Below are 57,671 nucleotides of genomic sequence, written 5' to 3'. Positions count from 1 at the left end.
AAAAATCGTGTTGAAGAGCTTCGCTTAGAGATTTTTGAAAAGGTCAATCAACTTGGCATTGGCGCCCAGGGCTTAGGTGGCCTAACAACCGTACTGGATATTAAAATTCTGGACTATCCAACGCATGCTGCATCTTTACCAGTAGCCATGATTCCGAACTGCGCAGCAACACGTCACATCCATTTCCACCTTCATGGTGATGGGCCTGCCAAGTTAGAGATTCCCTCATTAGCAGACTGGCCAGATGTAACTTGGACGCCAGACACTCAAAAATCAAAGCGAGTGAACTTGGACACCCTGACCGCCGCAGAAGTTGCCGGCTGGAAAGAAGGTGAAACATTGCTTTTGAACGGCAAAATTTTAACGGGTCGTGATGCAGCCCATAAGCGCATTCAGGACATGTTGGCTAAAGGTGAAGCGCTTCCGGTCAGCTTTAAAGATCGAGTGATCTACTACGTTGGCCCGGTTGATCCCGTAGGCAATGAAGCGGTCGGTCCAGCGGGCCCAACGACATCAACTCGCATGGATAAATTTACCGAGATGATGCTCTCTCAGACTGGCCTGATCTCGATGATCGGAAAAGCAGAACGTGGACCGGTTGCGATTGAGGCAATCAAAAAACATAAATCTGCTTACCTTATGGCTGTTGGAGGCGCCGCCTACTTAGTATCCAAAGCAATTCAAACAGCGAAGGTAGTTGGCTTCGCTGATTTAGGCATGGAAGCGATTTATGAATTCGATGTCAAAGACATGCCCGTGACAGTAGCGGTCAGCTCTGCTGGCATCTCAATGCATGACATCGGCCCTAAAGAATGGCAAGCAAAGATCGGCAATATTCCGGTCAAAATAATTTAAAGCAAGGTTTATCGTTTGGCACTCATCGGGGTTTTTGATTCTGGCGTAGGTGGCCTATCCATTTTGGATGAGGCTATGCTCAGGCTGCCTGGGCATAACTATATTTATTTAGCCGATTCACTCCACGCACCTTATGGAGAAAAAACCAGCGCCTGGATTGCCTCTCGGAGCATGGCACTTTGTCAGCACCTGGCTGCACTAGGGTGTGATGTCATTGTCGTGGCCTGTAACACTGCTACAGCACAAGCGATTGCCGATATCCGCTCTCAGCTTACGGACACCCCCATCATCGGAGTAGAGCCCGGCATCAAGCCTGCAGCGATGCAGTCTTTTAATGGAATCGTAGGAGTGCTAGCTACCGAAGCAACGCTCAACAGCGATAAGTTCAATGCACTGCTGGCAACATTGCCAGAGCACTGCCGCTTTATTAAACAATCTGGAGCTGGCTTAGTCCCCTTAATAGAAGCTGGACAGGCCGATAGTGCAGCGACCCTTGCACTGCTGGCTGAGCACCTCAAACCGATTCAGTCTGCGGGCGCCGATACGCTAGTCTTAGGATGCACCCACTACCCATTTTTAAAAAATGTGATTCGTCAATTGCTTGGGGACACTATCACCTTGGTCGATACCAGCGAAGCCGTTGTCAAACAACTCAACAGACAAATAGAGTCACTTTTGCGCCCTTCAAAGCAACCTACTCAGGATGGCTCCACTACGATTGGTACAGTAGTCTTTATTAGTAGCAAAGATGAAACCACCTTACTGTCGATGGCAAAAGATCTGATGACAACGGATTTGGCAGGGCATGTCGTATCCGCTCAACGTTTAGGTGAACTGGCATGAGATCCTTGTTTCAGAAAATGAACACCTTCCTGCCGTTTGATAAAACGGATCGCATTATTATTGGAATAGTCATTTTGGTGCATGTTTTACTATTCGCCGATCTCATTCGATTGCCCACCCATGACCACCGTGATGATCAGAGCGACGCCAGAGTGATGGCTAATCTTGTTAGCCCAGAGGCCTCTCAACAACCCCAAGCTACACCGCCCCCACCGAAACCAAAGCAAGAACAAAAGAAAAAAGTGGTGGATGAAAAATCCACCCAAGCACAAGCGCAAACCCCGCCTCAAACTCAGGAGCAAAAAGCGAGCCCACCCACGCCGCAATCGTCCAAAAGCGAATCTCCAACACCTAATGCAACGGTTGCCCCCGCTACTAATGCGGGTTCTAGTGGTACGCCTATACAGACTGACATTGGTAAACTGGTGGTGGTATACCAACCCGATGCCGACGCTTACTATCCATCATTCTCCAAGCGCTCGGGAGAGCAAGGGGAAGTGGTGGTGAGATTGATCATCGATGAGGGGGGGAATGTTGAAGATGTCGCCCTATTGCGATCCAGTTCATTTCCGCGCTTAGACCGAGCAGCAACCGAAATTGGTAGACGTTATCGTTTCAAGCCATTTATAGTGAATGGTGCAGCCGCCAGAATTTCTACTAACCTGTTAATTAAATTTAATTTAAAGAATTAATCACCATGAATACACCATTTGGCTTAGCAAATCTTTGGCTCGAGGGCGATGCAATTACCCGCTTTGTAGCAATTGCACTACTGACCTCCTCTATCATTACCTGGGTAATCTTGTTGTCACGCTATTGGGCTGTGCGTAGCCTACAAAAACTGAAGCCTGAGCTAGAACAATTTTGGCGCGCTACATCGTATGAACAAGGCCTTCAGACTTTGACCAACCATGCAGTTAATCCTTACTATCAAATAGCCAAAGCAGCTAGCGCCGCTTCTGCGCACCACCAAAGTCAAGCAAGTAATCATCGCGAGCTATTACAAACATTGAACTACTCAGAGTGGATGGCGCGTAGTCTTAAAAATAGTATTGATGGAGTTACCGCAGGGTTCCAAAAGGGATTAACCTTTTTAGGCTCCACAGGAGCAACAGCACCCTTTGTTGGTCTATTCGGTACGGTATGGGGTATCTACCACGCATTAATTGCGATTAGCAGCTCTGGTAGCGCTCAAATTGACCAAGTGGCCGGACCAATTGGTGAGGCCCTCATCATGACAGCCCTCGGCTTAGCGGTAGCCATTCCTGCCGTGCTAGGCTTTAATGCCCTGAACCGTGCGAATAAATTACTGGGCGCTGACCTCAATCGCTTTGGAAATGATTTGCTGGCGTATTTTGTCACTGGTGCACGCATGAAGTCTGGAGAATAACGATGTCTTTCAATCTGCAGAATGATCAGAACGAAGATAGCCTGATGGCTGAAATCAACATGACCCCGATGGTGGATGTCATGTTGGTGTTGCTGATCATCTTTATGATTACTTTGCCAGTCATTCAGCAAGCAGTCAAAGTGGAATTACCAAAAGCCAACAGCGTGCGTAATGAAGTAAAGCCAGAGTCTGTTCAATTAACGATTAACGCTCAAGGACAAATCTTTTGGAACAGCGCGCCCATTGATTTAAAAACATTTGATGGGTATGCAGAAAAAGCAGCCCAAAAAGAACCGCAACCAGAAATTAATTTGCGCGCAGATAAATCGGTCAAATACGAGTATGTTGCACAGGTGCTGGCAGCCTCACGCCGTGCAGGCCTGACTAAACTAGGATTTGTGACCGAACCAAACTAGCTCCATGCCATCACCCTATTGAGGTGAGCCCCGCTTGAGTAGAGTGCACTGCTCCTGATAGGTCCGCGTACCATCACCTAGGGTAGCCGATAAAATTCCGCCTTGAATAGTTTCTGTTTTACTAAGACGACCTGTTAAGAGTTGAATATTAATGAGTGTTGTTACAACGCCAGGACCGTATTGAATGTCGTCAAAACGTTCTGGCAAAAATTGGGCTTGCACTGAAATTAGGGCCGCATCCTTGCTGATGACTACCGACTTCACCACCTGACGCCCCATCTCATCGGCACGATCTAAATCACGATCATCAACAAATACTTTGGCCTTTTTCCCTTTAACAGCGGGATCAATTCTTAATTCATAAGTTTCGGTGTACTGCTGTTCGGCTCGCACACAATTGAAGATGAGGGGCTCGACTGCTTGTGCAGGTGCCGACATCACCAAAAGGGAGGTCGACAAGAGGAGGATCGATAAATGGGGTCTGATCATGATTAAAAGCTATTTTTAGAATAATGAACGAGAGCGGACTAATGAGATCTGACTAATGTGATCTGACTAATGAGATCCGGCTAATGCTTGAGACTGCAATCGTAAATAATTGCTCAATTATAGTTTGGCAACAAAAGTAATGATGGGCAGATTAGAGGCACCAATGGGGTTGTGGATACCTGGTGCTATAAAATCAACCCTGAAAGTATTCTCTGGCTTTACAACGGCTCAACTCTTGCTTGAAAGTTTAAATTATGCAGCGCATTATGCTTCGTGCCAAATTACATCGCGTTACTGTCACCGAGGCAGACTTAGAGTACGAGGGTTCATGCGGCATCGATGAGGATCTGATGCAAGCCGCTGATATGAAAGAATTCGAGAAAATCGAACTTTATAATATTAATAATGGTGAGCGTTTTTCAACTTACATCATTAAGGCTGAGCGCGGCTCTGGAATTATTTCACTCAATGGCGCAGCTGCTCGCAAAGCACACGTTGGTGATTTACTCATCATCTGCACATATGGGCCGATGAGTGAGGCCGATGCACTGACCCATATTCCGAAGGTAGTTTTAATCGACTCCAACAATCACATCAAAGAGATTAAAAAAATTAAGCTATAGACGCAGCCTGTTTTTCTTTTTTTTGCCTGAGTTTGTCTTGTTCAACAATCAAACTAAATAAATTATTGGTGCCCGAGGCCGGAATCGAACCGGCACGCCCCTTTCGGAAAGCGACAGATTTTAAATCTGTTGTGTCTACCGATTTCACCACTCGGGCTCGTGCGAGCAATGAAGTCGCACTTAATAAAACAAGACAAACAAAATTTTAGCACGCGGGGCACCCTTGGGCTAAGAAGCTGAGCTGAGCCCTGATTTTGTAGCACTCAGAGTAAACCCATTAAACTATTCTGATGACATTTCCGCACCCCTCTGCTGGTTTTAAGTCCCTTATTAAGGGGTGTGCCTGGGTTACCTCCGTGATCCTGATATTGATCGTTATTACTGTGGTGATCTATCTCGCTTCAGCCAAAACAAGCCTCTCTGGCGCACGCACAATCAAAAGTTTAGGCGATGGGGTAGTCATTACCTTTGACGCTAGCGATATCCCGCACATTCAAGCAAAAACCTCTGCAGATGCACTTTTTGCACTGGGGTATCTCCATGCTAGCGAACGATCTTGGCAGATGGAAATCAATCGCCGATTAGCCAGTGGTCGCCTTTCTGAAATCCTGGGTAAGGAAACGGTTTCCATCGACCGCTTTATTCGCACACTAGGAATAAAGCATGCTGCTGAGAAACAATTTGATCGCTATCCAATTGCTGCAAAGCGATTACTGCAATCGTATGCAGATGGCGTCAACACCGGCAATGCGCACCTAGGCTGGGCCCTACCGGTGGAGTATTTTTTAACGGGTAGCAAGCCAGGTCACTGGTCCCCAAGCGATAGTGTGGCCTAGATGCTCATGATGGCACTGGATCTGGGCGGCAATTGGGATAAAGAATTACAACGACTAGAGTTATCTCAATTTTTAACGACAAAGCAAGTATGGGAAGTTCTGCCGCCATACACACCCGGCAATCCTGTAAGTAATGTGGATTTTGCCAAGATGTATCGTGACAACAAGGTATTCAATCAACATCCACAAGCTAGAAATCAAAAATCGAAGTCGCTGCCGTCCACAGAGCTCTCCATTAATCGAGTGCCCGGCGGCCAAGAGGGCATTGGCTCCAATAATTGGGCTCTGAACGGCAAACTCACTGTATCCGGCAAGCCCTTGCTTGCAAATGACCCTCACCTTGGCTTATCTGCTCCCGCAATCTGGTATGTCGCCCATTTAGAGGCTCCCGGTCTTAATGTCATCGGCGCCACTCTGCCAGGTATTCCAGCTGTCGTCTTGGGTAGAACAGACAAATTTGCCTGGAGTTTTACGAACACCGGTCCTGATGTACAAGACCTCTATATCGAACAACTTGATCCAAAAAATCCAGGGGTCTATCGTGGGCCAGAGGGTTTACTAGCCTTTAAGGTCCGCCAAGAGATCATTGACATCAAAGGAGCCGAACCCTTGCGTTTTGTTGTGAAAGAAACGCGTCATGGTCCGATTATTTCTGAGTCGTATGAACGAGCTAAAAGAGTCATCGATACTGATCGCTTTGCATTAGCCTTACGCTGGACTGCGCTCGATGTTGAAAACCGATCGGTTGTCGGTCTGCTAGAAATGAACAAGGCGACTGATTTAACCCTCTTTAAGCAAGCGCTACGCAAAAACTATGCTCCGATGCAAAACGTCGTGATGGCCGATCTTGATGGCAACATTAGTTATCAGGCGGCAGGCGTTGCCCCTAAGCGGACACTGCATCAAGGACTCTACGGAGTAGCACCTGCTCTGGGCTGGGAGAAACAATACGATTGGGATGCTTACCTACCCTTTGATCAGCTGCCCAGCAGTAATAACCCAGATTCCAACTGGATTGCCACAGCCAATCAGCAGATTTTAGCCAGCAATAACCCCAATCCTTTAACGGGTGACTGGGAACTCCCTACTCGCTACGATAGGATTGTTGATCTCATTAAAGAAAAATCTGCTCATGACTTTGACTCCATGAAGGCAATGCAGGCTGATACCTTGTCTTTGGGGGCTACCCCTTTACTGGATTTATTTAAGTCTTCTCAATCTCAATATCGTTTGGGGCAACAGGCGCTCCAGCTAAGCAAAGGCTTTAATGGAGACATGCGTATAGATAGTGCTGGCGCTCTTATTTTTAATGCTTGGGCCGATCAACTCACGCGTAAATTATTCTCTCGGTTGGGTTACTTATTTACAGAAACCTACGGCACACGAAATTACAGAGCTCCACTCATGCTTCAGCTACAGAACCCCAACAGCCCATGGTGCGATGACCCAACAACAACCCCGATTGAGTCTTGTGCTGAAGCTTCTAATGCGGCATTTGACCTAGCAGTAGAACAACTCAGCAAGCAGTTTGGTAGCGATCCACAAAAGTGGGCATGGGGCAATGCGCATATTGCTGTATCAGAACATCGTCCATTTAGTAAAGTTCCATTTCTGGGTAGCCTATTTAATCTTAGCCAGCCATTCCCCGGCGATAGCTTCACCGTTAATGTGGGGCGGCTAGAGCTACTCAAGAGTGACAACGCCTTTGAGACTAAACAAGCTGCGAGCCTGCGGACCCTTTACGATCTATCTGATTTAGAAAAATCCCTGTTTATCTATCAAACGGGTCAATCGGGCTGGGTCCAAAGCAAGCTATATCGAAATATGAGCGCGCAATGGGCTAAAAACGAGTACCTTCCACTACAAATGAAACCCGAAAAAGTAAGCCGTCAACTAGAGCTCAATACCAAGTAAACTGTGGTTACACAGTTTGAAATGAATTTTTCTTAGTTTGATTTAGCTCTTATTTTACGAATACCGATTATGAAAACAATATACGCACTGACCTTATTTAGCTCCCTTTGCCTTTTGCCAATAGCCAACAGTATGGCGGCCTGGAAAGAGCTAGGATCCAATGAATTAATGGTAGTTTATGTAGACTTGGATACGATTAATGATCAAGGCGAAAAGGCTCAGATTATGTCTATGCTCGATTTTAAGAAGCCTGGCGTTAACCCAAAAACAAAGCAAGCAGTCAGCTCAATCATCGGCCTAAATGAATATAACTGCCCTGCTATCAGTTATCGCCCTATCGAATTTAAAGAATTTTCTGGAAACAAAGGTTCAGGCAAAGTTGTCTCGGATAATAAAACCCCCAATAGTGAATTTGAGCCCGTAGTAAACGAGTCTTGGACAGCTGGGGTATTTAACGTTGTCTGCCAACGCAAATAACCTTCAACTGACTAACACTCGGCTACTTAGTCTACTGGGCTGTATTGCGGCCCTGATTCTGACAGGGTGTGCTGCGCCACTGCTGGCCTTCACTAGCGCTGGTACTGCCGCAGCTAGCTCGGTGGGTACCACCGCTGCGACGGTAGCGGTAGCCAATCCCAGTACTGCAGCCAGCGTTATCTCTACCGCCACTACCGGTAAATCACCCCTAGAACATGCAGCTTCAGCAGCAACTAAACAAGACTGCAACTTTCTAAATGCTTTAGGGCCAAAGCCTATTTGTACTGATATCCGCATTCCTCTAGTTAATGATCAGAGTGAGCTCTATCGCGGTCCTGCGGATTTAATCAAACCTTAGGTAAGCAGTCTAAAATCAAAAGCCAGCATTCATTCACATAGTAAATAGAACCATGACCACAGAAAACTACTACCTCACTCTGACCTGCCCCAATCAGCCCGGCATTGTTGCCGCAGTCTCTACCTATATTTTTGAATTAGGTGGAGACATTGAAGAGGCTCAGCAATTTGACGATAAAGCCTCTAAGCAGTTTTTTATGCGGGTGAGCTTTAGTTGCGATGCCGATGCTAAAACACTTAAAGCAGGATTCTTGGCAATTGCTCAGCGCTTTAGCCTTACTTGGGATCTTCGTGCCGTAAAAGAACTCAAGCGTGTCTTGATCATGGCATCTAAGTTAGATCACTGTTTAGTAGATCTACTCTATCGCTGGCGCATTGGCGAGTTACCAATGATTATTTGCGGCATTGTCTCCAACCATCCTCGCGAAGTGTATGCCAGCATTGATTTTGCCGACATTCCGTTTTATCACCTGCCCGTTACTCCAGAAACAAAAGCTGCTCAAGAGTCTAAGCTATTAGATATCGTTCATGACTCTGCGGTGGATATGGTCATCTTGGCACGCTATATGCAAATCCTATCAGATCATCTCTCCACCCAGTTATCGGGACGCTGTATTAATGTTCACCATTCTTTCCTGCCAAGCTTTAAAGGGGCCAAGCCTTATCACCAAGCGCACGCACGCGGCATCAAACTCATTGGCGCAACGGCGCACTTTGTAACTAGTGATCTAGATGAAGGTCCAATCATTGAGCAAGATGTTACGAGGGTGACTCATGGCGATAGCCCAGAAGACCTAGTGCGTAAGGGGCGTGATTTAGAGCGCACTGTGTTATCCCGCGCCCTTCGTTACTACCTGCATGATCGAGTGTTGATTAATAGCGCTACTGCAGTCGTGTTTTCCGATTAGACTGACTAGGGCCTGACCCCTGGAGTTTCTAGGGTCATGCCCCTAGCGCGCCACATTAGGTAGAGCTCTAATTGCGCCATTTCTATAGAACCATAATCAAACTGCTTGGCCCGAACGCCGCTCATACAATTACGTAAGCGCCTTTGTAAAGACCCTACGCCTTGCCATTCAATTCTGTAAATAGGGTAAGCAGTGGGATGTCCTTGTGGGATCAAGCTACCGCCCAACTTCAAGCCTGCACGATCTTGATGGCATTGGGCGCAGGACAAGTTCAATTGCCCCATTCTTTCATTAAAGTAGGCTTTACCTTGTAGCAAGTCTTGCTTATTTTGTAGACTCTCTTCAATTGCAATGGGCATCCCTTTGGACTGGCTTGCTACAAAAGTAGTTAGGGCCAATAAATCTTTACTCTCGTAAGCCAAGGTAGCAATTTCCTGCTTATCCGAACGGCAACGATTAATTTGTCCCTCTAGCGTCTGGAGTTTTCCTTTTATTACTTTTGGGTACTGAGCAGCTACGCCCTTCATACTCGAGCCAGATTCGCCATGACAGGAGGCGCAGGAGGCTTCTTTCTTCCCTACCTTTTGTTTCCATAGGCTATGGCCATCAATCACCCAAAACAAAGCTGGGTTCAAGTTGGGATCATTTTGCATCGCCTGATTTTCAGCTGTCATTAGCTGATAGCTTGATTGCCGAGCATCTTTGGTGGCCTCGACTTTTGCGGCAGTTGCAGAGCACACCACTACCCCGGTAAGTAGGCAAGCCAAAAACCAAAGCCTGAAAACGCGTATTTTCACAATACCGTAATTTGCGCTTGATTGATTGCTTCGTAGCCGTTGTCCCCAACCCACTTAAACTCCAACTTGCCAGAGGCTACTGCCACCGTAGTAAAAATGATCAAGGGATTTGCACCGATACCTTGGTAAAAATCAGCCCTAAACACTTCTTGGCCGTTGTATTGGCAAGTAAATAAGCGAATGATGTCCCGAGGAATTAACTTACCCTCTTCGGTATATCGAAAGCCAGTTTCCATATCATGTTGCACAATGGCGCGGATCTCAATAATCGCATTTTTCTTTGCCTGACTAGGCATCGTAATTAGGGTTCGAGATGTCTTACTCATATCATCTCCGTGCAAGCAGATAGGGTCACTAAAGTATCGGCATGACCACGCCAAAAACTACCATCGCTCATTTGCGCGATAGCCCAAACCCGCTGTGAATCCGCCAATCGGACACGGGTAGTGACTTCTGCACGCCCAGAGCGTGGTGTGAAGAAAGCACTAAAGATATTTGGCAGTGGATTGCCCTCCGCAATCACATGAACCACCTTGACATAATTATTCTCAGTCATGGGGCTCTCAATATTGACTTTAAGCACTACCAAATTACCGTTTTCGACCAATGGGGGAATAACCAGCTTTACGCGCCCATCCTCAATTCGATTGGCTCCAACAATCTTGGTCATCGCCTCCATTGCCTCCGATGCACTAGCTAGCGCAAGGGATGGTCTTAGATAGCTCGCTATACCCAGCATACCGAGTGCCGACAAATACCATCGGCGCCTAACATTGAGTGAGGAATAATTTTGTTGGTAGCGAGTGATATTAATTTTGAGCATCCCGTAGGTGATGATTTTATTGTGTACTTGGTTTTGTGTTCATGCCCACTAAAAAAGCAACAACATCTTCGATCTCTTGGGCACTTAAGATCGGCTGATTTACAAACTTTGGGGCAACACGGTTCAAACCCTCGGTACGGTAATACGCCGGCATGATGGTCCCCAGATTAAACCTTGAGGAATCGACAATCCGAGCCCGCAGTTGCGCCGCACTGTATCGCCCTACACTGACCCCTAACTCTGGCGCTAAGTTTCCCTGAAAGCGCTCTTCCGGAAAAGGGCCGTTATGACACAAGAGGCACAAAACCGTTTGACGACTGACTACGATTGCTCGTCCTCTACTTGCATCGCCTGGCGAAGTAGTTAGGGGGCTCACGATGGAATCCCCTTCCCAAGTTTGAGATTGGACTGAATCAGGCAGTAAACACATGAATAGCACTAGCGTGACCGCTGCTAGTGCTCCCCTCATTCCGCCTGCCTCTTTCACCAATCTTTCAGACTCAAACCAGCTTCATGCCACTATTTTTCAACGGCACATCTCGCAAACGTTTGCCAGTAGCGCGGTATATCGCATTTAATACCGCAGGAGCAGCAACTGCAATGGTTGGCTCACCTACGCCGCCCCACTCTTTACCGCCACCTTGAATAATGATGGTTTCTACTTTAGGCATTTGATACAGACGAATCGAATTGAAAGTGTCAAAGTTCTTCTGAACGACGGCACCTTTATCAATCGTAATTTCTTCCTCAAAAAGAGCCGACAGACCATAAACAAATGAGCCAGATACTTGACGCTCTACCTGAGCTGGATTTACTACATAACCTGGATCAGTAGCAGCCACGATACGATGAATTTTCACCTCATTGCCATTCGTAACGGATAACTCACAAGCGGCCGCTACATAACTACCGAAGGAGCGCATCTGTGCAAGGCCACGAAAAACACCTGGCTTAGCCGGCTTGGTCCAACCAATACCATCGGCAACCGCGTTGAGCACTGCAACAGCACGAGGAAAGTTTTCCATATGTTTGCGACGGAACTCAACAGCATCCATACCGGTTGCCTCTGCCATCTCATCCATAAATGTTTCCAAGAAGATCGCGTTTTGGTTCACATTGACACCCCGCCAGAATCCTGGAGGCACGTGCGTATTGCGCATGGCATGGTCAATCATCAAATTAGGAAAGCTATAGGTAATGCCGTGTTCGCCCTTTTCATCTAAACCCTGAAAGGCCACTGGATCTTTACCCTTGTTTGCCGCTAACACTGCAGGACGGACTGCTGCCAAGATAGATTGGCCTGATAAACGCATATTCAGGCCGGTGATATTTTTCTTATCATCAATCGATGCCGTCATTTTGCACATCCCTACTGGGTGATAGCGCCCTTGCGTCATATCCTCTTCACGCGTCCAGATCAATTTGATTGGCGTGCCTGGCATCTGTTTAGCAATGTTGACTGCTTGCGTTGTATAGTCCTGAAAAGCGCCGCGGCGACCAAAACCACCACCTAGATTGACCTTGTACACATTGCATTTTTCAGCTGGCAAGCCAGATGCAGCAATGACTGCCGCTAAAGAGGCTTCACCATCTTGAGTAGGAACCCATGCTTCACAACCATCGGTGGTCCACTTTGCAGTAGCGGTTTGTGGCTCAAGCGTAGCGTGGTTTAAGAAAGGATAGAAATAAGTAGCTTCAATTGTTTTCGATGCCTTAGCTAGCGCTTCTTTTGCATCTCCATTGGAGTTGCCCACAAAAGCATCGTTCGCAGTAAGCCCTTCTACCATCGCCTTTTTGATAGAAGCACTATTGACATCGCCATTAGCGCCATTATCCCAAGTGACATTCACCGCATCTAAGCCCATTTTGGCTTGCCAGAAGGTATCAGCAATAACTGCTACTGCTGAGTCGCCGACTTGAACAACCTTCTTGACTCCCTTCATGCTGGAAGCTTTAGTAGCGTCATAGCTTTTCACTTTGCCACCAAAGACAGGAGACTCATGAATCGTCGCTACCAACATACCGGGCAACTTTAAGTCAATTGCATAAATCTGCTTACCCGTCACCTTATCCGATGTACCGTCAATACGATTAACGGACTTACCAATGAGCGTCCACTCTTTTGGATCTTTTAGAGCAATCTCTTTTGGCACTGCTAATTGAGAGGCGGCAATGGACACCTTGCCAAAGGTTGTTTTACGACCGGATGGGGTGTGGGTAATCACGCTATCTTTAGCCACACACTCAGAGGCTGGAACACCCCACTGATTGGCGGCAGCTTGAATTAACATCATGCGGGCAGCTGCGCCACCCTTACGCACATATTGCTCTGAGGTACGAATACCGCGGCTACCACCGGTTGAGTAACTACCCCAAGCCTGTTTCCGTTTGAGACTCTCGCCTGGTGATGGATAGTCATAGCTGACTTTCTTCCAATCACACTGTAATTCTTCTGCGACCATTTGAGCTAGACCCGTAATGGTTCCTTGCCCCATCTCTGATCGCACAATCCGGACAGTAACATCGTCGTTCGGCTGAACCACCACCCAAACACCAATCTCTGGTGTGGTTAATGGCGTCATCGAGCTTGTACCAGATCCTTCCGCAGCATTGGCAGCAGACATCACTGATAAGTCAAAGCCGATTGCTAAGCCGGCCCCAATGGCGCTGGCACCGACAACGAAATGGCGGCGAGATAAATCAAGGGCATCGGGCGCTGCTGTGAATGTAGTTTTGGATGTAGTTGTATTTTTAGTCATGATCGCTCCTTATGCCTTGCTCACAGCATGAATTGCATCACGCACTTGTTGAAAGGTTCCGCAACGGCAGATATTGGTAACAGCCGCATCAATTTGCGCATCTGTTGGCTTTGGGGTAGTACGCAGTAATGCAGTGGTTGCCATCACCATGCCAGACTGGCAATAACCGCACTGGGGAACTTGCTTGTCGACCCAAGCTTTTTGTACTTTAGAGAGTTGGCCATTCTTTTCTAAGCTCTCAATCGTTTCAATTTTTTTACCTTCAGCAACACTCACTGGAATAGAGCAACTACGAATAGCCGCACCATCAAAGAGAACTGTACAGGCGCCACATTGGCCAACACCGCAACCATATTTGGTGCCCGTTAAACCTACCTGCTCACGAATAACCCATAACAATGGCGTACTAGGATCAACATCTACCTTGTACTTTTTACCGTTAATATTTAGATCCGCCATTAGTGCTCTCCTGAGTATTTTTTATCTGAACGCTTTACTTATTTACTTAACAAATAAAACGCTTACTTTTAATATGGTTATATTACCCACAAATATTTATATTGCTATGCAGCAATTAGGGCTGGGCATTAGTATTGACTCATGATTTCCGGCCTAGTACAAATTCTTCTCTTCCAAAGCTTGGGTGAGCTCCTCTCCAAGTTTGCTCTCCCCACCCTGCCAGGACCTGTAATCGGCTTAGTTTTGCTAATAGCTTGGCTAGTATTGCGTAAGGGGGTTAACTCAGAGCTAGCGATGGTGGCGGATGGTTTTAGTCAATACTTTGGATTATTGTTTGTTCCAGCTGCAGTGGGAGTGGTTTTATTTTTGCCACAACTAAAGGCGAATGCCTTAGCCATTGTGAGTGCATTAGTAGGTAGCGTCATTCTGACGATCGCTACAAGCGCTATAACAGTCCGTTTTTTAAGCTCCAAAAGTGAAGGGGCGGACTGATGAGCGAAAAACATTCCATCGTTGAGATTTGGGTTTACTTATCAGGTAGCCCATTATTTGCACTCTTTATTACATTAGCAGCCTATCAACTGGGATTGTGGATCTATAAAAGAAGTAAGCAAAACCCTTTAGCCAATCCAGTAGCCATTGCCATCATTCTTGTGGCTAGCTCAATTCAGTTTGTAGAAATGCCTTATTCAACTTACTTTGAAGGGGCTCAATTTATTCACTTTTTATTAGGATCGGCTACCGTCTCTTTAGCCATTCCCATTTACAGGGGGCTAAATAGTCTTCAGGGTCGCTCATTACCTTTAATAGCCTCATTGATTGCCGGCGGATTGGTATCCATCTTTAGCGCTATTAGCATCGCCACATTGCTAGGCGCTGATGCCAGCATTACCGGAGCAATGTATCCCAAATCCGTGACTGCTCCGATTGCGATGGGTATTGCCGAAAGAATTGGGGTTTCCCCAACCTTAACGGCTATTTTTGCTGTAACGACGGGCATCCTTGGCGCAATATTGGCGCCCTTTATTCTGAACGCTTTAGGAATGAAAGCCTGGTGGCAACGCGGCTTTGCCATTGGCATTGGAGCTCATGGTATCGGCACCTCTCGCGCTTTTAGCATTCACCCAGAAGCGGGTGGCTACGCCAGCTTAGCGATGGGCATGAATGGCATTATTAGTGCGGTTGCTATTCCGATTATTTATCACTTGTTTAACTAATGAATTTAAATGAGCAGCATTGCCCTTGGTCGGCACCAAATTAACACCAAATCGACACCAATGGCACTGTATTAAATGGCTTATGCGTCACGTTTTTTTCTGAAGCACAACCATACATCATCGATGCACTAGTAAGGGGCCTTAAGACCCAAAATGCATCCCAAAAGTCAATTAAGCAGATAATTGAAAGGGTAAGCTTATAAAAGCCCACAACATCAATTATTGGACTTTCTAATGAACACATCTTCCGCACTCGCAAAACTATTCCTCGGCCTTTCCTTGCTGGTAGGGCTAGCTAATGCCACCTTAGCTGCGCCAGAATCGGACTGGCCAAAAAAGCCTATTGTGGCAGTGCTGACATTTCCTGCGGGCGGCTCAACCGATGTATTTGCCAGAAGCATTGGAGCGCCCTTGGGCGAAGCGCTTGGTCAAGCCATCGTCATTGAAAATAAGCCTGGTGCTGGCGGCATGATTGCAATGCAAGCTGCAGCAAAAGCAAATCCAGATGGCTACACGCTGCTGTTTAGCGCGCTGACCAATCAGAGCATTGCACAGGCCTTATTTAAAAATCCTCCCGCCGATCTTCGTAAAGATTTTGTACCTGTCGCACTGGTTGGTTCTATTCCTCACCTCATTGTTGTCAACCCCTCAGTCCCTGCAAAAAATATTGCCGAGCTCACTGCATTTATTAAATCCAAAAAGGGAGACTTTAATTACGCCTCTCAGGGCAATGGCAGTCTCTCCCATTTAGAGTCAACTATGTTCATGCAGCGTATTGGTGCAACCGGTACCCATATTCCTTACAAAGGAAGTAGCTTTGCCTTGCCTGATTTAATCGCAGGCAATACCTTGATGATGTTTGATAGCGTGACTGCATCCCTTCCACATATTCAGAGCGGTAAGTTACGTCCGATTGCAATCGCTGCGCCTGATCGCTCGCCTTTAATGCCAAATGTACCCACGATGGGGCAAGATGGGATGAAAAACTTTGATGTAGAAAATCTTTATGCTTTTTTTGCACCAAAGGGAACGCCGCCCGCAGTCATCGCGCGGCTAGAAAGAGAAATTCGGAAAATTTTGACGAACCCTGATTTCAAATCTAAATTAGCTGGTCAGGGTATTCATCCACAATTTACCAATGCAGATCGTCTAGCTGAAATCACCACAACAGAACATGACAAGTGGCAGAAAATTGTGAAGGCTGCCAATATTAAAATTGATTAACAGAGCCCCTAAAGGTAGCTATTAAAGAGAATTCTTAAAGACCATCAGCAAATTACAGCAATCAATGTCAACAAATCGGATCCACACTTTATGTTAATTTCTCCTCCTTTCGGTGGCGGACGTGCCCCAGTATTAGCCAGGAATACGGTTGCGAGCTCCCAACCTTTGGCTACCCAAGCCGGTATTGAAGCACTTCAAAATGGTGGCAATGCAGTGGACGCTGCCCTGGCAACAGCCATCACCTTAACGGTTGTAGAGCCCACGATGAATGGCCTGGGTGGTGATGGTTTTGCTCTGATTTGGGATGGTAAAAAATTACACGGCCTCAATGCCTCTGGTCGTGCACCAGCAGCCTGGACTCCAGAGTTCTTTCAGGGCAAATCTGCCATGGATCTCATCGGTTGGAATACGGTCACCGTACCAGGAATGGTTGCGGGCTGGATTGAGCTATCCCGTCAATTTGGCAAACTTCCTTTTGCGCAACTCTTTAAGCGTGCAATTGATTATGCGGAGAATGGTTTTCCGGTATCCCCTGTTATTGCACGTCAATGGCGCGAAGCGATCCCGATTCTGAAAATGCAGCCTGGGTTTACAGAATCATTTTTGGTCGATGGTAAAGCACCTACTGCTGGCCAAATATGGCGCTATCCAGCACAAGCGAAAACACTGCGAGAGATCGCCTCTTCCGAAGGAGAGTCTTTTTATCGTGGTGACCTAGCGCAAGGCATGGTTGACTTTGCTCAACACACTGGCGGCTGTTTCACTATGGCTGATTTTGCTGCGAACAAACCTGAATGGGTAGAGCCTTTAGCCTCCAACTACGGTGACTATACCCTTCATGAAATTCCACCTAATGGCTCTGGTATCGCAGCGCAAATAGCCCTAGGTATCTTGCAGGCTGCTAACGCCAAGCAATACCCTGCAAACTCAGCGCAGCGCATTCATTTGCAAGTAGAGGCTATGCGTATGGCGTTTGCCGATGCCTATGCTCATGTTTCTGATGCCAGCACGATGAAGATACCTGCAAGCGCCTTGCTAGAGAAAGATTATTTGGCAAGTCGTGCCGCTTTAATTGATCATCAACAGGCCGGTAGTTATGGTGCGGGAGATCCCCATTCTGGTGGTACGGTTTACCTTTGCGCTGCAGATGAGTCTGGCATGATGATTTCTTATATTCAGTCGAACTTCAAAGGCTTTGGCTCAGGTGTAGTCGCACCAGGCGGCATTGCTTTTCATAATCGGGGTATGAGCTTTAGTTTGGTTGATGGTCATCCCAATCAAGTGGCGCCCGGTAAACGCCCTTTCCACACTATCATTCCAGCATTTTTGACTAAGGGCAATCAACCCGCGATGGCATTTGGGGTGATGGGTGGTAATATGCAGCCTCAAGGACATCTGCAATTTGTGATGCGTTTTGTCGATGAGCATCTAAATCCCCAAGCATGCTCAGATGCGCCACGCTGGAGAATTGACGATGTAGGAAAACTCACCGTAGAAGCCTCTATGCCAACCTCAGTAGTTGATGGCTTAAAAGCAATGGGGCATGACGTGACGGTGATGCCTGCTAATAGTCTAGATTTTGGTAGCGCTCAAGCGATTGCGCTTATTAATGAGGATGCTGATTTTGCGTACATCGCTGGTAGCGATCATCGCCGGGATGGCTTGGCTGCCGGGTTTTAAACATGTTCGGGGGCTACTAGTGCCCGAACATATTCTGCAAAATAGTTAAGCTGGTATTGAGTGTCTTGGGATTGACCTTCCCAAGTTTTTTTACTAGCCTAGATTTATCTATTACTCGGATCTGATCAAGCATGATTAATCCTTTCTCTCCCGCATGCGTCACTGAAATTCGAAAATCAGCTGTCTTACCTTTCGTAGTCAAAGGTGCCACCAGTATGGTTCTCAAGTTGTTGTTTAGCTCCGGCGGCGAAATTACTAGACATGGTCTTGTCTTTTTAATCTCACTGCCCTGCGTAGGATCTAATTTAATGAGCCAAATATCGCCTTGATAAATAATGCTCTTTACCAAACCCAATCCTCATCTTCATCGTTATTAAAGTCACCCAATAGAAGCTCATCATCACCAGCTTGCGCAATCGCTTTTGCCTGCTCCGCCCAACCCTCACGAAGACTCTTATTAGGTTTACTCAGGATAAGCGTGCTACCTTCAACTATCAAATCAACCTCCTCATCAAAGCCCACTTGCTCGAGAATAACTTTGGGTATGACTAGCCCACGAGAGTTGCCAATTTGCCGAATTTGAAGATGTAGCTGCTTTTTCATAGTGATAACAATGTTATAACAATCACAAAGGGGAGTCAAGTTGAATTTACTTATTCACTTTTTTAATGACCATCTTCAGAAAATGATTAAGCTAATTCCAGTATGACAATCTACCTATGGTTGCTGCCTACTTTAAAAGGGCACAGGGAGCGCTCTAATTAGGTAGGCAATTCAGATAAAACCGCTTTACCTCTTGATCACAACTCACATCTCTTGGCTGTATTGGCCGCTCTAGGGTAATGCCTTCAATTGAGGTGCAACGGCTTAGTGCCACATAGACTTGGCCAGAAGCAAACGCGCCTGATGACAGGTCAACTTTGATCTTATCCAGAGTTTTTCCCTGACTCTTATGAATCGTAACCGCCCAAGCCAACATCAGAGGGATCTGCACAAAAGTACCAATCACATTCGGTGAGATCTTGCCTGACATCATGTCATGGTCATAGCGATAGGATTCCCACTGATGCCCTTTGACTTCTACCGTATTGGAATAAGGGCCGTTCTGCACCATCACCTTGACAGTATTGGTCAATAACTCCCGCACTACTCCAATCGTTCCATTAACCCAACGTTTAGGAAAATTGGTATCAGTGGCAGTGAACATGACCTTAGCCCCCACCTTCAAGCTAAGGTGATTAGGCGATGGTAGATTGCGTTCATCCACATTAAATTTACCAGTGCTATTGCCGGCATATACCTTGGGCTCTGTTGTTAATGCACGCAAGCCTGCGCCATTAATTTGATCTGCTCGGGCATTAGTAGTGGTGAGCGTAATCGTCTGCTCATCGACTATTGGGGCATTAGTAAAGCATTGGTCATTGAGGAACTCTAGGGCCCCTTCAATATCTTCATTAATCCGAATTTGATTTAATAGCCCAGCAAAGTGGGCATCTTTTTGACGGAATATCTTGGAGAGCTCTACCATCGTGACATCTTTACGGTGCAGTACATTTGCACAGAAAAAATACGGGCCCTCATAACCACGCTCAGCTAAAACTTGCATATCAGCATTAGAAACAACGGGCGGAAGCTGAAACAAGTCGCCCACAAACATCACCTGAATACCACCGAAGGGCTGGTTTTTATGAGGGCCATTGACACGTAAAAATAGATCTATGGCGTCTACAACATCGGTCCTTACCATTGAGATCTCATCAATAATCAGTAAGCGAATATCTTTATAAAGGCGCTTATCTTTTAGGGGCTTGATATCTTCTTCTGGAAAAATCAAGCGTGGCGGCAAACGAAAGAACGAGTGAATGGTGACACCCTTCACCTGCAGCGCTGCTACTCCCGTAGGAGCAACCACCACAACATTACCCGGAATATGCTCACGCAGATAACCAATCAGGGTAGTTTTACCCGTACCCGCTTTACCGCTAACAAAAATATAGGGATCATGGCGCTCAATAGCATCAATCACCTCCTGGTATTCAGGGGTGATTTCTATTGCAGAAGGGTCTACTGCAAGACTATTCATCCGCTATGACTTTGGCGCGTCGGATACACACCGAAATCCGATGTAGACCACAGCAATATCACCTGACTTTGACTCCGTATCCGACTCTTGCTGCCTGTCTGGGCCATACCACCAAGAAGCCCCTCTGGTAATGTATCCGCCATTGCGCTCTGTTGCAGTCCACTCCCAGACATTGCCACCCATGTCATACAAATTATTGACACCCGGCTTAGTAGTGCCCGCAAGAACATGTCCGGTGCCACGATTTAATGCACCAGCAGGAGCAAGTCCTTTGTAATCGCCACAAGCACTTAAACAATGAGAAACCATCGGCGTACTGCCGCCTGGATAGGGGTAGCGTTGCCCCTTTACAAAACCAATCGGTGGATTATTTCTTTGCTCTAAAAATGCAGCACTTGTCCATTCAGCATCAGTAGGTAAGCGCTTGTTATAGAAGCGGCAAATCGATTCTGCCTCTTTCATATTCAGATGCACCGCTGGCTCTTGGTCTTTCGCAGGAACACCATAAGGCGCCCGCCAAGACCAGCCGGGTTTTTTAACAAAGCCGCCCTCATAACTTAAGCCACCACCATTTTTTTCAGCCTGACTGACAAACCCTGTGGCATTGGCAGCCGTTTTTGTATCGGCTACAGTCATTTCAGTCTGGTCCCAAATAACATCACCGATCCTGATGGTAGGAATGGTGGAAGTTGGGATACTAGTTGTGACTGGAGCTGCAGTTATAGCTGCAGTTATAGCTGCAGTTGTAGCTGCAGGTCGCAACATAAAGTAAAGGGCAATTACCGAGAGCAATACGCCAAAAACAATAGGCAAGATATCAAACTTTTTCATGCTGGTTGCTCTTAAATAAAAAGCTCCAAAAGAACACTGGGGAACATAAAGGAGCTTTTATGGGTATACGGTGGGGCGAACGACGGGGCTCGAACCCGCGACAACCAGAATCACAATCTGGGACTCTACCAACTGAGCTACGTCCGCCACAGTAGAGCCAACATTATAGCTTTTAGGCTAAAACTCTGTCAAAAAAGCCTGAGCAACCTCCTTAAGCGGGCTCCAACTCAAAAGCGGCCCAATCCCCTAAGGTCAAACTGGCATCCAAGAAGAAATCCCCAATGGCAGCTTTGCTCTGCACTTTAGCCAAGGCATGATGATCCGAGAGGCGCTGGCGCCAATAGCGAGACCCTGCCCTGCCATGGGCTAATCCCAAAATATGCCTTGTGAAGGCGCCAATATAAAAAGGCTTGTCTTTGGAGCGACACTCATCAAACCAAGCTTGGACCTGCCTAACTAAACCGATCTGAATACGGTGCCACTCAGTCTCACTAAATAAATAACCGGCAGCCTCGCCATTACTTGCCAGCAAGTCATCCCAGCCCAACAGCATTGCCGGGAAATGGTATGCCGCTCTACCCACCATGAAGCCATCAAAGTCATCCCAATGCCCTGCAATCTGTTCGTTTGTCTCCAAGCCACCATTAAGTAAGACCTGAATATGCGGAAACTGCTTTTGTGCATCAAGTCGCAATTGAGCAGCGACTTCATAGCGTAGTGGTGGCTTACTGCGATTCTCTTTAGGTGATAAACCTTTCAGTACAGCATTGCGTGCATGAATGGTCACCTGGCTAGCACCAGCATCAGCCACTGCCAGAATAAAATTGAGCGCAAATTGATAATCTACTTCTGAATGAGCGGCATCCATGCTGTCTAAGCCTAGACGGTGTTTTACAGAGATAGGAATATCAACTGCACTTTTCATCGCCCTTACACAGTCCGCGACTAACTCTGGCTCTGCCATTAAACAAGCACCAAAAGCACCGCGCTGCACTCGCTCTGATGGACAGCCGCAGTTGAGATCGACTTCGTTGTAGCCCCACTGCTGCGCTAGAACTGCTGCTTGAGCCAACTCACTGGGATCGCTACCGCCTAACTGCAAAACCACTGGGTGTTGATCATGGGAGTAATCTAAGTGCCGCGGCACGTCACCATGAATCAATGCACCCGTAGTCACCATTTCTGTATAGAGGGTCGCCTCTTTAGTCAGCGTGCGATGAAATGAGCGGCAGTGACGATCGGTCCACTCCATCATAGGGGCTACTGCTAAACGTTTTTGGGCTAACTTGACATCCACTTTGGGCAGAATCTCTATATTGACTTTGATATTGTTATTTTAAATGAGGCCTCAGAATTTAGGCCAAAATCAATCCAGTCTTATAACCGCCTTAAAATAGAGGCCACCTTTTCAAATGCGTCAGCAAAATTTCTATGTTTGAACTCTCTGTATTGAATCTATCTGCATTTGATATCAGCCTCCTGCTGGCATGTGCCTTAATAGCGGGTTTAGTCGACTCCATTATGGGCGGTGGCGGCATGATCCAAGTTCCCGCCCTTTTTGCAGTATTACCAGGCTTTCCACCGCCCACACTACTTTCAGTAAATAAGTTTGCTTCCGTGATCGGAACCATTGGTGCGACGATTCAATATGCGCGTGCTAATAAAAGCCCTTGGGGACTAGTGATCATTTCGTGTATCGCCGCTTTTATAGCCTCGGTATGTGGCGCCTATTTAGTAACGCAGATACCGACTCAGTGGCTTCGCAGTACCCTCCCTTTTCTATTAATTGCCTTACTAGTCTTTAGCATTAAATCGAATGCCGGTTTAGTTCATGCACCTAAGCACCCTCCTCATAGACAAAAAGCGATTGCCTCGACTGGTGCCGGAGTAATTGGTTTTTATGATGGATTCTTGGGGCCTGGTGCAGGTGCTTTTTACAAAATGCTGTACACCCGAGTATTGGGCTTTGATTTTCTTCGCTCAGCAGCGCCCGCTAAGTTTCTGAATATCGCCTCGAACCTAGGGGCACTCTGCGTATTTATTTACTTAGGCTACTTTGATTTAAGGTTAGCGTTGCTGATGGCGGTGGCTAATTTGATTGGCGGGCAAATAGGTAGCAAAATTGCCATCAAACACGGAAATGCATTTATCCGTAAAGCTTTCTTTATTTTGGTAACGGTTTTGATTATCAAAACATTCTATGATGCTTTCCTAAAATAATGGAAGTAAGTAATAGCCATCTAAATTGGTAGGCTTTTATAGCTATTGAACCAATTTCGGAGTAGATTGAAGTTGTTGAGATGCAATTCACCTACTTTTATATTTGAGGAAAAAATGAAAATACTTCTCCCAGTTGATGGCTCTAAATCTTCACTCAACGCCGCTAAATTTGTTGTAAAACTAGCCAAGCAACTCGCTGCCAAGTGTACGGTAACCTTAGTGAATGTTCATGATGATGTCGGCCTTGGTCATGTAAGGCAATTTGTTGCCAACAATGTCATTAACGATTACCTCAGAGAGGTTAGTGAAAAAGAACTCAAGACGGCACAAAAGGTATTGGATGGCTCAGGCATTCAATATAGTGTTGCGATCAAGCGGGGTCATATTGCTAGCGAAATTATCGATATAGCGAATAAAACAAAAGTGGATATGATTGTGATGGGCTCAAAAGGAAGATCTGGAATCATAGATGCCCTGATTGGATCGGTTGCCCAAAGGGTCTGCAACACTGCTAAGCAACCCGTTCTTTTGATCAAGTAATGAAGATGATCACCTCAATTTTGAAGGCCGCCTCAGTGGCGGTCTTTTATAGATAATCCAATGAGCATCCTTCTTCTCCTACTCGCTCCAGGTCTCATTGGTCTGTACTGGCTCATTCGACTACAAATTTGCCTCTCTAGAGCGCGCTACTTAATAGATGCCTATGGCCTGAACCGTAAGAAGCTTCAAAAATTGAAGTGTAAAGAACTTCGGGTATTACGAGAATCTATTGAAACCCTCAAGAATTCCAATAACCCATCTGGATTAGAGGTACTCATTCAACCTTATCGGTAATCAGCCCTTTTCTTCGCTAATAACTACTGCATAAGCAATAAATCATTTTTAACCATTCCGCCTAGATAGCGATAGGCTCATCTACACATTTATTTAGTAGTTAATTTTATTTCTTAGTTAATTTTATTTCTTAGTTAATCTTATTTCTTAGTTAATTTTCCAAATGCATTCGCCATGGCATTGTTTATTGGAGGAGCGCTTCTTTTATCTTCTTGAGGCCTTCTAGATTCGCTACCTCTTGATACGGTCGATCTGTTTGGCGCTTGCTTAGCCCTTTCCTCGGCAGAAGTCTTAGGTGCCTCATCAGAAAGTCGCATGGTCAGCGCAATCCGTTTGCGCTTTTCATCTATTTCCAGCACTTTAACTTTCACAACCTGCCCTGCCTTCACAACGGTATGAGGGTCTTTAACGAAGGTATTTGCTAAAGCTGAGATATGGACTAAGCCATCCTGGTGAACACCGATGTCAATAAAGGCGCCAAACGCAGCAACGTTAGTGACAACACCTTCTAAGATCATGTCTACTTTGAGATCACTGATTTTTTCAACACCGTCTTTGAATGTAGCGGTTGTGAACTCGGGCCTTGGATCTCGTCCTGGCTTTTCTAGCTCTTTAATAATGTCGGTAACAGTAGGCACCCCAAATTTTTCATCGGCGTATTTTTCTGGATTAAGGCTATTGAGTATTCCCGCATCACCAATTAATTCCTTGACTCCTTTTTTAATATCTTTCAGGATCTTTTCCACCAAGGGGTAGGACTCTGGATGAACGGCTGAAGCATCTAAAGGATCGGCACCATTCATAATTCGTAGAAAACCGGCTGCCTGCTCGAAAGTCTTGTCACCTAAGCGCGGTACGCTACGTAAATCCGCTCTAGATCCAAATGCGCCATGCAAATCACGATAAGCCACGATCCCCTCAGCAACAGTGCTGCTGAGGCCAGAAACCCTGGCTAACAATGGGGCAGAAGCAGTATTGACGTCCACACCCACTGCATTTACGCAATCTTCTACTACCGCCACTAAAGACTTGGCAAGCTGCGTTTGCATGACATCATGCTGGTATTGACCTACCCCGATAGACTTGGGGTCGATTTTGACTAACTCTGCGAGCGGATCTTGCAGGCGACGGGCAATCGATACTGCGCCGCGAAGTGATACGTCCATGCCTGGCAGTTCTTTTGACGCATACTCTGATGCAGAATATACGGACGCCCCTGCCTCTGAAACCACAATCTTGGTCAGATTTAATTCCGGTCTTGCTTTAATTAAATCTTGGGCTAATTTATCGGTCTCTCGAGAGGCCGTTCCGTTACCAATAGAAATCAGTGTCGCTTGGTGTTTTTGCGCCAGTTTCGCTAAGGTATGAAGCGAGCCATCCCAGTCATTTTTCGGTTGATGTGGGTAAATGACCTCGGTATCAACTACTTTACCGGTTGCATCTACTACGGCAACCTTTACCCCGGTACGCATACCGGGATCTAAGCCAATAGTAACTTTAGGCCCAGCGGGAGCCGCTAAGAGCAGCGCTTTAAGATTACGGGCAAAGACATTAATAGCTTCAGCATCAGAACGCTCGCGCAAGGCACTCATCAGCTCAGACTCTAGGTGCATAGGGCATTTAATTCGCCAAGTCCAACGAACCGTTTCAGATAACCACTGATCTGCTGGTCGGCCTTCATTTTTAATCTTAAATTGATTGGCAATACGTGACTCACAGGGATTATGTGGCGCATCCCATTTAGGCTTTTCCGCTTCCGTATCTAATCGCAGATTAACCATCAGCATTTGCTCGCGGCGACCTCTAAACAGTGCTAAGGCACGATGAGATGGAATCGCTTTAATTGGTTCGGAGTAATCAAAATAATCTGCAAACTTCTCACCCTCTTGCTCTTTACCTACAATCACTTTGGATTCCACTACACCATGATCTTGTAAATAGATTCTGAGTGACTGGACTAAACCGGCATCTTCTGCAAAACGCTCCATCAGAATCTGACGAGCACCCTCCAGGGCAGCCTTAGTGTCAGCCACCCCTGGATTTTCTCCTTGATCGGATGTGAAAGCTTCCCGCAAATACTGAACTGCCTCTTCCTCAGGGACTAGTAAGGGGTTCGCCAGTAAATCATTTGCTAATGGCTCTAAACCTGCCTCCAAGGCAATCTGCGCCTTTGTCCTACGCTTAACCTTATAAGGAAGATACAAGTCCTCTAAGCGGGTCTTATCCTCAGCCAACATGATGGCCTTTAATAACTCTGGCGTCATCTTCCCCTGCTCTTCAATGGAGGACACAATCGCCTTGCGACGATCTTCCAACTCTCGTAAATAACTGAGGCGCTCTTCTAGTAAGCGTAATTGCGTGTCGTCTAAGCCGCCAGTAGCCTCTTTGCGATAACGCGCAATAAAGGGGACGGTAGCACCCTCATCCATTAATGCAATGGCTGCAGCCACTTGGGCAGGTTTAGCGGATAACTCTTGGGCAAGCCGTTGCTCGATTGATGGCAGCATATTTTTAAATTAGATAGGTTAAGTAAATTTAGAACAAAAGGTATTTAGCTTCATACCTAGATAAAAGCCACCCGTAGGTGGCCTCTATCAACACATCAAACGCAAATGAACATTAGCGGGATGCTTTCTTGCGATCATGCTCTTTGAGGTAACGCTTACGTACGCGGACACTCTTCGGAGTGACCTCAACCAATTCATCATCACTGATAAATTCGACGGCGTACTCAAGTGTTAAGTCAATTGGCGTTACCAAACGCACTGCTTCATCAGTACCTGATGAACGTACGTTAGTTAATTGTTTACCTTTAATTGGGTTAACAACTAAATCGTTATCGCGACTATGAATACCAATCACCATACCTTCATATACAGGGTCGCCATGCTTGACAAACATACGGCCACGATCTTGTAACTTCCAGATCGCGTAAGCAACAGCCTCGCCATCATCTTGACTAATTAATACGCCGTTATGACGCTCACCAAAAACTCCGTCTTTGGCAGGTGCATAGCAATCAAAAGTGTGACTAAGTAAGCCGTTACCACGAGTCATTGTTAAAAAGTCACCCTGGAAACCGATCAAACCCCGTGCTGGAATACGGTATTCAAGACGGGTGCGGCCTTTGCCATCACTGACCATATCGAGCAACTCACCCTTACGCTTGCCTAGCTCTTCCATCACACTACCTTGAGTAGCATCTTCTAAGTCAACCGTTAGGTTCTCATATGGCTCCATCTTTACGCCATTTTCTTCATGGAATACTACGCGTGGACGGGATACAGCCATCTCATAACCCTCACGACGCATTGTTTCCACCAAGATCGTTAAATGCAACTCGCCACGTCCTGACACCTCAAACACGGTGTCATCATCTGTTTGACGAACACGTAAAGCCATATTGGCTTTTAGTTCACGATCTAAGCGCTCACGAATCTGACGGCTCGTTACAAACTTACCTTCACGACCTGCCAATGGGCTGGTGTTTACCATGAAGTTCATGGTTAAGGTAGGCTCATCAATCTTGAGCATTGGCAATGGATCTGGTTTATCTGGTGCACAAACGGTTGTACCAATGGCTAAGTCTTCAATACCATTGATCAGAGCGATGTCACCGGCAAAAGCCTCTTCAACAATCTCGCGCTCTAAACCTTTGAAGGTCAGCACTTGATTGATACGACCTTTAAAAGGAACGCCATTAGGGCCATTCATACAAACTACTTCCATGCCGGCTTTAACCTTACCGCGGTTAATACGTCCAACACCAATTTTTCCAACATAACTGTTGTAATCAATCGAAGAGATCTGGAACTGCAAAGGACCATCTACATCGTCATCACGTACTGGAACGTATTTCAGTACAGCATCAAATAATGGACGCATGTCACCAGAGCGCACATCATCAGTCATACCTGCATAGCCATTCAGACCGGATGCAAAAACGACTGGGAAGTCTAACTGCTCTTCTGTAGCGCCTAACTTATCAAATAACTCAAAGGTTGCGTTGATCACATAATCAATACGTGCGCCTGGGCGATCTACCTTGTTGATCACAACAATAGGCTTCAAACCAAGTGCAAGGGCTTTCTTGGTAACGAAACGGGTTTGTGGCATTGGGCCTTCAACTGCGTCCACCAACAATAAAACACCGTCAACCATCGAGAGCACGCGCTCTACTTCGCCACCGAAGTCGGCGTGGCCTGGTGTGTCGACGATATTAATATGGGTACCATCATATTCAACAGCGCAGTTCTTGGACAAAATAGTAATGCCACGCTCTTTTTCTAGATCGTTTGAATCCATGACACGTTCAGTCATTTTTTCATTGGAGCGGAAAGTACCAGATTGGCGTAGGAGCTGGTCAACCAAAGTCGTTTTACCGTGGTCAACGTGGGCAATGATAGCGATGTTACGAAGTGCGCGTTTAGTCATGTGAAGCTTCTAAAAGTTAAAAGTAAGGTTAATAAAAGTACAAGTAAATAAATCTGAATCTGAATCTGTATTAAGAGGTCTGTGAGATGAGTCGCTTCGGGTGTAAAACCCCTGAACGCCAATCGGCTGTACCAATAAAGTTGTGAGGGGCAGCAGTAGCGCGATAAATCCGCACTAAAGCCTCAATGGACGGAATACTCAACGGAACCCGTTGACCTAGCCCAAGGCGTTTAGCTTGTTGCTCATCAATTGTCAGGTGCGGCAAAGTCTGAAGCAAGGCATCGACAGGCAATATATAGCTTGAACTCTCTTGCAGCCCCTGCTGAATATTCTCAATCGTAAAAGACTGCTCTAAATTTAAGTGGCCTACTTCAGTGCGGCGTAAGCCCACTAAGTGCGCCCCGCAACCCAAAGTCTTACCGAGGTCTTCGGCCAAAACCCGAATATAAGTTCCCTTGCTGCAACTCACTTCTAAAGTGGCTTCTGGCCATTGAATATTGGTCCACCGAATCGCATGAATCGTAATCTCTCGGGCAGCACGCTCTAACTCAACACCTGCACGTGCATATTCATACAAAGGTTTACCGTCGCGCTTTAGCGCCGAGTACATAGGAGGAACCTGGCTTATAGGGCCAGTAAATTCTGGTAGCAGCGCATCTAGGGCAAACCTCAATGCTGCCTCATCAGTAAATATCGGCAGCGGGAACTCTTGGGTAACGAGACCTTCGGCATCACCAGTATCAGTACATTGACCAAATTTAACTTGCGCAATATATGTCTTATCCGCATCCAATAAATCTTGAGAGTACTTAGTAGCCTCCCCTAAACAAATCGGGAGTAGTCCAGTAGCCATCGGATCTAGAGTGCCTGTATGACCTGCTTTGTCTGCATTAAGAGCGCGCTTGACAGCAGTCACCGCTCCTTGAGAACTCATGCCAGACGGTTTATCAAGCAACACCACACCATCGATCCGCACTGACTTCACTGTGGTGCGCTCTCGTCTTTGCGGTCACTATCCACAGCCTCATCAATTAAGCGAGACATTTCAATACCATGCTCAATTGAACTGTCAAAGTGAAAATGTAAAGTGGGAACCGTATGAATGTGCAGACGCTTAAATAATAAGGAGTGCAAGTAACCCGCCTTATCTTGCAGCGCCTTCAAGGCAACCGCTGGCTCGGCACCTAATACCGTAAAAAATACTTTTGCATGCGCTAAATCTGGCGTGAGTTCAATACTTTGGATGGTAATTAAACCCAAGCTTGGGCTACGCAATTCACGAGGAATAAGCTCGGCCAGGTCTCGCTGAATTTGATCGGCGAGACGCTGGTTACGATGTGGACTAGTTTTATGCATTAACTTAATAATTCCTAAAGCGTTCTTGCCACTTCAGTCACCTCAAATGCTTCCAGTTGATCGCCTTCTTTAATGTCGTTGTAGCCTTTTAATGACAGACCACACTCAACACCAGCACGAACTTCTTTTGCATCATCTTTAAAGCGCTTCAGAGAATCCAGCTCGCCCGACCAAACTACTACGTTGTTACGCAAGAGGCGCACACTTGAATTGCGCTTCACAACACCATCAAGTACTAAGCAACCAGCAATCGCGCCCACTTTAGAGACCAAGAAGACTTGACGAATCTCAACCATGCCGGTGATTTCTTCTTTCTTATCTGGAGTCAACATACCACTTAAGGCAGCCTTCACTTCATCCACTGCGTCATAAATAATGTTGTGATAACGAATGTCCACACCATTATTTTCAGCTAGCTTACGTGCCGCACCATCTGCACGTGCGTTAAAGCCAATAATGACCGCTTTTGAAGCTACCGCTAAGTTCACGTCAGTTTCAGTAATACCACCGACTCCTGCGTGAACGACTTGCACCTTAACTTCAGATGTAGATAATTTTTGCAACGACTGAGATAGCGCTTCTTGTGAGCCCTGAACATCCGCCTTAATGATTAATGGCAACAGCTTGGCCTCAATAGCACCCTCTTCCATGTTTTCCATCATGGTTTCGAGTTTGAACGCTTGCTGCTTCGCTAGCTTCACATCGCGGAACTTACCTTGACGGAACAATGCGACCTCACGGGCTTTACGCTCATTTGGAACCACTTGGACGGATTCGCCCGCTGCAGGAACTTCAGATAAACCTTGAATCTCTACCGGAATAGATGGTCCAGCTTCGTTACACGCTTTGCCATTCTCATCCATCATTGCGCGCACGCGACCATAAGTCGATCCAGCTAACAACATATCACCACGTTTGAGTGTTCCAGACTGAACCAGAATAGTGGCAACAGGACCGCGACCTTTATCTAAGCGTGCCTCAATAACAAGACCTTGCGCTGGCGCATCCTTAGCTGCTTTGAGCTCAAGAATTTCTGCTTGTAAAAGCACGTTCTCAAGCAAAGCATCAATGCCTTCACCAGTTTTGGCGGAGACTGGGATAAATGGCACGTCGCCACCGTATTCCTCTGGAACAACTTGCTCAGCAACTAACTCCGTTTTAACGCGCTCTGAGTTTGCCTCTGGTTTGTCGACTTTATTGATTGCCACAACGATAGGAACACCAGCAGCTTGCGCATGGTGAATCGCTTCTTTGGTCTGCGGCATCACGCCATCATCTGCAGCCACTACCAAGATAACGATATCGGTTGCTTTGGCACCGCGAGCACGCATCGCCGTAAATGCTTCATGGCCTGGTGTATCCAAGAAGGTAATCATGCCACGGGCAGTCTCGACATGGTATGCACCGATATGCTGGGTGATACCACCCGCTTCACCAGTAGCTACTTTTGCCGCACGAATCTTATCAAGCAAGGAAGTTTTACCGTGGTCAACGTGACCCATCACCGTGACTACTGGTGGACGTGGCAACAATTCTGCATCTTGACCGTCGGTACCGAGATCTAAATCTGGATCATCTAACTTCGCAGCATGAGCTACGTGACCCATCTCTTCTACGATGATCATCGCAGTATCTTGATCCAAAATTTGGTTGATGGTAACCATCTGTCCCATGCCCATAAGCAGCTTAATCACTTCAGCGCTCTTAACAGCCATTGCGTGCGCTAAGTCAGCAACCGTAATCGTCTCAGGAACCTGAACATCATGAACCACTTTTTCTGTAGGTACTTGGAAGTTGGTGTCGACGTTCGCTTCAGCAATTTGACGCTGCTTTCTTCTGCCGCCGCCGGAACGCCATCCGTTTGCACCGCCAGGACTATCGCCGCGGGTCTTGAGGCCGACTGACTTCTTCGCGCCCTCTTCTTGCCAAGTGGACGATGTTTCAGCAGACTTAATCGTTTTTCCGCCAACCTTAGGTGCGACTTTCTTTTTGTCGTCCGCGCCCTCTACTTTTGCAGGCTTGTGTAATGTGCCCTTTTTCGCCTCTTCAGCAGCAATTTCACTTGGTGCCTTAAGGACGCGCGCAGGAGCACTCATCATGTCGCGAATAGCTAGTGCTTCTGCTTCTGCAGCAGCGCGACGTTTTGAAATATCCGCCAGTTGTGCCTTATTGACATCAGCTAGCTCTTTGGCAGCTTTTTCTAAGGCTGCTTTCTTTTCAGTAGCAGCGGTTGCAGCAGCAATTGCATCAGCAGCTGCAACAGAAGCTGCTTCAATAGATTTACCTGCTTTTTCAACAACAGGATCTGCAACAGCAATCGTGGCAGCAGCAGTAGCAGCAGCATCAGCTTCTTTTTGGCGGGCATCTACTGCCGCTTTCATCTCAGCTTCTTGACGTGCAAGCAACTCCGCTTGACGAGTTGCCTCAGCAGCCCGCTTTTCCAACTCTTGAGTGGAAAGAATGGATTGTGCTGACTGCGCTGACTCTACAGGAGTCGCAGTCTGAACTGGAGCCTTCTCAGGCTCTGGAGCTTCAGCAACCGAGTCGCCACTCTTTTCTAATACGCGCTTTTTGCGAACCTCTACCTGAACAGTACGTGTTCGACCAGCGGAATCCGCCTGACGAATCTCCGAGCTCTCACGCTTGATCAAGGTGATCTTTTTACGACTACCTGCATCAACACTACCATGCTCTTTTTGCAAATGCTCAAGCAAGGCAATCTTGTCTTTTTCGGTAATGCTGTCGTCTTCAGAGCCTTTTTCAACGCCAGCAGCTTTTAACTGCTCCAAGAGATCTGGTGCGGTACGTTTTAATTCTTTAGCGAGTACTTTTACTGTTGTTGCCATGTACTACTTCCTCTCATGAAGTAAACCAATGTTCGCGCGCTTTCATGATGAGCGTTTTCGCAGTTTCTTCGTCAATTTGTGTCGCCTCAACTAGCTCATCAACAGCCAGTTCAGCTAAGTCGTCACGGGTATGAACCTGATTGTCAGCAAGCTTGGCAACCAACTCCGTAGTCATTCCCTCTAGGGAGCGTAAATCTTGTGAAACCTCACCAACACGCTCTTCCTGGGCTAACTGCATCGTCAAGAGAGAATCGCGGGCACGAGTACGTAGCTCATTCACAGTATCTTCATCAAAGGAATCGATTTCTAATATCTCCGAAAGTGGTACATAAGCAACCTCTTCCAATGTATTGAAACCCTCTGCAATTAAAATATCGGCCACTTCTTGGTCCACATCCAATTTATCCATAAATAACTGGCGTACAGAGGAAGCTTCTTTTTCTGTTTTCTCAGCAGACTCTTCTGGAGTCATGATGTTGATCTGCCATCCAGTCAACTCACTCGCTAAGCGAACGTTCTGACCACTACGGCCAATCGCAATTGCCAAATTCTCTTCATCCACCACTACATCCATGGCATGGCGCTCTTCATCCACCACAATTGAGGACACTTGAGCAGGAGCTAAGGCACCAATCACAAACTGCGCTGGATCTTCAGACCACAACACAATATCGACTGCTTCGCCAGCAACTTCATTACGCACCGCTGTAACACGAGTACCACGAACACCTACACAAGTACCGATAGGATCGATGCGCTTGTCATAAGTGATTACAGCAATTTTTGCGCGAATACCAGGATCACGGGCAGCGCCTTTAATCTCTAATAAGCCCTGCTCCATCTCTGGAACTTCATTTTCAAATAACTTAATTAAAAATTCTGGGCAAGTACGGGAAAGCTCAATCTGTGGGCCACGAACTTCGCGATCCACTTTCATGATGTATGCGCGCACACGGTCGCCAGAACGAAGATTCTCTTTAGGGATCATTTGGTCGCGACGCAATAATGCCTCTACGCGACCTGATTCAATAATCAAGCCATTCTTATCTGCACGCTTGACGGTACCGGTCATGACTTTTTCGCCACGCTCAAGATAGTCATTCAAGATTTGTTCGCGTTCAGCATCACGAATGCGCTGCAAGATCACCTGCTTAGCTGCTTGCGCACCAATCCGGCCAAAGGCTAAGGATTCGATTTGCTCTTCGATGTACTCGCCAACTTCCATATCGGAAAATTGCTCTTGAGCTTCAAAATGAAGAATTTCCTTATCCGGCTCTTGAAGACCAGCCTCGTCAGGCACAACTAACCAACGACGGAAAGATTCGTATTCGCCTGACTCACGGTCAATCACCACACGAATATCCACATCCTCTGTGGTGTAGCGCTTTTTAGTGGCCGATGCCAACGCCATTTCGAGCGCCTCGAACACAATTTCACGATCAACGTTCTTTTCACGCGCTAAGGCGTCTGCCAACATGAGAACTTCTCGACTCATGACTTTCTTCCTTTGAAATCAATAACAGGGACCAGCCGAGTCTTATCGACCTCGGCTAAAGAAAACTCCAATTGAGACTCAGCGCCATCAGCGCCTTCAAACAACAAACCAAATTTGGCATCCGGTGAATCTAATTCACCGCTTAGCAAACCTTGCAACACACCACGAAAATTCTTACGGCCACCAGCGGCAACTCGCAACTTTAAATCTACCTCTGCACCAGAAAAGCGCTCAAAGTCCGCCGCAGATTTAACTGGACGATCCAATCCTGGCGAAGAAATCTCTAAACGCTCAAAAGGAATATTTTCAACTGGCAAGGTATAGCTCAGTTGATGGCTCACTTTTTCACAATCCAACACATTAATCATGCGCTCGTAATCTGGGTTTTCGATCGTCACACGCAGCAATCCACCGGCTTCACGCTCAATTTCCACTAGCGTGTAACCCAGGTTTTCCACCTCTGCAGAAATAATCCGCTGATCTTTCAAAAGTACCCTTCAATACAAAACGGCAAAAAAAAATGGGCTTTGAAGCCCATATTCTCGAAATTCAGAACAGGCCGACTTACGTTGATCGCAACATCAGTCGGTAAACACTTAAAACAGCAATCATCTGCTGCAAGACCAAAATTATAGCTGATTTAGAGGAAAACCCATCAAAATCAGAAGCTTTCGCTTGGGTTTCTAGGCTTTCGAGGCCCTTTATTAAAGGGTTTTCGCCCCTTAGGTGCTCCGCGTTTAGGGCCATTTCCAGGATTTTGAGGGCTGGCAGTCACAAAAGCCGACTGACCATGATGCACTTTACCGCCTCCGCCCTTGCCACGATTCTGACCTTGGCCGCCTTCTGCACTTCGTCCACCCTGGCCACCCTGACCTCCACGACCAGGGGAACCGGGGCGTCCGCCCTGAGTACGACCCCTAAACGGGCCACGACCTTCGGCCGGCACACCACCACCAGGTTTGCCGCCTCGACCTTGATGGGTTAACTCATGATGTCCACTGGCCATCGTCAAAGCATCACGAGAACCCCAATAAGAAACCGAGGTTTGCATTGGATCTGGCTGGAAATCACCCACTGGGGCAGATTGTCGATCACGCCCTTGAGCATGTGGACTGCGCCCTTTATCCGTTGGCTGAGGCATTCTCAAGCCCGCTGATTTCATTAAGTTGTAAATGCCACCAGCTTCTAACTCTTCCCACTTTCCCCGTCTTAAGCGAGGAGGCAATAAAAATATTCCATAGCGAGTACGTAGCAGACGAGACACGGTATGACCAACCGCCTCAAACATACGACGTACCTCACGGTTACGTCCTTCGTTCAAAGCAACGTGGTACCAGCGATTTGCACCATCGCCACCACCCATGGATAAGCGCAAAAACTTCGCTTGGCCGTCATCCAGAGTAATGCCTGTCTTTAATAAGGATGTATTTTCTTGACTTAACTCACCCAGAATTCGGACGGCATACTCGCGCTCAACTCCATAGCGAGGATGCATTAAGCGGTTAGCCAATTCACCAGAAGTAGTAAATAACAACAAACCTTCTGTATTGAAGTCCAAACGGCCAACCGCAATCCAACGGCCTTGCCTTGGTTTAGGTAAACGGTCAAATACTGTTGGGCGGCCTTCAGGATCGGACTGACTCACGATTTCGCCTGCAGGCTTGTGATACAAAATAACACGGGGTGGTTTAGTTTGAATCTTGCGATGAACGGGCTTGCCATTGATGCGAACTTGATCAGTTGGTCCGATACGTTGGCCGATGTGTGCAGGCAATCCATTAACAGAGACACGCCCTTGAATAATCAAGTCCTCCATGTCGCGACGCGAGCCCATACCGACATCCGCTAGGACCTTATGCAGCTTGACCGTATCTTCGTCGTCAGCCTCATCATCTAGACCATCTAGGTCAGACCAAACTTCATTGCGTAGACTGAGTGGCAAGTCATCAATGTTTGCAAACTGCAAACTACTCATTTCATCATCGCTCGGAACATCAGCATCTTCGTCATGACGTACACGTTGCGCATTACGCTCAGCACCCGTTTGATGAGAAATTTCACTCTCATTCACACCGTCTTGATTCTGAACTTGCACAGCTTCTGGCGCATCTAGGGCTGCATCAAACTCACCAGAAACTACCGAAGCAAACAAAGCCTCACTCTCAGCTGGATTAGGCGCAAGCTTAGCGGCGGAATGCGCTCCACCCTCGCGGATACCTTGAGCATCACCACCTTCTCTACGAGGCCGATCTTTGTTTGGTGGACGTTTTTTATTTGCCGCATGCCTGGCCGAGCCAGAGCTGTTGCCGTTACTGTTGCCATTGCTGTTGCCGTTACCATCTCTGTTGCTAGAACCTTGACGGCGTGGGCGACGTGGGCGATCCTCGCGACCCTCAGTCTTCACTCCATCAGCGGCTGGGGTATCAGTAGCAGATTTTTGGTTTGCGGCGTTATCCGATGCTGGCTTGATCGGAGTGGAATCGTTATCGTTATGGCTTGTCATTAATAATTATTTAGTGTGATCTGATGGGTTTTCAGATTCAGGGGTTGATTCGTTGTTTGGTTCGTTATTTGGTTCGTTGTTTGAGTCGTTGTTTTGCTCACCGCTGAATTCATCGAGCGCCTCTTCGACCATTTCTACCACCGTGACTTCATCTGCAGCAAGGATGACGCTCTCTACAGTGGCTGTGGGATCAAACTGGATTACCGCTTGACCCAAATGCTCTGCCGCTGCCATTGGCGCTGCATCTTCTAGCATTGGCAGACTTTGTAAGTTGGTTAAGCTCAAATCGTCTAAGAATTGTTTGGTGGTTGCATATAAGCCTGGACGACCCACTGTTTCTTTATGGCCAATGACCTCGACCCAGCCCCGATCTTCCAACTGCTTCATCACATTACTACTGACTGCAACGCCGCGAATCTCTTCAATCTCACCACGAGTGACTGGCTGACGATAAGCAATAATAGCCAAGGTCTCCATTACTGCACGAGAATACTTTGGTGGTTTTTCAGGGGTTAACCGGTCGAGATATTCGCGCATAGACAAGCGACTCTGAAAACGCCAACCAGTAGCAATATGTACTAGCTCCATCCCTTTATCGCCCCAAGCTTTTTGGAGCTCCAGCAGCGCATCCTCAATCTCAGTAGCGGCAGTCTCTTCAACAAATAAGCGAGAAAGATCTACCACGGTCAGTGGCTCTTGCGCGCACAAGAGAGCTGTTTCAACTACGCGTTTGCTGTGATCATCCATAAAATTAGGGCTATCAGGTGGTGGCCTGATTAGGCTTTAAATAAAGTATTTTAAAAGTGGGTTGGTGGTGTTCTCTGGTGACAGCTTCTAGCTACTACTGGGCAACTCATCTCCCTAATGGGTACTGGAGAGCCGCCTACGCTGAAGCGAACTTTTTTTCATTCACCGTGGCTCATTATAGGGGAGGCTCAATACAATAGCTATATGCAAAAAAATGACGCCCTACACCCGCCTTCATCCCCTGAAACCCTAAAAAGACGTCGCTTTCTGGGCTTAAGTCTGGGTTTGGGTGCTTTAGCTGGTGGCTCCACCCTTGGTGGATGCAGTTTTTTATCAAATCGCAAGCCAATCGTAGGCCTAGTCTTGGGAGCGGGTGCAGCCCGTGGTTTTGCCCATATCGGCGTAATTAAAGCACTTGAGGCTCAAGGTATTCGGCCAGATATCGTTGTTGGGAGCAGTGCTGGCAGCGTTATCGCAGCATTACTGGCTTCGGGCGCCACCGGTAACACACTGAATCGACTAGCCCTCAATTTAGATGAGGCGACCATCGCCGACTGGGATCTGCCCTTTATGGGTAAGTTTGGTGGCTTAATAAAAGGTGACGCGCTACAGGCGATGGTGAATCGAGAAGTTCAAAATAAGACTATCGAACAAATGCGCATGCCTTTGGGAATAGTGGCCACCGAACTACAGTCCGGCAAGGGGATATTGTTTCGTTCGGGCAATACCGGCTTGGCCGTCAGGGCATCGTGTAGCGTGCCCGGGGTATTTCAGCCCGCAGTCATTGGCGGAAAAGAATATGTTGATGGCGGCTTAGTGGCTCCTGTGCCTGTAAGTTATGCCAGAGAAATGGGTGCCACATTCGTCATTGCAGTCAATATTTCTTCGGAACCGGTACATCAAGACGCCAGCGGTACTTTCGGCATCTTGCAGCAAACCATTTCGATTATGCAAAGAAGCATCAATCAATACGAATTAAAAAGTGCGGATATTGTTATTACGCCGCGCCTAAAGCAGATGAGTAGCGGTGACTTTAAGTCCAGAAATGCGGCAATTTTAGCCGGTGAGGTAGCTGCGCAAGAACAAATGGCCGCCTTAAAAGAAAGGCTGAAGAGCTAGCTAATTAAAGGCTGCGAGACTTGCGCTTAAGCTTATTGACTTCATTAAATAGCTCTTGCCGCTCTGAATCACCCAAATCATCACTACCATCTAAGCGACGGGCACCATCAAAGCGTTTGTCCCAGTAAAGACTACCGAGATCATCCACTCGCACGCTGGTACCTTTAGAAGGTGAATGAATGAATTTATTATCACCAACGTAAATACCGACATGTGAAAAAGTTAAGCGCATGGTGTTAAAAAACACCAAGTCGCCAGGCTGCAACTCATCACGGGTAATTGGCTTACCTACACGACTCATTTGAGTTGACTTGCGTGGCAATAAGAATCCCAGTTTGTCTTTAAAGACATAAGAAACAAAACTACTGCCATCTAAACCGGATTGGGGTAACTCAGCATCCCAGCGGTAACGCACACCAATAACGACCATGGCACGATTGATCAGCTCTTCAGACTTGCCCGTTACCGAATCCGCTAGGCGATCAGACACCCGGGTGAAGTAGGACTTACCAGCCTGAAACATGCTTTCTTTTGGAATCTCAACTAGCTCCTTGGGAGCCTCTGTGACGGGATCTGCCGCCAATACCGGATTAGCGCAAAAGATTAGCGCAGTCACCAAGGCCAGTGGCGCTTGCTTAACTATTCGATTAAAAGTTACTTTAAAAAAATGCATCCGGTCAGTTTAACAAAGAAGCCTGGTTTTACCAAGCGCTTGATTTATATGTAAGTCATTGATTAAATTAGACTAATTGAAATATAGCGCAATTTATGCACCAAATTAGAGCCCAAATGTGAAGCTTAATGCCTTACTAAACCAGCTCTGCTGCTGCAAATAACTCTTTTGTATAAATCTGGCGAGGATCCGAAATTAAGGTCTCGGTATCCCCAAACTCCACTACCCGACCCTCTTTGAGCACCATCACTTCATGGGACATTGCCCGGATTACGGCTAAATCATGGCTAATGAGCAGATAGGCCAAGTTGTACTTTTTTTGCAGCTCAGCCAACAGCGCAAGCACCTGCTTTTGAATGGAAACATCTAAAGCGGAGGTGGGTTCGTCCAACACCAAAATCTGGGGTTTGAGAATCAATGCGCGCGCAATCGCAATGCGTTGTCTTTGACCGCCAGAAAACTCATGGGGATAGCGCTGCAAAGCGGTTCGATCAATCCCCACCTCTCGCAACATATCCAACACACGAGATTCACGTTCAGTCGAAGATAAGCCCGGAAAGTGAATATCTAGCCCCTCCGAAACAATTTGCATCACATTCATGCGCGGAGAAAGAGAACCAAATGGATCTTGAAAAATCACTTGCAAACTCGATCGTAGTGCACGGCGCTCTGCTGGCTTTAACTGTTGCCAGTCATCACCCAGCACATTGACATCACCAGTAATGTGCGCAGCAGAATCTCCTAATAAACCTAATACCGCCATTCCTAAGGTTGTCTTACCTGAACCGGACTCACCAATCACACCAATAGTTTGCCCCTGCTTAAGCTCAAAACCCACCTTACGTAACACCAGATTACGCGCCTGCTTTTGAAACCAGGTAGATGATTCAGCGTCCGGATAAGAAACGGATAATTGATCTGCCTTTAATAGCACCGGCGCCAAGGGCATTACTGGCGCAATCTCACGTATTGGCTTGCTATTCACTAAGGATTTTGTATATGCATCGCTAGGATGCTCGAATACTTGCGTTGTAGATCCAACCTCCATCAAATTGCCTTGATTCAAAACCGCAACGCGCTGAGCAAAATGCTTCACCATATTTAAATCATGTGTAATGAGCAAAATCGCCATGCCGCCATCATCCTGAGATTCTGCTTGCAACTCTTTAAGCAAATCGAGTATCTGCAGACGCAAGCTCACATCTAAGGCAGTAGTGGGCTCGTCTGCAATGAGGAGTCGGGGTTTACATGCTAAGGCCATCGCAATCATCGCGCGTTGGCGCTGTCCACCAGAAAGTTGATGGGGGTACGAATGGAACCGTTTCTCTGCTTGCAAAATTCCTGTCTTCTTGAGTAACTCAATCGCGGCAGACATCGAATCTGCTTTAGAAATTAATGGCTGATATACCTGGACCGCTTCTACAATTTGATTGCCTACCGTAAACAGCGGATTGAGCGCCGTCATTGGCTCCTGAAACACCATTGCAATCTCGCGCCCCCGGATATCCCGAATATCTTGCATGGGCAATCCAATTAAATCAACTGATGTACTCGATTGCTTAGCGTTCCACAAAATCCGGCCAGTGACCTTAGCTCCCTCAGGTTCAAGCCTCAGTGGTGCTAAAGCAGTGAGGGTCTTACCTGAGCCAGACTCACCCACTAAGGCAACTCGCTCGCCTACGCCAATTTCTAAATTCAGATGGCTTACTGCAAATTTTTCACGCCGCCCTGCTCCGAATGAAATACAAACATCTTCATAACGCAGTAGCGGAGAAATCAACGTGGAACTCATGAGCGACCTCCATTCATCACGCCCGCCTTACGAGTATCAAATGCATCACGTAAAGCCTCGCCCATAAAAGTTAATAACAACAAGGTAGTTACTAAAACCACAAAGGTTGATAGTGAGATCCACCAGGCATCTAAATTACCCTTACCTTGAGAAAGCAATTCTCCTAGGCTAGGCGTGCCGGGCGGAACACCTAATCCTAAAAAATCCAAACTGGTGAGTGACAAAATAGCTGCACTCATTCGAAACGGTAAAAAGGTAATCACCGGGGTCAAGCTATTGGGCAATATATGGCGACGCATAATTTGAAAATTACTCAGGCCAAGAGCACGCGCAGCGCGCACATATTCCAGAGCCCGGTTACGAAAGAACTCTGCCCGCACATAGTCAGACAATCCCATCCACCCAAAAGCTGCCAGCAAAATGATGAGCAAAGAAATACTGGGGTTAAAGATAGAGGCAAAAATAATGAGGAGATAGAGCTCTGGCATTGCTGACCAGATTTCAATGAATCGCTGCGAGATCAAGTCAAACTTGCCACCAAAAAACCCCATCAAAGCACCCGTCACAATGCCCACACTAACGCCCATAATCGTTAGTGCCAGGCCAAATAGAATCGACAAGCGAAAGCCGTAAATCAGTCGCGATAAGACATCGCGTCCACGATCATCGGTACCCAGCCAATTCTCAAGGGAAGGTGGCGCAGGATTAGGCGCTGCTGAAAAGTAATTCAGCGTTTCATAACTATAAGTAATCGGGGGGTAAATTGCCCAGTTGCCATTGCTGGTGATGTTTCGACGTATGTCTGGATCCAAGAAGTCTGTAGGGGTCGCAAAATCGCCACCAAAAACGATTTCTGCCTGGTTCTTAATGATGGGGAAGTAAAAATGTCCCTCATAGCGCACGATCAGCGGCTTGTCGTTGGCAATCAATTCCGCACAAAAAGAAGCTCCGCAAAGCACCACGAAAATCCAAAGACTAATATATCCTCGGCGACTGTTTTTAAAGCGCTGCCACCGACTCATGAACCGCCTCCAGCACCAAACTGAATTCGGGGGTCTATATACACGTAGCACAAATCAGAAATCAACTTCGTAAATAAACCAATTAAAGTGAATAAGTACAAAGTACCAAACACCACAGGATAGTCGCGACGCATTACCGATTCATAAGAGAGTAGACCAAGCCCGTCAAGGGAGAACAGCGTTTCGATCAGCAATGAGCCGGTAAAAAAGGCGCCAATAAAGGCCGCTGGAAATCCTGTCACCAAGGGCAAGAGTGCATTACGAAATACATGCTTCCAAAGTACCTGTTTTTCAGTCAAGCCCTTTGCTCTAGCGGTAAGAACATACTGCTTGCGAATTTCCTCTAAAAAAGAATTTTTAGTCAGCATCGTCACCACTGCAAAGCTACCCAAAGCAGACGCCGTAATGGGGAGGACTAAGTGCCATAGGTAGTCCATCACTTTGCCCATCATGCTGAGCTCACTCCAATTGTCTGAAGTTAAACCTCGAAGCGGAAAAAGCTGCAAAAAACTACCTCCACCAAATAACACTAGCAGTAATACACCCAATACAAACCCCGGTATGGCATAGCCTACCAAGATCATCGTGCTGGTAACGGCATCAAAGCGAGAGCCGTCCCTGACTGCTTTTGCAATGCCTAATGGAATGGAAATTAAGTAGGTTAGGAAAAAAGTCCATAGGCCAATACTGATCGAAACGGGTAATTTAGAAACCACTAAACTCCAGACACTCTCGTGCTGGTAATAACTCTGCCCCAAATCAAATCGAGCAAATCGGCCCAGCATCATAAAATAGCGCTCTAGTGGCGGTTTATCAAAGCCATACAGCGCCTTCACTTCCTCTAAGCGCTGGGCATCAACTCCTTGCCTACCGCGATATGTCGCTCCTGCACCAGATGATTCAGAGCCACCCACTGCGGCATTGCCTTTGCCCTTTAACTCTAAGACCATTTGTTCAACTGGACCACCAGGAACAAATTGGACCACGGCAAAGGTCAGCGTTAAAACCCCTAGCAAGGTAGGAATCATTAAAAGCAAGCGTTTAAAAATGTAAGCGCGCATTTGACCTTGCATTATTTAGACTCCACTTTCCACCAGTTTTGCATGATCCAAGGCTCTGCTGAGTAATACAAGGGAGGCTCAGGAAATTGCATCTCCTTACGATATGCCACCCGATGGGTTGGGTTGTACCACTGTGGAATCACATAGTAACTATTCCATAAAACCCGATCTAAGGCCCGAGTGGCAGCCCGCAACTCATCCCGATTTTGCGCTTTGGTTACGGCATCAATTAAGGCGTCGACAACGGGTGACTGAATACCAACTACGTTATCAGAACCTTTTTCTTTGGCAGCCTGACTACCAAAGCGATCCCATAATTCGTTTCCTGGATTTTGGGAGTCTGGGAAACGCACTGTTGTCATATCAAACTCATATTCATTCATGCGCTTTTGATGTAACGCAAAATCGCTAGTACGCACATCCACCGCAATACCAAGCTTTTCAAGATTACGCATGTAAGAAGAAATCACTCTTAAGAAAAAGCCGCCATCTTCAACGATCTCAAACCGAAAGGGTTCGCCCTGCTCATTGCGTAAGGCGCCATCACGGTACTGCCAGCCTGCATGCATTAACAGCTCTCGAGCTTTGCGCAAATTCTGTCGCAAGCTCGAAGGTGATGCTGTGGAGGGCGCTGCAGGCATTGGACCAAATACGGCATCTGGTACCCATTGAGGATATTTTGCCTTTAGCGGTTTGAGAATTTTGAGCTCTGCTTCTGTTGGCTTACTGGGGCCATCAAAATTGGCACTCAGATCGCTATTAGTAAAGTAACTATTAATACGGCCATATTGATCATAAAAGATTTGGCGATTGAGCCATTGAAAATCGAGGGCATAACCTAGAGCCTCTCGGACTCTCGGATCTTTAAAAAGAGGACGTCGGACATTCATAGCAAAGCCCTGCATACCAGCACCATTATGGTTCTGGAAGGCTTTCTTGAGCAAGAGCCCCTCCTCAAACTTAGAACCAACATAACCTTTGGCCCAGATTTTGGCGCGATATTCAACAATGGCATCAAACTCCCCCGCCTTAAAGGCCTCGAGGCGTACCGCATCATCACCATACAACTTGTACAACACACGATCAAAGTTATAAAACCCTACACGAACGTTTAAGGGCTTACTCAGATCATTCGCCCAGTAATGTGGGTTGCGTTTGTACACAATGGATTTACCCGCTTTAAATGATTCGATTAAATACGTTCCACTTCCCAGGGGCGCTTCAAAAGCCAGCTTATCAAATGCAATTACTGAGCCGTCGGGTCGCTTACCCCAGTTACGAGAAAAGATGGGGAGCGTACCCACCATGATGGGTAGTTCAGTGTTGTTGTTCTTAAAATCAAAACGTACCGTACGCTCAGACAGGACAACTGCCTGCTTCACATCTGCAAAGGTAGTTTTATAGCGGGGATGGGCCAACCCGCTCATCAACACATCAAAGCTATGTTTCACATCAGCAGCTAAAACAGCACTACCGTCTGAAAATTTTGCCTCTGGACGAATACGAAACGTCACGGATAAGCGGTCGGGTGCGATAGCAATGTCTTCCGCCAATAATCCATAGATACTAGAGACTTCATCCGCACTCCCCTCAGCCAGAGACTCAAACATCAACTCAATACCCGGCGCGGTTACCCCGCGGAGCGTGAAAGGATTAAATTTATCAAAACTTGTCCGTTGGCCTGGATTAGGCAGGGTGAGTGTCCCGCCCTTAGGCGCATGAGGATTGACATAATCAAAATGCGCAAACCCATCGGCATACTTGGGCTTACCGTACTGCGCGATCCCTTGAGCAGCATTGGCCGTGATCGAGACAGCGACAGTGCCTATTAGCATCAATAGCAGCATTGACAGCGCTGGCAGCACTGACAGAAGGCGTCGAGAGTTTTGAGCCAATTGGCGAATAGGGTTTGTTAAGTGCATATATGCAACAATTGTAGATAGCAAATCATATTAGAGGCAAAGGACACACTATGGGCTTTCTCGCAGGCAAAAAAATTCTTATTACTGGACTGCTCTCCAGCCGCTCGATCGCCTATGGCATCGCCAAGGCATGTCATCGGGAAGGGGCTGAATTGGCCTTTACCTACGTCGGTGAGCGCTTTAAAGATCGAATTGTGGATTTTGCGAAAGAATTCAATACAGAACTCATTTTTGACTGTGATGTTGGCAGCGATGAGCAAATTAACGCCTTATTTACGGATTTAGCAAAGTCTTGGCCCCAGTTTGATGGTTTTGTCCATGCAATTGGCTTTGCACCCCGCGAGGCGATTGCCGGAGACTTTTTAGAGGGTCTCTCTCGTGAAGGCTTCAAGATTGCACATGATATTTCCGCATATAGCTTTCCCGCAATGGCCAAAGCTGCCTTACCAATGCTGCGTGATAAGTCATCTTTACTGACGCTGACCTATTTAGGCAGTTTGCGTAACGTTCCCAACTACAACACGATGGGCCTTGCCAAAGCTTCGCTAGAAGCATCGGTACGCTATCTTGCCGGCTCTGTTGGCCCTAAAGGTATTCGTGCCAACGGCATCTCTGCCGGCCCAATTAAAACCTTAGCCGCCTCGGGTATTAAAGGGTTTGGCAAAATTTTAGAGGCTGTTGCTTCGACCGCACCACTGCGTCGTAATGTCACCATCGATGATGTTGGCAATACCGCAGCATTCTTGATGTCTGACTTGGCTAACGGTATTACCGCAGAAATTATTTATGTAGACAATGGCTTTAGTCAGGTGGTTGGTGGAATGGATGAGGTTTGAGTGTCAATGCTGTATCGCTGCGCGAAGCCCTCAAATTCTGGGCTAAGCTAGGCTTTATTAGTTTTGGCGGTCCCGCGGGACAAATCGCCACCCTGCATCAAGAGTTGGTTGAGAAGCGTCGCTGGATTTCTGAGCGGCGCTTTTTGCATGCCTTGAACTACTGCATGCTTCTGCCGGGGCCTGAGGCACAGCAACTGGTGACTTATATCGGCTGGCTGATGCATCGGTCTTGGGGTGGCATATTGGCGGGCACTCTATTTGTGCTGCCCTCACTCTTGATTTTGATTGCACTTTCTTGGGTCTACTTAACCTTTGGACAGGTCCCCTGGATTGCAGCTATTTTCTTTGGCATCAAGCCAGCGGTAACCGCTATTGTTATTCATGCTGCCTATCGCATTGGTAAGCGATCCCTACATAATTCAGTATTGCGGTGGATTGCGATCACCTCCTTTTTACTTATTTTCGTACTCAATTTATCCTTTCCGATCATCGTCATCTGCGCAGCATTGCTAGGTGCATGGGGTGGTAAGCGCTACCCGAAATATTTTCAAATTACCAATGCACACCATCAAGAACGAGATCCACATTGTGGTGAAGCCCTCATTGATGATCACACCCCCACGCCCGCGCATGCTCAGTTCTCACTGAAGAAAACCGTAAGGCATAGTCTGATCGTATTGGTCTTGTGGTCTGCCCCCTTGTTGGGCCTGATCTTGATATTTGGTTGGAAAACCCTCTACCCCCAAATTGCCTGGTTCTTTACAAAGGCTGCTTTTCTGACTTTTGGCGGCGCTTATGCAGTGCTGCCCTACGTTTATCAAGGCGCGGTAGACCAGTTTCAATGGCTCAGTGCTGGGCAAATGATGGATGGCCTCGCTTTAGGAGAAACGACGCCTGGACCGCTCATCATGGTGGTTGCTTTTGTTGGTTATCTCGCTGGACACATACAGCACCTCATTGCTCACGGTAATCCTTTCTGGTTTGGTGTTCTGGGTGCTTGCGTGGCAACTTGGTTTACTTTTTTACCCTCTTTCTTTTTAGTATTGGTAGGCGGCCCTCTTATTGAAAGTACGCATGGCAAGCTGGGCTTTACTGCGCCCCTCACTGCAATTTCTGCAGCAGTCGTAGGCGTTATTGTCAATCTAGGCTTGTTCTTTGCTTATCACGTCTTTTTTCCATTTGGTATCAGCGGTCCCATTTCTTGGATTTCAGTCTTCATCAGCCTATTTGCTGGACTTGCCCTCTTTAAGTTCAATAAAGGGATTTTCACCGTTTTGACAGGCTCAGCAATGGTGGGCTTACTCAGTTATTTGATGAGTAATTTACTGGCTTAACTCGACATGGTGCGTAACTGAAATTGGCATAATATGAGTTATGCGAATTGAACCCCAAACCATCTCTCACCTCCAAGAATGGCTCGGCAAAACCGAGACATTGCAAGACACCGTTACTGCCGCTCCTGTTCGAGCCCTATCGGCAACCCTTGATCGACCTGACCCACTTCCAACGACCGGCAGTTTTCTGCCTGAGTTATGGCATTGGCTTTATTTTTTGCCTCATGCCCTTCAATCGGATATTGGCCCTGATGGCCATCCCAAGCGCGGCGGGTTTCTTCCGCCGGTACCCCTGCCACGCCGAATGTGGGCGGGTAGTCGAGTGCAGTGGCTGGCACCCCTCGCCATTGGTGACTCGATAGAACGTACTTCGCAGATTCTCTCTGTCACACATAAGGCTGGGCGCACTGGTGATCTCATTTTTGTATTAGTAGAGCATCGCATCTCGAATCAACAAGGTTTAACCATGATTGAAGAGCACGATATTGTGTATCGAGATGCGGCTAGCCCAGAGGATAAGCCCGTCGCTCCGACGCCCGCTCCCGTCGATGCGCAGTGGTCAAAGACTATTACTGCAGATGATGTTTTATTGTTTCGCTACTCCGCATTAACATTTAATGGTCACCGCATTCATTACGATCGTCAATATGTAACTGAGGTGGAGGGCTATCCTGGCTTAATCGTCCACGGCCCACTGATTGCTACTCTATTGGTTGATCTTGTTCGCCAAAGCATTCCTGGCTGCACGTTGCGCCAATTTGAGTTCAGGGCGATTCGCCCTACCTTTGATATTCATATTTTTAAAGTCAGTGCTAAACCCGATCTTGAAAAAGATCCTACTGGAAAAACGATTGCTATTTGGGCGCAGGATCATGAAGGCTGGCTCACTATGCAAGCAACTGCTGTACTGGCCTAGTCAGCGCCTCAATTGCGCCGCTATTGAGCCTACATAAAGCCTTCATCAGAAAATAAAAAATATGCCTTCATCCCACCCATCCAAAGCATTAGCCTCCTTTGCCTCGCAACTGACTCTAGGTGATATTCCAAAGCACGTACTGGATCGGGCTGAAGATTTATTGGTCGATTGGTTTGGCTCTGCGATCGCTGGCAAAGGCTCTCGCCCAGTAGAAACAATTACCCAGTTCGCACAAACAATGGGGGGCTTTAACAGCAGCAATCGAGGTAGCGCTGAAATTCTCATCACACGCTCAAGCTCTAGCCCTTTCTTGGCAGCCATGGCCAATGCCGCAGCCTCCCATGTGGCAGAACAGGATGATGTCCACAACGGCTCCGTCTTTCATCCGGCCACGGTGGTGTTTCCTGCGGCGCTAGCAACTGCACAAACGATTGGTGCTTCTGGCGAAGACCTCTTGGTGGCGTCTATAGCGGGGTATGAAGTAGGCATTCGTGTAGGAGAATTTTTAGGCCGCTCTCACTACAAAACCTTTCATACAACCGGTACTGCCGGCACCTTAGCTGCTGCTGCTGCGGTTGGTCATTTACTGAAACTCAGCCCTGAGCAAATGCTACATGCCTTTGGGTCAGCCGGCACGCAATCTGCTGGTCTTTGGGAGTTTCTTCGCGATGCCGCAGACTCCAAACAATTACATACTGCCCATGCATCAGCTGCCGGCCTGATGTCGGCCTACTTAGCGCAATCCGGTTTTACGGGTGCACAGCAAATTTTAGAAGGCAAGCAAGGTTTAGCCGCTGGAATGTCTAGTGACGCAGATCCTAGTAAGTTAATAGATCAGCTCGGTAGTCGCTGGACGCTCGCTGAAACAAGCTTTAAGTATCATGCCTCGTGCCGACACACGCATCCCGCTGCAGATGCTTTGTTAAAGGTCATGCTAGAGCATCAACTTAAACCAAGTGATATTGCTAAAGTAGAAACACTCGTTCATCAAGGTGCAATCGATGTTCTGGGGCCCGTAACTAATCCTGCGACCGTTCATCAATCGAAGTTCTCGATGGGTACGGTGTTGGCACTTATTGCTCACTATCATTTTGCCGGTCTGCAAGAATTTGATCAGCACTTTCAAGATCAGGCCATTTGTGATTTCCGAGATCGAGTGACGATGGTTCTAGATCCCGAGGTCGATGCCGCTTACCCACAACGCTGGATTGGTAAAGTCAAAGTGTATTTACACAAGGGAGATGTTCTACAGTCCCGCGTAGATGAGCCCAAGGGCGACCCAGGCAACACCTTAAGTCGCGCTGAAATCACTGACAAAGCAATGCGTCTAGCGGCTTTCAGCAAAGGCGCTACCCCAGCAGAAATGAAGTTAGCCCTTGAACAATTATGGAATATTCGCTCTCAAGCAAAGGTGGGGTTTTTACTCCCACCGCAATAAAACTTTTTAGGAGCTTTAATATGAATCCGCTTCACACACCCATTGGCTTAAGTAGTAGCTTCTTATTTGTACCGGGAACCCGCCCTGATCGCTTTGTTAAAGCCTTGGATAGTAGTGCTGAAGTAGTCATTATCGATTTAGAGGATGCGGTTGCTCAGGAAGATAAAGAGAGCGCACGCGCCGCCATTCGTGCAGCTTGGTCTACATTTACTGCAAAGCAAAAAAATCGCCTTGTAATCCGTTGCAACGCTCCAGGAAGTGCGTTTTATGCTGCCGATCTCATTCTGGCTGAGAGCCTTGATGTCACCTGCTTACTTATTCCAAAATGTGAGTCCCTAGACCAAGTTAATGGTGCTGCACAGATTTTGCCTAATACCGCCATCATCCCCATGATTGAAACCGCACTTGGCCTACACCACCTCAATGAAATAGCCAACTCAGAACAGGTTCTACGGTTGGCTTTAGGTAATTTAGATTTACAGGCAGACCTGGGTATGGTTTGTGATGCCCAAGAAACTGAACTGCAAACGGCTCGCTTTCAGCTTGTTTTAGCCTCTCGGTTGGCGCAAATTTCCCCTCCGATTGATGGGGTTACTCCCTCAACCGACGATATTGATCGCATTACCGATGATGCAGATCGGGCAAAAAGAATGGGGTTTGGCGGCAAGCTTTGCATCCACCCAAAACAAGTGCCCATAGTGGCGTTAGCCTTTATGCCATCGGCATCAGAGCTGGCGTGGGCTCAGCGAGTTGTGGCAGCAGACAAGGCATCAAAAGGGGGTGCAGTCCAACTAGACGGCAGGATGATCGACCGCCCTGTAGTTTTGCTGGCCCAAAGAACCCTTGCTACTGCGAGTAAACCCTAGGGCCCTAAACTTTTAATGATGGCAAAATTGAGGCGCACTAAATTAACGGAGACTTTGATGAAACTACAAAAAACGATATTCGCTGGAATTGCTGCAGTATTGAGCGCCGGCGCCTTGATTGGCAGTAATGCTGCATTTGCCCAAAAAGATTGGCCAACCAAGTCGATTCAAATGGTTGTTCCATTTGCGGCTGGTGGACCTACTGACACCATTGCGCGCCTGATCGCTGTTCCAATGGGTCAAGCATTAGGTCAAACCGTTGTGGTTGAAAACGTTCCTGGTGCTGGTGGCACGATTGCTTCCACCAAGGTGGCACGCGCTGCACCAGACGGATACACCATCTATATTCATCACATGGGTATGGCAACTGCTAATGCTTTGTACGATAAATTGCCATACGATCCAATGACTAGCTTTGAGTACATCGGCCAAGTTGCTGACGTGCCAATGGTATTGCTAGGCAAGAAAGATTTGCCAGCAAATAACTTTAAAGAGTTAGAGGCTTACATTAAGGCCAATGGCTCTAAAGTCACTATGGCCAATGCTGGACCTGGAGCCGTATCTCAGCTTTGCGGTCTGCTCTTTCAGAGTCGTATGGGTGTAAGACTAACTAACATTCCTTACAAAGGAACTGGCCCTGCTTTGACTGACCTTCTAGGCGGTCAGGTGGATCTTTTGTGTGACCAAACCACCCAAACGATTCCTTACATCAAGGATGGTCGTGTGAAGGCATTTGGTACTACTACCATGAAGCGTTTACCAGCAATTCCAAACGTACCAACATTGAACGAACAAGGCCTCAAAGGCTTTGAGGTGAAGGTATGGCACGGTGTTTACGCGCCTAAGGGAGTTCCACAGCCGATTCTTGACAAGATTAATGCTGCATTGAAAAAGGCACTTAATAGTCCTGACGTCAAAAAACGTTTAGAAGATGCCAACATTGATATTGTTCCAATGGAGAAGGTATCTGCCAAGGGACTTAAAACTCACCTTGACAGTGAAATCAACGTCTGGGGTCCAGTCATTCGTAAAGCCAATATTCCAGATTAATCTTGGAATAGTCTTCAACAAAAAAGCCAGCGATCTGCTGGCTTTTTTGTTACCCCTACTCACTGCGTTAACTCACTGCATTAACTCACTTCATGAACTCACTTCGTCAGCTCAGTTGGTCAGCTCAGTTGGTCAACTCAGTAAGCACACTAAATTAGCTTAACCAGCCCTAAATAGGTAGCCCGATTGCGTTTTTTCTTGGCGTCTTTTGTAAATACTTTGAATAATGGAAGTGATGGCCCACACCACTAAAAATGGGTCAATTAAGTAATCCCATAAATTCGCCGATTCATGCCAATGGGCAGACCAAGCAATCACGGCTAAAGACAGAATCCATATACCCTTTATCCACCCGGCAAGACCGCAGCAAATTGCAAAAATAATCACTGAGCCCAAAAAAGCAATGGAGCCATATCCCCAGGCATATGGATCAAACATTCCAAAGCCTAAGGCTAGGGGGTAGAACATCAGCGCAATCAGAATGACTGACAACTTCAATCCGATGGGTATCTTTTTAGCTGATGGCAATACACTCGCCCACAATAAAAGCATCGTAACGATACTTAATTCACCGGTGACTCCTCGAACATAAGCAACCAAGGGGAGCTCAAGAGACATACCTAGGGGCCAAAACAATACATTCCCTAACATCAGCACTAGGATGAGGCGCGCAATAAAAGGGATATCAATTGAAAATACTTTTTGACACAAGTAAATCAACACCACTGCACAGGTGATAGACATCTCGACCAGTGCAATTGATTGTAAATATTGGCTCGTTATCATTGTTTAATCTCTTTCACATGATCATGCGCTTGCTCAAACCACGCAGCAGGAAAATAAATATGCCGAATCTTTTTTCTGTTCCAGGTATAAGCTAAATGGGCGTCCTTACCATCAGCGGTAATTAAATACGGATAAGAGTACTCACGACGTTGATCGTTGGCTAAAGATTCATCATCTTCCAGTACCTGAATGAGCTCCCACTCAGTTGAGCCCTGTTTACGCATTAGCATGACCAAGCGATAACGTCCTACTTCGATATCATTGAGAACCATGAGGCGAGTGCCATCGACCAGAGTCAATGATGCTAGCGCTGAATTTGGATTGGCGATCGCTAGATCGGCAGTAACCTGCCAAGACTGACCAGCATTTTTAGTCTCACTTACTGGTATTTTCTTTGCTTGCGAGCTCGCTCTTGTTTGACGAAAAAAAGCGCTTGCCTCTTGAGCATCGTCTACAAACACCACTGGCTGAATAGCGCCTCGACCAGAACTCATGCGACGCTTATCAATCACCTGATGCACATCTAAGCGCAAGAACTCACCGAACCGCCCAATCCATTCATGATAGGCGGGTAGCCCAAGACTGCCATCAGAAAACTGCAGAGGTGGCGCCTTAACCAAAGTACTCAAATTGATCAGCGGAGACGTAATCAAGCGGGCTGGTTGACTCCAGGTCAAGCCCTCATCATCTGAGATCACCGTAGAAATTGAACTTCCAGCCCAGCCGCCGATAGAAACCGTTACGACAAATAACTGTATGCGGCCGTCCGCCATCCTGGCAGGAACCGGGTTTCCTAGTTTGGCGATATAGCGGGATAAGCCTTTCTCAGCACTGACTCGATCCATCACTACAGTAGGGGCGCTCCATCGAGCAGACCGTGAATCATAGACAGCAGTATTGATAACAACATCAGCAGCACCTTCTCGACTGCCGGCAAACCAAAATGCACGGACTGCGCCGTCCTTTAAAGCAATCAACGATGCAGCATGTACAGATGGTGCACCCGAGTCTGGTAACCAGTCCACAACAGGGCTCACTTGCGCAGTAGAAGCTTTAATAGAAGATCTACTATTGGTCGGCACATTTTTATTGGCCTGAGCTAATTCCGGCGCCCTTTCCTGCTCTGTAGGATCGATCGATGTATTTGGAATAGCAAACGGTGCCCATGTGGGGCGACTGTCAATATGCAAGTACCCCAAAACAGCGGCGAGCAGTAAAAAACAAAAAGCAACAACACGATTCATCGACAGGCATCCTTGTTCGCTGTGGAATTGAGTATGGGAGACTGAGCTAATGCAGGAGTAGAAACCAAATATTCGTTCACAAATAAATGCTCACCAATCCGACCCATCAGCATCTCCCGAATCTGGGCATCAGAATGTCGAGCCCGCATTTCCATACGCTTGCCAACAATCTTGCAAGAGTCGCAAATAACGGGTTCCACCCCAATGGGGGAATGTACGGCGACCAAAGGATAGGCCCCCATTAATAGCGGCAGATCACCCGCTTCTTTAGCTGGGTAACCATGTAATTGAGCCCCAGGCAATAAGAGTCGATACTCTTCATCTTTAGCCCGATAGTCGCAGGGAATCCAAATATCTTGCGCCGCTACCGCCTGAATAGTGGCTCTATCAAATCGGCCCAAGGCTCCCTCTAAGGGGGACAGACTGCTTGTCAATGCGCAATAACAAAGAAAGCAGACTGCTAATGCAATGGCTTTACAACGAGCAGCACTCATTAAACCCCAGATCACCAACAGCAGAGAGGATGTCATCAACAGCCAGTGCCAATAGGAATAATCCCATATTCCGGGCTCGCCTAAGAAGTAAGAAAGCTGTAAATTGCCTCCCACCCAAGCAAGAGCAGATAGCAAAATCAATTGCAACAGCAATGCTATCCGAAAGCCCCATAAAGGCAAACGTCCCCAATGTAAGGCAATCAAGACGGCCAGTGCTGGCATGATGGGCAAAAGATAGCGCCCAGAACGCTGGCTTGGCAAACTAAAGACAATCAAAAAAGCCAAAGCAAACAGCAAAAGCAAACTTTCCTCTATTACCAGAAAGCGCCGTTCCCGCCAGCACTGATGCAAGGTGGACAACAACACAAAAAAGAATAATCCAGCATTCGCTAAGCTCGTCAGAATGAGCATCCAAATACTGTCACCACCGCGTACTAAGTCTAAAAAATAATGGGAACTGCGCGCCTCAAACTTCGCTGCGTTTTCACCGAGAATAAATTCCCTCCAAATAGCCTCTGGAAATGGATCCAATGCAAACCATAGAGCGAAAACGCCTAAGGCTAGCGTTGCCGTTAATAGGATTTTGTATAGATCCTTTACCAACATCCTAGAAAGGCTCCACTCACGCCAACGCCAGTAGAACAAACCTAACGCGAACGCTGCCGGAACAATATAAGCAAAAGATTTAGCAAGTAAAGCCATGCCCAAGGAGAGCCCTGCCAGTAATGGGAATAGCAGTTTTGAGTCAAACGCCGCACGCCCCCAATACAAAAGCGCTAAAAATGGCAGGTTCAACCAAAACACTTCCGGCGGATCCGTTAAAAAAGGTCGGCCATAACGATAGGTAGCAAAGAAAGAAAGCCAAACTAAAGCGGCCAGAAGGCCCGTTTGCTTATTCCCGCTAAAACGACCCACTGCCAAGAATAAGAAAAAAGCAGTCAAGCCTGTGTAGAGCACGCTAGGCCATCGCAACGCAATCAAAGACCAATCACTACCCCACTGTGTACTAGCAATACCTTCCCAAAATACTAGGGGAGGCTTGGTATTTTTAATGCCGATCATGTCGGACTGCAGGGGCAGCCATGCACCAGCATCCGCTGTCATGCGCACGATATGCATGTAGGGATACTCATCCCCGTTTTTTGGGGCAAAACGACTATCCAGGCCATATAAATAAGTAAATATGCCTAAAATCAGGATAAATATGGCGTTACGGTAAGTAATAGGACTTCGCATATAGCTAGTTTATAGGGCTTAAGAAAAACTCCTTAAAGTGCCACTACCTAGCCCCTTGAATAGCAACAATTAATCTAAGCTTATTCACAATCAATCTAAGTAAAACTACTAATATCGGCAGCATCCGACTAAGATCAAGCTAGTTAAGTAAAACCTTTAAAACAGGCCCTAGTTCAATGGAGATTCTTTCTATGCGCATCAAGTATTTAAAACCCATATTAGTGACTGGCGCCTTTATTGGCTTAAGTCAATGGAGTCTGCCAGGCATGACTCAAAACGCAGATCAACTCTATAAACGAGGATTGGCAGCAACCTGCGCCAATTGCCATGGCACCGATGGTAAAGGCGTTGTTGATGGTGGCATGCCACTCATCAACCAACTTACCAGCGAGCAAATGCTGGCTAAATTAAATGCCTACAAGTCTGGCGCGCTAGAGGGAACTATCATGCCCCAGTTAGCTAAGGGCTACACCGACGAACAGCTCATCACTATTGCCAATCAACTTGGCAAAAAACAATAAGGAGGCAGTATGGATCGTCGACATTTTATGGGTCAAAGTGCAGCCGCACTCGGTTTGCTGGCCGGCTTTTCTAGTCAAGCTAGAGCAAACCTTCCTAAAGCAGAGATTCTGGTAATTGGTGGCGGTTACGGTGGTGCAACTGCTGCCAAGTACCTTCGCCTACTATCTAACAACACTGCTCGCGTTACCTTGATTGAGCCCAACACCTCTTTCGTATCGTGCCCCATGTCTAACTTAGTTGTAGGTGGGTCAAAAACCATGGCTGACATCACTTCTCCATATGATGGCCTGAGTAAGCGACATGGAATTAAGATTATTCAAGATAGTGTTGCCAATATCGATGCAGACAAAAAAACCGTCAAGCTTGCATCTGGAAAAACTTTGCGCTATGACAAAGTAGTAGTGTCTCCTGGTGTATCACTGATGATGGATAGTATTGAAGGCCTAGCGCAGGCAAATAAGAATGGCGTTACTTTGCAGGCTTGGAAAGCAGGTCCTGAAACAGCTGCCCTACACAATCAGATTGCAGCAATGCGTGATGGTGGGACCTTTGTAATCAGTATTCCTGAGGCGCCCTATCGATGCCCTCCTGGGCCATATGAACGTGCTTGCCAAGTAGCTAATTATCTAAAGCAGCACAAAGCAAAATCTAAAGTTCTCATTCTTGATGCCAATCAAGATGTGACATCTAAGGGTGGATTATTCAAAAAAGTTTGGGCAGAACAATATCCTGGAATGATTGAATATCTACCAAAGCACAATGTAGTCGGAGTGGATGCGAAGACTAAGACAGTGAAACTAGAAGTTCAGGATGATATTAAAGGGGATGTATTGAACTTATTGCCCGCAATGAGTGCTGGCGATATTGCAGTCAAGACAGGGCTAGCCAATTCCAACGGCCGCTGGGTCAATGTCAACTTCCTCAATTTTGAATCTACTGCTCGTAAAGACATTCACGTACTGGGTGACTCTATTCAAGTCGCTCCTGCTATGCCTAAGTCGGGTCATATGGCTAACCAGCATGCCAAAGTAGCTGCTGCTGCAATTATTGCTGAGCTCAGTGCTTGGGAGATAAACCCTGCACCAGTACTAACGAATACTTGCTATAGCTTTGTAAATGAGCGTGATGTGGTTCACGTAGCAAGCGTTCATCAATACAACGCTGCCGAGAAAACGTTTAAAACAGTTCCGGGCTCTGGAGGGCTTTCTCCAGCACCGTCTGTCTTAGAAGGCATTTATGCATGGGGTTGGGCTCGCAATATTTGGGCGGATAGCTTGGCGTAGACTGAATAGGGCGGATAAGACGACCATTAAAAAAGAGGCCTAGGCCTCTTTTTTAATGCTTAAGAAGATTTAACGATCGTCAGAATTCGGTTACGCCTATACCTGCTGATCAAAAAGAAAATAATAGCCACCACTGGAGCGGCAACGGCGGCAACGATTTCAGGATGAATATCCCAACCGGCCTCCTTGCCACCCTTAGCCATATAGGCCAGCAAACTGACTGCATAATAGGTCAGCACCAAAACAGATAAGCTTTCTACAGTTTGCTGTAAGCGCAACTGTAGTCGGGCACGCTGGTCCATGCTGGCCAATAACTTCTGGGTTTGCTCTTCATTGACGAATTCAATTCGAGTTCTTAAGGTTTGAGTTGTTCTAGAGATGCGATCAGACAATTCCTTGAGTCTACGTTGCGTCCAAATACAAGTCCCCATTGCTGGCTGAAAACGCCTATCCATAAATTCAGAGAGTGATTGCACGCCCGGAATTGGTGATTCGGCGAGTTCCAATAAATTTTTATTGAGTAATTGACTATAAGCCTCAGCAGCAGTAAAGCGTAAGCCATAGCCTGAAATCCACTGCTCCGCTCTTGAGGCAAGCCCAGAAAGTTCGCCTAAAAACTTTCCATCTTTTTCAGTCTGAATACCTGGCTCTGTTTGCAGTT

Annotated in this window: 55 protein-coding genes, 2 tRNA genes and 1 pseudogene (2 of these 58 running past the window's edge); 26 read left to right on the top strand and 32 right to left on the bottom strand. The window is 47.0% G+C overall.

All coding sequences use genetic code 11. The features are described from left to right. The 5 genes in view from QUD86_RS02955 to QUD86_RS02935 are tightly spaced (at most 15 nt apart) and all read left to right on the top strand, a layout consistent with a single transcriptional unit that may run on beyond the window. Positions 1–855, top strand: the 3' portion of a protein-coding gene (locus QUD86_RS02955; protein ID WP_286297918.1) for a fumarate hydratase. It extends 669 nt beyond the left edge of the window; 855 of the gene's 1,524 nt are visible here — the last part of the coding sequence; its start codon lies off the left edge, out of view; it ends in the stop codon at positions 853–855. 15 nt (positions 856–870) lie between these two features. After that, on the top strand, positions 871–1,698 hold the full coding sequence (gene murI / locus QUD86_RS02950; protein WP_286297917.1) for a glutamate racemase: 828 nt from the start codon (positions 871–873) through the stop codon (positions 1,696–1,698). Next, entirely contained in the window at positions 1,695–2,390 is a 696-nt protein-coding gene (locus tag QUD86_RS02945; RefSeq protein ID WP_286297915.1) for an energy transducer TonB, read from the top strand. Before murI ends, QUD86_RS02945 begins: the two co-directional genes overlap by 4 nt. A gap of 5 nt (positions 2,391–2,395) precedes the next feature. After that, the gene (locus QUD86_RS02940; RefSeq protein WP_286297914.1) at positions 2,396–3,088 is read left to right on the top strand and encodes a MotA/TolQ/ExbB proton channel family protein; all 693 of its coding nucleotides are present in this window, start codon (positions 2,396–2,398) and stop codon (positions 3,086–3,088) included. Positions 3,089–3,090: 2 nt separating this feature from the next. Beyond that, entirely contained in the window at positions 3,091–3,504 is a 414-nt protein-coding gene (locus QUD86_RS02935; protein ID WP_286297913.1) for an ExbD/TolR family protein, read from the top strand. Positions 3,505–3,519: 15 nt separating this feature from the next. Here the strand turns inward: QUD86_RS02935 and QUD86_RS02930 are convergent, their stop codons facing one another. Further along, on the bottom strand, positions 3,520–3,993 hold the full coding sequence (locus QUD86_RS02930; protein WP_286297911.1) for a hypothetical protein: 474 nt from the start codon (positions 3,991–3,993) through the stop codon (positions 3,520–3,522). Positions 3,994–4,247: 254 nt separating this feature from the next. Between QUD86_RS02930 and panD the strand changes: the two genes are divergently transcribed. Continuing rightward, positions 4,248–4,616 carry an aspartate 1-decarboxylase gene (panD, locus tag QUD86_RS02925; protein ID WP_286297910.1) on the top strand — a complete coding sequence of 123 codons (369 nt, stop codon included), beginning with the start codon at positions 4,248–4,250 and terminating at the stop codon, positions 4,614–4,616. Between the two features lie 66 nt (positions 4,617–4,682). Here the strand turns inward: panD and QUD86_RS02920 are convergent. Further along, positions 4,683–4,773: transfer RNA gene (locus tag QUD86_RS02920), tRNA-Leu, on the bottom strand. A 133-nt stretch (positions 4,774–4,906) separates the two neighbouring features. Here QUD86_RS02920 and QUD86_RS02915 point away from each other — a divergent pair. From QUD86_RS02915 to purU, 4 genes and pseudogenes are all read left to right on the top strand, one after another. Next, positions 4,907–7,366: pseudogene (locus QUD86_RS02915) on the top strand (penicillin acylase family protein). 69 nt (positions 7,367–7,435) lie between these two features. Next, positions 7,436–7,843 (top strand): surface-adhesin E family protein, encoded by a 408-nt coding sequence (locus tag QUD86_RS02910; RefSeq protein ID WP_286297908.1) that lies wholly within the window; start codon positions 7,436–7,438, stop codon positions 7,841–7,843. Further along, complete coding sequence (locus QUD86_RS02905; protein ID WP_286297906.1) at positions 7,824–8,201, top strand: hypothetical protein; 378 nt, start codon at positions 7,824–7,826, stop codon at positions 8,199–8,201. The genes QUD86_RS02910 and QUD86_RS02905 overlap by 20 nt, the downstream gene beginning before the upstream one ends. Positions 8,202–8,253: 52 nt before the next feature. Further along, positions 8,254–9,108: a formyltetrahydrofolate deformylase gene (gene purU / locus QUD86_RS02900; RefSeq protein ID WP_286297904.1), complete on the top strand. Its 855-nt coding sequence runs from the start codon at positions 8,254–8,256 to the stop codon at positions 9,106–9,108. Between the two features lie 5 nt (positions 9,109–9,113). On the opposite strand, the gene soxA is transcribed toward purU, so the two are convergent. The 6 genes from soxA to QUD86_RS02870 form a co-directional block, all read right to left on the bottom strand. Then, positions 9,114–9,905, bottom strand: a complete 792-nt coding sequence (gene soxA, locus QUD86_RS02895) for a sulfur oxidation c-type cytochrome SoxA (RefSeq protein WP_286297903.1) — start codon at positions 9,903–9,905, stop codon at positions 9,114–9,116. After that, positions 9,902–10,231 carry a thiosulfate oxidation carrier complex protein SoxZ gene (locus QUD86_RS02890; RefSeq protein ID WP_286297901.1) on the bottom strand — a complete coding sequence of 110 codons (330 nt, stop codon included), beginning with the start codon at positions 10,229–10,231 and terminating at the stop codon, positions 9,902–9,904. The genes soxA and QUD86_RS02890 overlap by 4 nt, the downstream gene beginning before the upstream one ends. After that, complete coding sequence (locus QUD86_RS02885) at positions 10,228–10,728, bottom strand: SoxY-related AACIE arm protein (protein ID WP_286297899.1); 501 nt, start codon at positions 10,726–10,728, stop codon at positions 10,228–10,230. Before QUD86_RS02885 ends, QUD86_RS02890 begins: the two co-directional genes overlap by 4 nt. A 16-nt stretch (positions 10,729–10,744) precedes the next feature. Further along, on the bottom strand, positions 10,745–11,104 hold the full coding sequence (gene soxX, locus QUD86_RS02880) for a sulfur oxidation c-type cytochrome SoxX (protein WP_286297898.1): 360 nt from the start codon (positions 11,102–11,104) through the stop codon (positions 10,745–10,747). Between the two features lie 124 nt (positions 11,105–11,228). After that, complete coding sequence (locus QUD86_RS02875) at positions 11,229–13,487, bottom strand: xanthine dehydrogenase family protein molybdopterin-binding subunit (RefSeq protein WP_286297896.1); 2,259 nt, start codon at positions 13,485–13,487, stop codon at positions 11,229–11,231. Between the two features lie 9 nt (positions 13,488–13,496). Continuing rightward, the gene (locus tag QUD86_RS02870; RefSeq protein ID WP_286297895.1) at positions 13,497–13,946 is read right to left on the bottom strand and encodes a (2Fe-2S)-binding protein; all 450 of its coding nucleotides are present in this window, start codon (positions 13,944–13,946) and stop codon (positions 13,497–13,499) included. A gap of 141 nt (positions 13,947–14,087) precedes the next feature. Here QUD86_RS02870 and QUD86_RS02865 point away from each other — a divergent pair, with 141 nt between their 5' ends. The 4 genes from QUD86_RS02865 to QUD86_RS02850 all read left to right on the top strand — a co-directional run bounded on the left by QUD86_RS02865 (position 14,088) and on the right by QUD86_RS02850 (position 18,067). Then, positions 14,088–14,438 carry a CidA/LrgA family protein gene (locus QUD86_RS02865; RefSeq protein ID WP_286297893.1) on the top strand — a complete coding sequence of 117 codons (351 nt, stop codon included), beginning with the start codon at positions 14,088–14,090 and terminating at the stop codon, positions 14,436–14,438. Continuing rightward, positions 14,438–15,163, top strand: a complete 726-nt coding sequence (locus QUD86_RS02860) for an LrgB family protein (protein ID WP_286297892.1) — start codon at positions 14,438–14,440, stop codon at positions 15,161–15,163. The genes QUD86_RS02865 and QUD86_RS02860 overlap by 1 nt, the downstream gene beginning before the upstream one ends. Positions 15,164–15,397: 234 nt before the next feature. Next, positions 15,398–16,387 carry a Bug family tripartite tricarboxylate transporter substrate binding protein gene (locus QUD86_RS02855; protein WP_286297891.1) on the top strand — a complete coding sequence of 330 codons (990 nt, stop codon included), beginning with the start codon at positions 15,398–15,400 and terminating at the stop codon, positions 16,385–16,387. A gap of 90 nt (positions 16,388–16,477) precedes the next feature. After that, positions 16,478–18,067, top strand: a complete 1,590-nt coding sequence (locus tag QUD86_RS02850; RefSeq protein ID WP_286297890.1) for a gamma-glutamyltransferase family protein — start codon at positions 16,478–16,480, stop codon at positions 18,065–18,067. 16 nt (positions 18,068–18,083) lie between these two features. Here the strand turns inward: QUD86_RS02850 and QUD86_RS02845 are convergent, their stop codons facing one another. The 6 genes from QUD86_RS02845 to dusA all read right to left on the bottom strand — a co-directional run bounded on the left by QUD86_RS02845 (position 18,084) and on the right by dusA (position 22,278). Beyond that, complete coding sequence (locus QUD86_RS02845) at positions 18,084–18,404, bottom strand: type II toxin-antitoxin system PemK/MazF family toxin (RefSeq protein ID WP_286298621.1); 321 nt, start codon at positions 18,402–18,404, stop codon at positions 18,084–18,086. Positions 18,405–18,409: 5 nt separating this feature from the next. Next, entirely contained in the window at positions 18,410–18,670 is a 261-nt protein-coding gene (locus QUD86_RS02840) for an AbrB/MazE/SpoVT family DNA-binding domain-containing protein (RefSeq protein WP_286297889.1), read from the bottom strand. A 154-nt stretch (positions 18,671–18,824) separates the two neighbouring features. Then, a complete protein-coding gene (locus QUD86_RS02835; protein WP_286297888.1) occupies positions 18,825–20,150 on the bottom strand; it encodes an ATP-dependent DNA helicase in 1,326 nt (441 codons plus the stop codon). Between the two features lie 3 nt (positions 20,151–20,153). Then, positions 20,154–20,981 carry a formylglycine-generating enzyme family protein gene (locus QUD86_RS02830; protein ID WP_286297887.1) on the bottom strand — a complete coding sequence of 276 codons (828 nt, stop codon included), beginning with the start codon at positions 20,979–20,981 and terminating at the stop codon, positions 20,154–20,156. Between the two features lie 71 nt (positions 20,982–21,052). Continuing rightward, positions 21,053–21,128 (bottom strand) — tRNA-His (locus QUD86_RS02825). Positions 21,129–21,192: 64 nt separating this feature from the next. Next, a complete protein-coding gene (gene dusA / locus QUD86_RS02820) occupies positions 21,193–22,278 on the bottom strand; it encodes a tRNA dihydrouridine(20/20a) synthase DusA (RefSeq protein ID WP_286297886.1) in 1,086 nt (361 codons plus the stop codon). A 134-nt stretch (positions 22,279–22,412) separates the two neighbouring features. Between dusA and QUD86_RS02815 the strand changes: the two genes are divergently transcribed. The 3 genes from QUD86_RS02815 to QUD86_RS02805 all read left to right on the top strand — a co-directional run bounded on the left by QUD86_RS02815 (position 22,413) and on the right by QUD86_RS02805 (position 24,035). Continuing rightward, positions 22,413–23,201 (top strand): sulfite exporter TauE/SafE family protein, encoded by a 789-nt coding sequence (locus QUD86_RS02815; RefSeq protein WP_286297883.1) that lies wholly within the window; start codon positions 22,413–22,415, stop codon positions 23,199–23,201. Between the two features lie 114 nt (positions 23,202–23,315). Then, entirely contained in the window at positions 23,316–23,741 is a 426-nt protein-coding gene (locus tag QUD86_RS02810; protein WP_286297882.1) for a universal stress protein, read from the top strand. 60 nt (positions 23,742–23,801) lie between these two features. Continuing rightward, on the top strand, positions 23,802–24,035 hold the full coding sequence (locus QUD86_RS02805; protein ID WP_286297881.1) for a hypothetical protein: 234 nt from the start codon (positions 23,802–23,804) through the stop codon (positions 24,033–24,035). Positions 24,036–24,175: 140 nt separating this feature from the next. On the opposite strand, the gene QUD86_RS02800 is transcribed toward QUD86_RS02805, so the two are convergent. The 9 genes from QUD86_RS02800 to scpB form a co-directional block, all read right to left on the bottom strand. Then, positions 24,176–26,542, bottom strand: coding sequence for a Tex family protein (locus QUD86_RS02800; RefSeq protein WP_286297877.1), 2,367 nt, complete (start codon positions 26,540–26,542; stop codon positions 24,176–24,178). A 112-nt stretch (positions 26,543–26,654) separates the two neighbouring features. Continuing rightward, positions 26,655–28,469, bottom strand: coding sequence for a translational GTPase TypA (gene typA, locus QUD86_RS02795; protein WP_286297874.1), 1,815 nt, complete (start codon positions 28,467–28,469; stop codon positions 26,655–26,657). A gap of 70 nt (positions 28,470–28,539) precedes the next feature. Beyond that, a complete protein-coding gene (gene truB, locus QUD86_RS02790) occupies positions 28,540–29,454 on the bottom strand; it encodes a tRNA pseudouridine(55) synthase TruB (RefSeq protein ID WP_286297873.1) in 915 nt (304 codons plus the stop codon). Continuing rightward, positions 29,451–29,825 carry a 30S ribosome-binding factor RbfA gene (gene rbfA, locus QUD86_RS02785; RefSeq protein ID WP_100380236.1) on the bottom strand — a complete coding sequence of 125 codons (375 nt, stop codon included), beginning with the start codon at positions 29,823–29,825 and terminating at the stop codon, positions 29,451–29,453. Before rbfA ends, truB begins: the two co-directional genes overlap by 4 nt. Positions 29,826–29,839: 14 nt before the next feature. Beyond that, complete coding sequence (gene infB / locus QUD86_RS02780) at positions 29,840–32,671, bottom strand: translation initiation factor IF-2 (RefSeq protein ID WP_286297868.1); 2,832 nt, start codon at positions 32,669–32,671, stop codon at positions 29,840–29,842. Between the two features lie 13 nt (positions 32,672–32,684). Further along, entirely contained in the window at positions 32,685–34,166 is a 1,482-nt protein-coding gene (nusA, locus tag QUD86_RS02775; RefSeq protein ID WP_286297866.1) for a transcription termination factor NusA, read from the bottom strand. Continuing rightward, positions 34,163–34,654, bottom strand: a complete 492-nt coding sequence (gene rimP / locus QUD86_RS02770) for a ribosome maturation factor RimP (protein WP_286297865.1) — start codon at positions 34,652–34,654, stop codon at positions 34,163–34,165. Before rimP ends, nusA begins: the two co-directional genes overlap by 4 nt. 173 nt (positions 34,655–34,827) lie before the next feature. Next, complete coding sequence (locus tag QUD86_RS02765; protein ID WP_286297863.1) at positions 34,828–36,669, bottom strand: pseudouridine synthase; 1,842 nt, start codon at positions 36,667–36,669, stop codon at positions 34,828–34,830. 6 nt (positions 36,670–36,675) lie between these two features. Beyond that, a complete protein-coding gene (gene scpB, locus QUD86_RS02760) occupies positions 36,676–37,416 on the bottom strand; it encodes an SMC-Scp complex subunit ScpB (protein ID WP_286297860.1) in 741 nt (246 codons plus the stop codon). Positions 37,417–37,620: 204 nt separating this feature from the next. Between scpB and QUD86_RS02755 the strand changes: the two genes are divergently transcribed. Continuing rightward, entirely contained in the window at positions 37,621–38,535 is a 915-nt protein-coding gene (locus QUD86_RS02755; RefSeq protein ID WP_286297859.1) for a patatin-like phospholipase family protein, read from the top strand. A gap of 4 nt (positions 38,536–38,539) precedes the next feature. Here the strand turns inward: QUD86_RS02755 and QUD86_RS02750 are convergent, their stop codons facing one another. The 5 genes from QUD86_RS02750 to QUD86_RS02730 all read right to left on the bottom strand — a co-directional run bounded on the left by QUD86_RS02750 (position 38,540) and on the right by QUD86_RS02730 (position 45,005). Continuing rightward, the gene (locus QUD86_RS02750; RefSeq protein WP_286297858.1) at positions 38,540–39,208 is read right to left on the bottom strand and encodes a C40 family peptidase; all 669 of its coding nucleotides are present in this window, start codon (positions 39,206–39,208) and stop codon (positions 38,540–38,542) included. Positions 39,209–39,344: 136 nt separating this feature from the next. Then, positions 39,345–41,000, bottom strand: coding sequence for an ABC transporter ATP-binding protein (locus QUD86_RS02745; RefSeq protein ID WP_286297857.1), 1,656 nt, complete (start codon positions 40,998–41,000; stop codon positions 39,345–39,347). Continuing rightward, the gene (locus QUD86_RS02740) at positions 40,997–42,022 is read right to left on the bottom strand and encodes an ABC transporter permease (protein ID WP_286297856.1); all 1,026 of its coding nucleotides are present in this window, start codon (positions 42,020–42,022) and stop codon (positions 40,997–40,999) included. Before QUD86_RS02740 ends, QUD86_RS02745 begins: the two co-directional genes overlap by 4 nt. Further along, positions 42,019–43,083 carry a microcin C ABC transporter permease YejB gene (locus QUD86_RS02735; RefSeq protein WP_286298618.1) on the bottom strand — a complete coding sequence of 355 codons (1,065 nt, stop codon included), beginning with the start codon at positions 43,081–43,083 and terminating at the stop codon, positions 42,019–42,021. Before QUD86_RS02735 ends, QUD86_RS02740 begins: the two co-directional genes overlap by 4 nt. Before the next feature lie 11 nt (positions 43,084–43,094). Next, entirely contained in the window at positions 43,095–45,005 is a 1,911-nt protein-coding gene (locus QUD86_RS02730; protein WP_502928879.1) for an extracellular solute-binding protein, read from the bottom strand. A gap of 50 nt (positions 45,006–45,055) precedes the next feature. On the opposite strand from QUD86_RS02730, the gene fabI reads away from it, so the two are divergent. The 6 genes from fabI to QUD86_RS02700 all read left to right on the top strand — a co-directional run bounded on the left by fabI (position 45,056) and on the right by QUD86_RS02700 (position 51,445). Further along, the gene (gene fabI / locus QUD86_RS02725) at positions 45,056–45,841 is read left to right on the top strand and encodes an enoyl-ACP reductase FabI (protein ID WP_286297855.1); all 786 of its coding nucleotides are present in this window, start codon (positions 45,056–45,058) and stop codon (positions 45,839–45,841) included. Then, the gene (gene chrA / locus QUD86_RS02720; RefSeq protein WP_286297853.1) at positions 45,838–47,175 is read left to right on the top strand and encodes a chromate efflux transporter; all 1,338 of its coding nucleotides are present in this window, start codon (positions 45,838–45,840) and stop codon (positions 47,173–47,175) included. Before fabI ends, chrA begins: the two co-directional genes overlap by 4 nt. Positions 47,176–47,215: 40 nt before the next feature. Next, complete coding sequence (locus QUD86_RS02715) at positions 47,216–48,091, top strand: HTD2 family dehydratase (RefSeq protein WP_286297852.1); 876 nt, start codon at positions 47,216–47,218, stop codon at positions 48,089–48,091. A gap of 61 nt (positions 48,092–48,152) precedes the next feature. After that, positions 48,153–49,529, top strand: a complete 1,377-nt coding sequence (locus QUD86_RS02710) for an MmgE/PrpD family protein (RefSeq protein ID WP_286297851.1) — start codon at positions 48,153–48,155, stop codon at positions 49,527–49,529. Between the two features lie 20 nt (positions 49,530–49,549). Then, positions 49,550–50,395 (top strand): HpcH/HpaI aldolase/citrate lyase family protein, encoded by an 846-nt coding sequence (locus QUD86_RS02705; RefSeq protein WP_286297850.1) that lies wholly within the window; start codon positions 49,550–49,552, stop codon positions 50,393–50,395. A 57-nt stretch (positions 50,396–50,452) separates the two neighbouring features. Further along, a complete protein-coding gene (locus tag QUD86_RS02700) occupies positions 50,453–51,445 on the top strand; it encodes a Bug family tripartite tricarboxylate transporter substrate binding protein (RefSeq protein ID WP_286297848.1) in 993 nt (330 codons plus the stop codon). A 159-nt stretch (positions 51,446–51,604) separates the two neighbouring features. On the opposite strand, the gene QUD86_RS02695 is transcribed toward QUD86_RS02700, so the two are convergent. The 3 genes from QUD86_RS02695 to QUD86_RS02685 are packed head-to-tail and all read right to left on the bottom strand — an operon-like array spanning position 51,605 to position 55,205. Further along, positions 51,605–52,189: a hypothetical protein gene (locus tag QUD86_RS02695; protein WP_286297847.1), complete on the bottom strand. Its 585-nt coding sequence runs from the start codon at positions 52,187–52,189 to the stop codon at positions 51,605–51,607. Between the two features lie 38 nt (positions 52,190–52,227). Continuing rightward, positions 52,228–53,475: a sialidase family protein gene (locus QUD86_RS02690; RefSeq protein ID WP_286297846.1), complete on the bottom strand. Its 1,248-nt coding sequence runs from the start codon at positions 53,473–53,475 to the stop codon at positions 52,228–52,230. Beyond that, positions 53,472–55,205 carry an ArnT family glycosyltransferase gene (locus QUD86_RS02685; protein WP_286297843.1) on the bottom strand — a complete coding sequence of 578 codons (1,734 nt, stop codon included), beginning with the start codon at positions 55,203–55,205 and terminating at the stop codon, positions 53,472–53,474. The genes QUD86_RS02690 and QUD86_RS02685 overlap by 4 nt, the downstream gene beginning before the upstream one ends. Positions 55,206–55,381: 176 nt before the next feature. On the opposite strand from QUD86_RS02685, the gene QUD86_RS02680 reads away from it, so the two are divergent. Both QUD86_RS02680 and QUD86_RS02675 read left to right on the top strand, forming a co-directional pair. Continuing rightward, the gene (locus QUD86_RS02680; RefSeq protein ID WP_286297841.1) at positions 55,382–55,726 is read left to right on the top strand and encodes a c-type cytochrome; all 345 of its coding nucleotides are present in this window, start codon (positions 55,382–55,384) and stop codon (positions 55,724–55,726) included. Between the two features lie 9 nt (positions 55,727–55,735). Then, positions 55,736–57,010: an NAD(P)/FAD-dependent oxidoreductase gene (locus tag QUD86_RS02675; RefSeq protein WP_286297840.1), complete on the top strand. Its 1,275-nt coding sequence runs from the start codon at positions 55,736–55,738 to the stop codon at positions 57,008–57,010. Positions 57,011–57,069: 59 nt separating this feature from the next. Here QUD86_RS02675 and QUD86_RS02670 read toward each other — a convergent pair whose 3' ends face one another. Next, positions 57,070–57,671, bottom strand: the final stretch of a protein-coding gene (locus tag QUD86_RS02670) for a DUF3422 domain-containing protein (RefSeq protein ID WP_286297838.1). Its footprint extends 754 nt past the window's final position; 602 of the gene's 1,356 nt are visible here — the last part of the coding sequence; its start codon lies off the right edge, out of view — the gene reads right to left on this strand; it ends in the stop codon at positions 57,070–57,072.

It is taken from the genome of Polynucleobacter sp. TUM22923 (assembly GCF_030295705.1).
Lineage (GTDB): Bacteria > Pseudomonadota > Gammaproteobacteria > Burkholderiales > Burkholderiaceae > Polynucleobacter.
The sequence above is the reverse complement of the archived record's forward strand: the minus strand, read 5'-3'. Positions and strand labels throughout refer to the sequence as shown.

What these genes read in the sequence shown, in the direction of transcription:
- QUD86_RS02865 (WP_286297893.1), top strand. Translation starts at nt 14,088, where the DNA reads ATGATTTCCGGCCTAGTACAAATTCTTCTCTTCCAAAGCTTGGGTGAG.
- QUD86_RS02835 (WP_286297888.1), bottom strand. Translation starts at nt 20,150, where the DNA reads ATGAATAGTCTTGCAGTAGACCCTTCTGCAATAGAAATCACCCCTGAA.
- QUD86_RS02830 (WP_286297887.1), bottom strand. Translation starts at nt 20,981, where the DNA reads ATGAAAAAGTTTGATATCTTGCCTATTGTTTTTGGCGTATTGCTCTCG.
- QUD86_RS02710 (WP_286297851.1), top strand. Translation starts at nt 48,153, where the DNA reads ATGCCTTCATCCCACCCATCCAAAGCATTAGCCTCCTTTGCCTCGCAA.
- QUD86_RS02870 (WP_286297895.1), bottom strand. Translation starts at nt 13,946, where the DNA reads ATGGCGGATCTAAATATTAACGGTAAAAAGTACAAGGTAGATGTTGAT.
- purU (WP_286297904.1), top strand. Translation starts at nt 8,254, where the DNA reads ATGACCACAGAAAACTACTACCTCACTCTGACCTGCCCCAATCAGCCC.
- QUD86_RS02690 (WP_286297846.1), bottom strand. Translation starts at nt 53,475, where the DNA reads ATGAATCGTGTTGTTGCTTTTTGTTTTTTACTGCTCGCCGCTGTTTTG.
- QUD86_RS02735 (WP_286298618.1), bottom strand. Translation starts at nt 43,083, where the DNA reads ATGCGCGCTTACATTTTTAAACGCTTGCTTTTAATGATTCCTACCTTG.
- QUD86_RS02685 (WP_286297843.1), bottom strand. Translation starts at nt 55,205, where the DNA reads ATGCGAAGTCCTATTACTTACCGTAACGCCATATTTATCCTGATTTTA.
- nusA (WP_286297866.1), bottom strand. Translation starts at nt 34,166, where the DNA reads ATGAGTCGAGAAGTTCTCATGTTGGCAGACGCCTTAGCGCGTGAAAAG.
- scpB (WP_286297860.1), bottom strand. Translation starts at nt 37,416, where the DNA reads ATGGATGATCACAGCAAACGCGTAGTTGAAACAGCTCTCTTGTGCGCG.
- fabI (WP_286297855.1), top strand. Translation starts at nt 45,056, where the DNA reads ATGGGCTTTCTCGCAGGCAAAAAAATTCTTATTACTGGACTGCTCTCC.
- QUD86_RS02705 (WP_286297850.1), top strand. Translation starts at nt 49,550, where the DNA reads ATGAATCCGCTTCACACACCCATTGGCTTAAGTAGTAGCTTCTTATTT.
- rbfA (WP_100380236.1), bottom strand. Translation starts at nt 29,825, where the DNA reads ATGCATAAAACTAGTCCACATCGTAACCAGCGTCTCGCCGATCAAATT.
- QUD86_RS02910 (WP_286297908.1), top strand. Translation starts at nt 7,436, where the DNA reads ATGAAAACAATATACGCACTGACCTTATTTAGCTCCCTTTGCCTTTTG.
- QUD86_RS02680 (WP_286297841.1), top strand. Translation starts at nt 55,382, where the DNA reads ATGGAGATTCTTTCTATGCGCATCAAGTATTTAAAACCCATATTAGTG.
- QUD86_RS02935 (WP_286297913.1), top strand. Translation starts at nt 3,091, where the DNA reads ATGTCTTTCAATCTGCAGAATGATCAGAACGAAGATAGCCTGATGGCT.
- QUD86_RS02730 (WP_502928879.1), bottom strand. Translation starts at nt 45,005, where the DNA reads ATGCACTTAACAAACCCTATTCGCCAATTGGCTCAAAACTCTCGACGC.
- QUD86_RS02930 (WP_286297911.1), bottom strand. Translation starts at nt 3,993, where the DNA reads ATGATCAGACCCCATTTATCGATCCTCCTCTTGTCGACCTCCCTTTTG.
- QUD86_RS02740 (WP_286297856.1), bottom strand. Translation starts at nt 42,022, where the DNA reads ATGAGTCGGTGGCAGCGCTTTAAAAACAGTCGCCGAGGATATATTAGT.
- QUD86_RS02750 (WP_286297858.1), bottom strand. Translation starts at nt 39,208, where the DNA reads ATGCATTTTTTTAAAGTAACTTTTAATCGAATAGTTAAGCAAGCGCCA.
- QUD86_RS02875 (WP_286297896.1), bottom strand. Translation starts at nt 13,487, where the DNA reads ATGACTAAAAATACAACTACATCCAAAACTACATTCACAGCAGCGCCC.
- QUD86_RS02850 (WP_286297890.1), top strand. Translation starts at nt 16,478, where the DNA reads ATGTTAATTTCTCCTCCTTTCGGTGGCGGACGTGCCCCAGTATTAGCC.
- QUD86_RS02890 (WP_286297901.1), bottom strand. Translation starts at nt 10,231, where the DNA reads ATGAGTAAGACATCTCGAACCCTAATTACGATGCCTAGTCAGGCAAAG.
- QUD86_RS02700 (WP_286297848.1), top strand. Translation starts at nt 50,453, where the DNA reads ATGAAACTACAAAAAACGATATTCGCTGGAATTGCTGCAGTATTGAGC.
- QUD86_RS02805 (WP_286297881.1), top strand. Translation starts at nt 23,802, where the DNA reads ATGAGCATCCTTCTTCTCCTACTCGCTCCAGGTCTCATTGGTCTGTAC.
- QUD86_RS02765 (WP_286297863.1), bottom strand. Translation starts at nt 36,669, where the DNA reads ATGACAAGCCATAACGATAACGATTCCACTCCGATCAAGCCAGCATCG.
- QUD86_RS02715 (WP_286297852.1), top strand. Translation starts at nt 47,216, where the DNA reads ATGCGAATTGAACCCCAAACCATCTCTCACCTCCAAGAATGGCTCGGC.
- QUD86_RS02675 (WP_286297840.1), top strand. Translation starts at nt 55,736, where the DNA reads ATGGATCGTCGACATTTTATGGGTCAAAGTGCAGCCGCACTCGGTTTG.
- QUD86_RS02860 (WP_286297892.1), top strand. Translation starts at nt 14,438, where the DNA reads ATGAGCGAAAAACATTCCATCGTTGAGATTTGGGTTTACTTATCAGGT.
- QUD86_RS02945 (WP_286297915.1), top strand. Translation starts at nt 1,695, where the DNA reads ATGAGATCCTTGTTTCAGAAAATGAACACCTTCCTGCCGTTTGATAAA.
- QUD86_RS02800 (WP_286297877.1), bottom strand. Translation starts at nt 26,542, where the DNA reads ATGCTGCCATCAATCGAGCAACGGCTTGCCCAAGAGTTATCCGCTAAA.
- QUD86_RS02940 (WP_286297914.1), top strand. Translation starts at nt 2,396, where the DNA reads ATGAATACACCATTTGGCTTAGCAAATCTTTGGCTCGAGGGCGATGCA.
- QUD86_RS02755 (WP_286297859.1), top strand. Translation starts at nt 37,621, where the DNA reads ATGCAAAAAAATGACGCCCTACACCCGCCTTCATCCCCTGAAACCCTA.
- QUD86_RS02695 (WP_286297847.1), bottom strand. Translation starts at nt 52,189, where the DNA reads ATGTCTATCACCTGTGCAGTGGTGTTGATTTACTTGTGTCAAAAAGTA.
- QUD86_RS02745 (WP_286297857.1), bottom strand. Translation starts at nt 41,000, where the DNA reads ATGAGTTCCACGTTGATTTCTCCGCTACTGCGTTATGAAGATGTTTGT.
- QUD86_RS02855 (WP_286297891.1), top strand. Translation starts at nt 15,398, where the DNA reads ATGAACACATCTTCCGCACTCGCAAAACTATTCCTCGGCCTTTCCTTG.
- QUD86_RS02840 (WP_286297889.1), bottom strand. Translation starts at nt 18,670, where the DNA reads ATGAAAAAGCAGCTACATCTTCAAATTCGGCAAATTGGCAACTCTCGT.
- typA (WP_286297874.1), bottom strand. Translation starts at nt 28,469, where the DNA reads ATGACTAAACGCGCACTTCGTAACATCGCTATCATTGCCCACGTTGAC.
- QUD86_RS02815 (WP_286297883.1), top strand. Translation starts at nt 22,413, where the DNA reads ATGTTTGAACTCTCTGTATTGAATCTATCTGCATTTGATATCAGCCTC.
- infB (WP_286297868.1), bottom strand. Translation starts at nt 32,671, where the DNA reads ATGGCAACAACAGTAAAAGTACTCGCTAAAGAATTAAAACGTACCGCA.
- panD (WP_286297910.1), top strand. Translation starts at nt 4,248, where the DNA reads ATGCAGCGCATTATGCTTCGTGCCAAATTACATCGCGTTACTGTCACC.
- QUD86_RS02810 (WP_286297882.1), top strand. Translation starts at nt 23,316, where the DNA reads ATGAAAATACTTCTCCCAGTTGATGGCTCTAAATCTTCACTCAACGCC.
- QUD86_RS02885 (WP_286297899.1), bottom strand. Translation starts at nt 10,728, where the DNA reads ATGCTCAAAATTAATATCACTCGCTACCAACAAAATTATTCCTCACTC.